Consider the following 57,671-nt stretch of genomic DNA (forward strand, 5'->3'; position numbering starts at 1 on the left):
TTAGGCCGGCTCCTTCACCTCCGTCAGGTTTTCCTGCAGCAGCCCGGCGCCGTTCGGCGTCCAGCCATTCTCTGGCGTCAGCAGCGGGTCGAGGCAGATGATCTCCTCGAACTCGTTCACCGCGTCGATCTCGGTGCCCATCGCGATGTTCGTCACCTTCTCCAGGATGAACTCCAGCACCACGGGCACCTGGTGTTCCTCCATCATCGCATGGGCGCGGGCGAAGGCGTCCTTGAACTCGTTGGGTGACTTCACGCGGATCGCCTTGCAGCCGAGGCCCTCCGCCACCGCCACATGGTCCACGCCGTAGCCGGGCACGGCGTCCGGATCGTCCACCGCATTGATGTTCTCGAAGGCGAGCGACACCTCGAAATCCATCTGGAAGCCGCGCTGCGCCTGGCGGATCAGGCCGAGGTAGCTGTTGTTCACCACCACATGCAGGTAGGGCAGCTTGTGCTGCGCGCCGACGGCGAGTTCCTCGATCAGGAACTGGAAGTCGTAATCGCCGGACAGCGCGACGATGCGCCGCGTCGGGTCCGCCGCGCGCACGCCGAGGGCGGCGGGCAGCGTCCAGCCGAGCGGGCCGGCCTGGCCGCAATTGATCCAGTTGCGCGGCTCGTACACCCGCAGCATCTGCGCGCCCATGATCTGCGAGTTGCCGATGGTGGTGACGAAGCAGGTGTCGCGGCCGGCCTGTTCCAGCATTTCCTCGAAGACGCGCTGCGGCTTCAGCGGCACTTCGTCGAAATGCGTCCGGCGCAGCATGGTGCGCTTGCGGTGCGCGCATTGCGCGGCCCAGGCGGAGCGGTCGCGCAGCGTGCCGGCCGCCCGCATCTCCTCCGCCACCTGTACCAACAGCGCCAGCGCGGCGCGGGCGTCGGAGACGATGCCGAGGTCGGGGCCGAAGACGCGGCCGATCTGCGTCGGCTCGATGTCCACATGCACGAAGCGGCGGCCGGCGGTGTATTTCTCGATGCTGCCGGTGTGGCGGTTGGCCCAGCGGTTGCCGATGCCCAGCACGAAGTCGCTCTGCAGGAAGGTGGCGTTGCCGTAGCGGTGGCTGGTCTGCAGGCCGACCATGCCGGCCATCAGCGGATGGTCGTCCGGAATGCTGCCCCAGCCCATCAGCGTCGGGATCACCGGGATACCGGTGATCTCGGCGAAGCGCACCAGCTCCGCGCAGGCATCGGCGTTGATGATGCCGCCGCCGGCGACGATCAGCGGGCGCGCCGAAGCCTGCAGCATGGCGATCGCCTTCTCCACCTGGCGGCGGCTGGCGGCGGGCTTCCAGGCGGGCAGGGGCTCGTAGCTGTCGATGTCGAACTCGATCTCGCCGAGCTGCACATCCACCGGCAGGTCCACCAGCACCGGGCCGGGGCGGCCGCTGCGCATCAGGTGGAAGGCCTGCTGGAGCACCTGCGGGACGAGGGCGGGTTCACGCACCGTCACCGCCCATTTCGTCACCGGCTTGGCGATGGATTCGATGTCGACCGCCTGGAAATCCTCCTTGTGCAGCTTGGCGCGCGGCGCCTGGCCGGTGATGCACAGGATCGGCAGGCTGTCGGCCTGCGCGGTGTAGAGGCCGGTGATCATGTCCGTCCCGGCGGGGCCGGAGGTGCCGATGCAGACGCCGATGTTGCCGGCCTTCGCGCGGGTGTAGCCATCCGCCATGTGGGAGGCGCCTTCGACGTGGCGCGCCAGGATATGGCGGATGGAACCGCGCGCCCGCATCGCGGAATAGAAGGGGTTGATCGCGGCGCCGGGCACGCCGAACGCACAGCTCACACCCTCCCGCTCCAGCACCAGCACCGCTGCATCCACTGCCCGCATTCGCGCCATGGTCGTTGCTCCGTTCTTCCTGGACGCGGCAGCATTGACGGCTTCAACGGGATATTTCAATTTTTTCGAAAGATTTTTCCATTTCAGTATTGGATAACGCAAGTAGCTGCGGAGGCGTGATTTTCTGTTTTCCAGAAGGCTTGAAGCGTCCAGACTGGAAAAACCTTCCGGAGGATGATGCGATGGCCGCACTGGAATCCCGCCGGCGCGGGCGCCCGCGGCTGGCGCTGGCCGAGGAGGCGCCGCTGCAATCGCTGGACCGCGCCATCGCCCTGCTGGCCGCGCTGGCGCAGTCCGACGGCGTGACGCTGACCGAGTTGGCGGCGCGCGCCGGCCTGCCGATGTCGACCGCCTTCCGCATCCTGGGCACGCTGCAACGCCGCGGCCTGGCCGAGTGCGATTCGGGCACGCAGCTCTGGTCCGTGGGCGTCGAGACCTTCCGAATCGGCAGCGCCTTCCTGCGCCGCCGCAAGCTGGTGGACCGCGCGCGCGACGCGATGCAGGGGCTGGTGGCGCAATGCGGCGAGACGGCGAACCTGGCGGTGGCGGAGGAGGATGGCGTGGTCTTCGTCAGCCAGGTGGAGACGCATGAGACGATCCGCGCCTTCTTCCGCCCCGGCACGCGCGCGCTGTTCCATGCCAGCGGCATCGGCAAGGCGATCCTGGCGCACCGCACGCCCGCGCAGGTGGCCGCCAGCCTGAAGCGGGGCGGGCTGCCGCGCTTCACGGAGCACACGCTGGTTGCTCTGCCCGCGCTGCTGGCGGACCTCGTGCGAGTGCGCCAGCGCGGCTACGCGATCGATGACGAGGAGCGCAACCTGGGCATGCGTTGCGTCGGCGCCGCCATCTTCAACGAATTCGGCGAGGCCGTCGCGGGCCTCTCCGTCTCCGGTCCTTCCGTGCGCATTACGCCGGAGGCGCTGCCCCGCTTCGGGCCGCTGGTGCGCCAGGCGGCCGATGCGGTGACCCACGCGATTGCCGGGCGGCAGCCGGGGTCGGCGGCCTGAGTGTCAGCGCTGCGCGCGGCCCGACTGGACGCCCTCTTCGAAGGCGCGGTCGCGCGCGCGGACGTGACGGTCGTAGACGAAGCCACCACCTGCACCCAAGCCAGCGCCGATGGCGGCGCCGAGCCCGGCATTGCCTGAGAAGGAGCCGACCAGCGCGCCGGCACCGGCACCCGCCAGGCCACCGGTCATCGCACGCTGCGTGCCCGGATCGAGATCGGCACACGCCGCGAGGCCGAGCAGCGCGGCGCCGCTCAGCGCCAGGGGAAGCCTGCGGATCATCGTACGGTCCTCCGTGGTGCGGGCTGCGTGGCCGCGGCGGTCGGGCAGGGGTAGGCCACGGTGGCCCAGCGCATCACGCCGTCGATGGCACGATCCCCGGCGTATTGCGGGTTGGCGCGCGCCCAGGTGACGAAGGCGGCCTGCGCCTGTTCCACGGTCGGCATCGCCTCGCCCAGGCAGAACATGGGCGCCAGGCCGCCGCGTGCCGTGATGGCTTCATGGTACTGCCCGGCGCCGATCAGAAATCCACGGCAATAGGCGACCGCCGCCGCATCGCTCGATGCGCATAGGTCGCCGAGCGGCCCGGTGGTTACAGGCCCGGTCTGCGCGGCGGCCACCCCGCCGAGGCCGGATGCCAGCAGCAATCCTGCGATCAAGGCTCTCATCGATCCTCCGCCCTCCGCTCAAGACGCGTCCCATGAGGCGCGTGGGGAAGTTTCACCGCGTCCGACCTGCCCCACATCGGCCGCGTGTCGCGGAAATATGCGCGGCGTTCCTGACATGTGTTCAGAAGCGCGCAGCCAGGCTGAGCGAGCCGAATTGGGAACCCTCGCGCTGCGTCTCGAACTCCTTGCTGCGCATCGTGTAGGTGAAGGTCAGGCGCGCGCGCGGCAGCATCACGGCGAACCCGATGCTGGCATCGCCGATCAGCGGCTCACGCTCCACGCTGCGGCTGTCGCGCCAGGTGTTGCCGTCCAGCGTGATGTCGCGCGCGACGGCACGGCCCTCGACCGCCGCGAAGCCGTACCAGCCCCAGCGCTCCGTTGGCTGGAAGAACACCGATCCGGCCGAGACGGGCCTGGCGCGCGGCGGACCGAAATCGGCCTCCAGCTCCGTACCGATACGCAACATCAGCCCGGCTGCCGCATAGGTCTGCACGTTGCCGAGGCTCACGGCCAGGCTGGGCACGAAGCCGTAGTGAAGGCCGTTGGTGTTGAGCGGCTGGTTCAACCGCCATTGCCGGTTCATCACCAGGTTGACGCCAGGCTCATCCTTGATCTGCGCATCCCAGCCCAGGGCGCGGTCGATGTTCAGCAGGTCGTGCGTGTTGTTCTGCACCTGCTCGCCCAGCGCGGAAGGCCCGATGACGCCGAGCTGCAGTTCGAGGCTGCCGAATTCTCTCGGCGTGTAGGAGATCAAGGTCACGGCGCCGTACAGCCACCCGGCATAGGGCCGGTCATCAGGATCGGGATTACGCGCGTAGGTGTCCTCGGGCGTGAATTTTTTTTGCCCGAAAGCCAGGCCCCAACGCGCGATGCCGCCGGTCGGGAACAGCGGCGAGGGACGATCGGTCAACGCGGCCAGCCAGTCCGGCGGATTGTAGGAAGGCGAGGTCCAGCCGAACAGGAAGCCGTTGGTGTAGAAGCGATCCCGGCCCGAGAAGGTGTCGTTCTCCAGCAGGAAGATCCAGGTCGCCGCCGGATCCGCCGGACGCGGCGGCGGCGCCTGGCCGGCGGCGGGCAGTGCCGCGAGCGCCGCGGCACTACAGATGGCGGCCAGGGTGATGCGGGCCATGGCTCAGAACCGCCAGATCAGGGGCACGAGGAAGACCCCCACGATGAAGAACCAGATCATCATCGGCAGGCCGAACTTCCAGTACTCGCCGAAGGCGTAGCCGCCGGGGCGCATGACCATCAGGTTCGTTGGTGTCGCGATCGGCGTCAGGAAGGCGGCCGCCGCGGCCACCGCGATGGTCATCAGCACCGGAAGCGGGGAGACATCCATCGCGGCCGCGGCCGCGACGCCGACCGGGATGATGATGAGCGCGGTGGCCGTGTTGCTGATCAACTGGCCGAGTATCGCGGTCAGCAGGAACAGCCCCGCCAGCAGAATGGTCGGGCTGCCGCCGGCCGCCATCGCCACCAGCCCATCCGCCATCAATTCGGCCGCGCCGGTCTGCACCATGGCAGTCGACAGCGGCATCATGGCCGCGACCAGGATCACCGTGGTCCAGTCGATGGCGCGGTAGCACTGCTCGACATTCAGGATGCGCAGCAACACCAGCGCGAAGGCGCCCAGCATGCCCGCAACCGCCGCCGGCAGCAGGCCGGTGGCGAGGAAGAAGACCATCGCGGCGAGCACGCCGATCGCGCCCCAGGCGCCGGCACCCAGCGGCACCGCCTGCCGGCGCACCAGTTCAGGCGAATTCACCACCAGCACCTGCGGATCGGCGAGGCGGACATCCAGCGCCTTCCAGCTGCCTTGCAGCAGCATGGTATCGCCGGCCTGCAGCGTCACCGGCTCCACGCCGGCATCGACGCCGCCGCGCTGGATGGCGATGACGACGAGGTCGCCGCTTTCGGTGACCATGCCCTGGAAGGCGGCCTGGCCGATCATCGCGGAGCGTGGTGGGATCATCACCTCCGCCAGGCCGGAGCTGCGGTTGAACAGGCTGTCCCGCAATTCGACGTCGCTGTTCTCAAGCCGGAAGGCCAGGTGCTTGGCCGAGGCGAGCCGTGCCGCCTCCTCGCCGGCGCCGGAGACGAGCAGAAAATCTCCCTCGGCCATCGTCTCCCGCCTGATACGCTCGCCGGTTTCGCCGTCATGGATCGCGACCAGGCGCAGGCCTTCCCAGGAATGAACCTCCAGCGCCGAGGGTGGCTGCCCGACCAGTGGCGAGCTGGCGCGCAGCCGCAGCCGGAACAGTCCCTTCTGCAGCCCGTACTGTTCGACCAGCGTCGTCGCGTGACGGCCGAAATCGATGCTCATCGTCTCGCCGGCGCGGTGCGGCAGCAGCTTCTCCCCGAGCAGCACGGTGATGGCCATGGTGCCGAGCAGCAGCGGGATGCCGACGATGGTGAACTCAAAGAAGCCGATGGCATGCATCCCGGCATCGGCCGCGGCTTCGCTGACCAGCACGTTCACCGGCGTGCCGGTGAGTGCGAGCATGGAGCCGGCATGGGCCGAGAAGACCAGCGGCATGAGCAACTGCGACGGCTTCCGCCGCAACCGCAGCGCCATCACCATCACCACCGGCAGCAACGCCGCCACCGCGCCGTTCACGCTGATCAGCGCGGTGAGCAATGCCACCAGCAGCGAAATCAGCACCATCAGCCGCGTACGGCTTTCCTCGCCGGCGCCACGGATCAGCATCTGCCCGGCCCAGGCGGTGACACCGGTGCGGTCCAGCGCCGCGCTGATGACGAAAAGCGTGGCGATGAACATCACCGCCGGGTCGCCGAAGCCGGACAGCGCCTGGTTCAGCGTGACCAGCCCGGTGGCATAGAGCGCAAGCCCGACGCCCATCGCCACGATGATCACCGGAATGCGGTTCCAGACGAAGAGGATGATGGCCACCAGGATGATGGCGCCCATCAAGGTCATGTCACTCATCGTCTACAGGCCCCAGGGCAGGCCAAGGAGGTACCAGGCGGCCAGCAGCAGGGTCCACACCACGGAGATGGCGATGACGTAGGGCAGCATCAGCGCGATCACGGTGCCGACCCCGGCGTCCTTCTGGTACTTGATTGCGAAGGTGACGATCATGGCGAAATAGGCGTTCAGCGGCGTGATCGAATTCATCGGGCTGTCGCCCACGCGGTAGGCGGCGAGCACGGTTTCCGGTGCGACGCCCAGTTGCATCAGCAGCGGCACGAAGACGGGCGCGAAGATGGCCCATTTGGCGATCGCCGCGGTGATGATGAGGTCGATGCCGAAGACGGCAATGACGAAGCCGATCAGCAGCACGACGGTGGGCAGGTTGAGTCCGCCGAGGAACTCCGCGAGCGAGACCGCAGCCAGCGTGGCCATGTTCGAGTAGTTGAAAATCGCAATGAACTGGCTGATCACCAGCAGCAGCAGGATCAGGCCTGCCAGGGCGCCGATCGACTTCTGGATGGCGGCGATGGCTTCCGCGGCGCTGCGCATGGTGCCGGCCGCGCGGCCATAGGCGATGCCGCAGACCAGGAAGATCAGTGCGATGGAGACGATCAGGCTGCCCATGAAGGGTGAGGCACCGATGATGGCGCCGGTGTCCGGATTGCGCAGTGGCGCGCCGGGCGGCAGCACCAGCAGCCCGATGAAGGCCAGCACGCCAATAAGGCCAAGGCCCGCGGCGCGGAGGCCTTTGTATTCGTCCGCCGACAGCACATTCTCGCCGGGAACCGTGTAGTCGCCCGTATAGGCACCGAGGCGTGGCTCGATCACGCGTTCCGTGATCAGCGCGATCAGCACCGTCAGCATGGCGACGGAGGCGATGGAGAACCACACATTGGCGGCGAGGTCGATCGACGCGGTCGGGCTGACCAGGCGGGCCGCATCGTTGGTGATCTCCGTCAGGATGCCGTCCACGGGTACGATGAGGACGTTGACCATGAAGGCGGAGGCCACGGCGGCAAAGCCCATGGCGAGCCCCGCGAGCGGATGCCGCCCGACGCTGAGGAAGGCCGCGGCCGCGAGGGGGATCAGCACGAGATAGCCTGCATCCGCGGCGATCGAGGAGACGATGCCGACGAAGACCAGGATGTAGGTCAACGCCCGCGGGGGGGCGACGATCACGAGCTTGCGGATCAGTGCCTTCACGAGGCCCGATTCTTCCGCCACGCCGACGCCCACCATCGCCACGATGATGACGCCCACCGCGTTGAAGCCCATGAAGTTCGGCACCACGCCCGTGAACATGAAGCGGATGCCGTCGATGGTCAGCAGGCTGCGCGCGGCCGTCGTCGCCGGCTCGATGTCCCCGGTGGCCGGATTGTAGGCCTGGTAGCTGACGCGGGCGCCGAAGGCGGAAAGCAACGCCGACAGGAGCACGACGAAGATGATGAGGTAGACGAAGATCATGACCGGATGCGGCACGCGGTTGCCGATGCGCTCGACGGTATCGAGTACCCGTTGCATCACGGTCTTCGCCTCCAGCGTCGCCGGTGGCGGATGGATCGCGCTCATGCCGACAATGCTCCCAGAATGCGCGCCCAGGAGCGGATGCCCTTCTGGAAGCTGACCAGGTTGTATTTCTCGTTCGGGCTATGGATGCGGTCATCCTCCAGCCCGAAGCCGGCCAGCACGACATCCATGCCGAGCGATGTCTTCAGCATGTGCGTCACCGGGATGGAGCCACCGGAGCCGATGAACACCGCGGGCTTGCCCCATTCATCGCTCAGCGCCTTCCGCGCCTTGGCGAAGGCCGGGTCGGTGTCGGGGAAGCGGATGGCGCGGCCGGAGCCGTGCTCGATGAACTCCGCGCGGCAGTCGGCGGGCAGGCGGGTACGGACATGGGCGCGGAAGGCCTCGCGGATGCGGTGCGGGTCCTGGTCGAACACCAGGCGGAAGGAGATCTTGGCGGAGGCCTCTGCGGGGATCACGGTCTTGAAGCCATCGCCCTGATAGCCGCCGCCCATGCCGTTGATCTCGCAGGACGGGCGCGACCAGACCATCTCCAGCGCATCGCGACCCTTCTCGCCGGCTGGCACGGAAAGGCCGATGACGCCAAGGAATTTCTCGGCGGTGAAGCCGAGCGTGCCCCATTGCTCGCGCAGCTGCGCCGGCAGGTCCGGCACGCCGTCATAGAAGCCGGGCAGCGTGACGCGGCCCTGGTCGTCGTACAGTTCCGCGAGGATCTTCGCGAGGATGCGGTTCGGGTTGGCCGCGGCCATGCCGTAGAAGCCGGAATGCAGGTCGCGGTCGGCGGCGTGGATGATTACCTCCTCACCGCACAGGCCGCGCAGCATGGTGACGATGGCGGGTGTCTGAGGATCCCACATGTTGGTGTCGCAGATCAGCCCGATATCGGCCTTGAGTTCGGCCTGGTTGGCATCGAGGAAAGCCGGCAGGTTGACGCCGCCCGATTCCTCCTCGCCCTCCAGCAGGATCGTCACCGAGATGGGCAGCTTGCCCGTCACCGCCTTCCAGGCGCGGCAGGCCTCGACGAAGGCCATCAACTGTCCCTTGTCGTCGGCGCTGCCGCGGCCGCGGATGACCTTCGTGCCGTCCTCCATGGTCTCGATTACCGGATCGAAGGGATCGCGGTCCCACAGCTCCAGCGGGTCCACGGGCTGGACGTCGTAATGGCCGTAGAACAACGCGGAGGGGCCGCCGGCGCTGCGGTCATGCGCGACGACGATCGGATGGCCAGGCGTCGGCCGTGCCGATGCCTCGAAGCCGATGGATCGCAGATCGTCTGCGTGCCAATCGGCATTCGCGGCGCAGTCGCTCGCGAACGCCGGGTCGGTGGAGATGGACTTGATGCGCAGGACGGCGAAGAGCCGTTGAAGTGCGCCGTCCATGTCACGATCAATCTGCGCAAGCACGCGGTAAAGTTCGCTCATGGAGTTCCTGCCTGCCGTTGTGGCGGCCGTGGGCGCATGTCGCGTCACCAGGTCCTGCCGGTGGGGTCACGTTAGGGACAGGCTGTGCGTCATCCCACGGCGACACGTCCCGCCGCTGTGCCCTCCGTCCGCCGCGCCGGCGCGGCGGTGTGCATCATGCGGCGCCACGCTCGGCTTCGGCACCAGCCAATGCGGTGCGCAGCAGATCCTCCTTGGTCTCGTCGAAGGAACTGCTCATGATCCTTCCACCCATGCCCTGCAGTCCCTCCATCACGCGCTCGGCGGTCATCTTGCGCACCAGGAGGAACAGGGCGGCTTCGCCCGCCTCCAGCGTCTGCGCCACCTCCTTCATGAAGGTGTCGTTGATGCCGACATCGCTCAAGCGACCGGCCACCGCCCCCGTCGCTGCGCCGAGTGCGGCGCCGGCCAGCGGGTTCAGGAACAGCAGGCCGATCAGGGACCCCCAGAGCGCGCCGCTGGCCGCACCCGCCGCGGTCGGCTGGAGGATCTGGTTGAGCTTGATGCTGCCATCGGGCCTGCGCAGCGCCACGGCGGCATCGCCGACCGCGATCAGGTACTCGCGCTGCATGGCGAGGATGCGCGCGCGCGCCTCCTCCGCCTGCGGCTCGGTCGGGAAGGCGATCACGAGCAGGTCGGCCATTGTTGAAACTCCATGTGGTGACAGGCGGGAAGGGGGCCGCGACGCGGTGGGAGGGGGGCATGCCGCGCCGCGGGCGGGTCCTACTCGACGACCGTGAGGTTCGCCGGGTTGAACCGCGCGGCGCGCAGGGCACCATCCGGTGCCCTGTAGACGACGGTGGACTTCAGGAAGTCCACGGCGATGACCTCCGTGGACGGCAGCCGAAGCTGCAGGTTGTTCAGCATGATGGTTTCCAGCACGCCGCGTGGCGTGTTGGCGCCGGTGGCGCGGCGCTCGACCTCGGCCCGCAGGTCGGCGTTCAGGTAGCCTAGTTCGGCACGCTCGAACTCACGCGACGGCTGGGCCGATGCGGCTGCGATCAACCCGAGGCCGATGGCGGCACCTAGCGCGAGCCGGCGCGTCGCCAACACAGCTGTCATGGACATCCTCTGCACTCCCATGGGTTCGAGCGGGCTCGCTGCGGCCCGCACCGGATCGCTACCAAGCACTGCGGCGTAAGGGATGGGCGCCGCGTCCCCGCCCTGCACCCCGTGTTCCTTGCCACATGATCAAGCTGGATTACGCGTCCACTTGGCGATAAGTCGTTGCCGGGAATTTGGCAGGAGTGCACCGGACGTGCCCGACCCTGGCGCGACCGATCTCCGGGACCCGGTCGCAGGTGGCGTCCCCGGCTCCGCAGGTGCGGAGCGTTTTTCGGTGGACACGCGCGGCCTGCCGCCGGCGATCCGCCTGGATGCCTGGCGGGCATTCTGGCAGCCGGCTGTGCATGTGACAGCAGCGGGCACGGGCGGTGACGGTGGCGAGGCGTTTGACGGCCAGGCGACGCTGCGCCGGCTCGGGCGCCACGTGTTGCTGGATATGAAGGCGACGCCCGCCAACTACCGGCGGCCCCGCAGCCAGGGATTGCGGGACGGGCTGGATCAATGGCTTGTCGCGCTGCGCATGGACGAAGCGGGCCGGCCACCCGCTTCGATCTGGCTCGGTTCCCTGTCGCACGGCTTCGGGCTGCGTCACCTCTGGGGCCGTTGGCTCGCCGTGTTCATCAGGCCGGAGTGCCTGCCCCAGGCTGCCTCGATTTTCGCGGCGCCGCGTGCCGTCCCGGTGCTCAGTCCGGCAGCGCGGATGCTCGCGGGCATGCTGCCGCGCCTCATCGCCTCCGCCGACCAGTTTGCGGCCGGGAATGAACCACGGCTGGAAGCAGCCCTGTCCTCGATGCTCGCCGCATGCCTGCTCGACGATCAGATGCTGCCGGTCTCCAACCGATGGCAGCTTGAGGCGGCGCGACGGGCACGAGTCATCGCGCTGGTGGATGCTTCGCTGAGCGATCCGGGACTGTCGCCCGCGAAGCTGGTGCGCCAGTCCGGCATCTCACGCTCGGAGTTGTACAGGTGCTTCGCGGCGGCAGGCGGCATCTCGCGTGCCATCCAGCTGCGTCGGCTGCGGCGGGCCTATGCCGAGTTGGCGCGCGCGGACGGACCATCCTCGATCAGCCGCATCAAGGAGGCGGTCGGGTTCTTCGATTCCTCCAGCTTCACCCGTGCCTTTCGCCGCGAGTTCGGCTGCACCCCGCGCGAGGTGCTGGCGCGCCGACCGCCGGTGGCGGCACATCCCCTGCCGGGCCTGGCGGCGGCGCTCAGCTTTCGCTGAAGGCGGCCTCCGCGGGAATCACGACCCGGGCGGCGCGCCGTTCCAGCAGCGCCACATACAGCGCCGGCAGCACGATCAGCGTCAGCAGCGTTGCCACCAGCAGTCCACCCATGATGGCGAAGGCCATGGGCCCCCAGAATACCGTCGGCGCGATCGGGATCAGGCCGAGCACGGTGGACAGCGCCGTCAGCATCATCGGCCGAAGGCGCGAGGTGGCAGCCGCCACCACGGCGTCGCGCAGCGCCAGGCCATCGGCCCGGTCCTGCTCGATCTGCACGATCAGGATCACGCCGTTCTTTGCGATCATGCCGAGCAGCGCGAGGATGCCGAGGATGGCGACGAAGCCGAGCGGCCGGTCGAACACCAGCAGCGCGAGCACTACCCCGATGAGGCCGAGTGGCAGGATCGCGACCACCAGGGCGAGTCGTGCGAAGCTCTGCAACTGGAACATCAGCACGGTCAGCATTACCACGATCATGACCGGCACCACGGCGATCACGGAGTCGCGGCTTTTCGCACTTTCCTCCGCGATGCCGCCGATCTCGATGCGGGTGCCGGCGGGCAGCCGGGCGTTGATCTCGGCGATGCGCGGCGTCACCTCCGCCACCACCGTCTCGGGCAGCACACCGGGCCGTACATCGGCCTGCACGGTCAGGGCAGCGACGCGGTCGCGGCGCCAGATCAGCGGGTATTCCTGGCCGTGCTCGAAGGTGACGAACTGGCCGAGCGCCACGGTACGGCCGCCGGGGATCGGCACCTGCATCGTCTCCAGCGTATCGAGCGACAGCCGTTCCGCGGCGGTGGCGCGGGCCCGCACACTGACCAGGTAGATGTCGTCGCGGATCTGGGTGATGACGGTGCCGGTGATGGCCGCGTTCAGCGTGCCGGCGATGGCGGCCGACGACAGGCCGAGCTGCCGCGCCTGCTCCTGGTCCACGACGACGCGCAGTTGGCGCGCCGGCTCGATCCAGTCGAAGCTGACATTGCGCGTCCCGCTGCTGGCTGCCACCTCCTGCGCCACTTCCAGCGCAACGGCGCGGATGGTCTCGATGTCGGGGCCGACCACGCGGTACTGCACCGGCCAGCCGACCGGAGGGCCGAGTTCGAGCGGGGAGACGCGTGCGGTGACCGTCGGGAATTCCTCCGCCAGCAGGGCTTCCAGCCGGCGCTGCAACGCCTCACGGACCTCCGGGTCCTTCGCAACGACGACGGCCTGGGCGAAGAACGGGTTGGGTAGTTGCGCGTTCAGCGGCAGGTAGAAGCGGATCGCGCCGCGGCCGACATAGGCGCTCCAATGTGCCACGTCCGGATCTGCCGCGAGCGCCGCATCCAGCCGCTCCACCACCGTCAGGCTCGCGTGGATCGAGGCATTCTGCGGCAGGGTCAGGTCGACCAGCAGCTCCGGCCTGTCGGAGGAAGGGAAGAACTGCTGCGGCACGAAGCGCAGGGCATAGAGGGATATGAAGAAGGCGGCGACGGCGACCGCAATCGTCACCCAGCGTAGCCGGATGGCCAGGGTGAGGAAGGCGGCGTAGCCGCGCAGGAATGCCCCGGGTGGTGGCGGCGCGCTGCCAGCCAGGGCCTTGGGCGCCTTCAGGATCGCCATGCCGAGCAGCGGCGCGAACAGCACCGCGACGAGCCAGGAGACGACCAGCGCCAGGCCCACCACCGCGAAGATCGAGAAGGTGTACTCGCCCGCGGAACTGGCGGCGAAGCCGATCGGGATGAAGCCGGCGATCGTCACCAGCGTGCCGGTCAGCATCGGTGCCGCCAAGGTCTTGTAGGCGAAGGTGGCCGCCTGCGCCTTGCCGTCGCCGAGCGACAGCCGCCGGATCATGGCATCGATCGTGGTCATCGCATCATCCACCAGCAGGGTGAGGGCGATGATCAGCGCGCCGAGCGAGATGCGCTGCAGGTCGATGCCGGCCAGCAGCATCAGCGGGAAGACGATGGCGAGCGTCAGCGGGATGGAAAGTGCGACGACCGCGCCGGCGCGCACGCCGAGCGCGATGAAGCTGACCGCCATGATGATCAGGATCGCCTGCCACAGGCTTTCCGTGAATTCGCCGATGGCGGTGTCCACCGTCTGCGCCTGGTCGGCCACCAGGAAGGGCTCGATGCCGATGGGCAGGTCGCGCTCCGCCGCCTGCATCTCGCGCCGCAGGTTCTCGCCCAGCGCCAGGATATCGCCGCCCGCGCCCATGGCGACGGCGAGGCCGATGGCGGGCTGTCCGTTCACGCGGAACATCGGCTGCGGCGGGTCGGAGGTGGCGCGATGGATCTCGGCGATGTCGGTCAGCCGCACCAGGCGGTCGCCGGCGACGAAGGAGATCCTGGCCAGGTCGGCCTCGTCCTGGAAGGCGCCGGAGACCCGCAGGGACAACCTCTCATCGCCGGTCTGCACCATGCCGGCGGGCTGCACGGCGTTCTGCGCCTGCAACGCGGCGATCAGCGACGGGTAGTTGAGTCCGAGCCCCGCCAGGCGTTCCAGGGAGAACTCGACGAACACCACCTCGTCCTGCGCGCCGAGGATCTCGACCTTGGTGACGTCCGGCACGCGCAGCAGCCGGGAGCGGATGGCCTCGACATGGTCGCGCAGCTCGCGCTGGCTGAAGCCATCGGCGGTGAAGCCGAAGATGATGCCGAAGGTGTCGCCGAAATCATCGTTGAAGCCGGGGCCGACGACGCCCTGCGGCAGGGTGTGGCGCATGTCGCCGATGCGCTTGCGCACCTCGTACCACATGTCCGGCACGACGTCCGGCGGGGTGGAGCCCTTCAGCTCCACGAAGATCGTCGCCTGCCCGGCGGTGGTGTAGCTGCGCAGGCGGTCGAGGTTCGGCGTTTCCTGCAGCGTGCGTTCCAGCCGTTCCGTCACCTGCTCCAGCGTCTCCTCGATGGTGGCGCCGGGCCAGGCGGCCTGCACCACCATGGTGCGGAAGGTAAAGGCCGGGTCCTCGTTGCGACCGAGGCGGAAGAACACGATGCTGCCGGCGATCACCGCCACCAGCATGAAGTAGGCGAGAAGCTGCGGCCGGCGGATCGACCATTCGGACAAGTTGGGTCCGATCATCGCACGGCATCCAGCAGCCGCACCTGCTGTCCCGGGCGCAGCGCCTGCACGCCGGCCGTTACGACGACGTCGCCGGCGGCGAGGCCGGTGCTGATGACGGCTCGCGCCGGGTCGTGCCGCAGGATTTCGACCGGGCGCAGCGAGACGGTTCGGCTGCCGGTATCCACCACCCAGACAGCGGGCGAGCCGCCCTGGCGGGTCAGCGCGCTGGCGGGAATCGCGTAGCCGGTACCGCCCTGCAACTCCATCCGTCCGGTCACGGTCGAACCCAGGCGCAGGCCGGCCGGCGGGTCGTCCAGGCCGATGCGCACGCGGAAGGTGCCGGTCACCGGATCTGCGCTCGGCGAAACCTCCCGGACCCGGCCGGTGGCGCGCGTGACGGGGTCGAGCGTCAGGGCTACCGTCACGATGACGCCGGGGGGCGCGCGGTCCATCACGGCGGGCGGCACGTCGAACACGGCATCCAGCCCGTCCTGGCGGGCGAGGCGTACGATCATGCGGCCGGGCGCCACCACCTCGCCCGCTTCCGCGCCGCGGGCAACAACGGTGCCGGCCGCGTCGGCCAGCAGTTCGGAGTAGCTCAGGCGGTTCTCGGCGATGTTGACCTGCGCCTGGGCCGAATCGACGGCGCTGCGCGCCGTCTGCAATTGCTGCGCGGCCTGGTCGTAGCGCTGCCGCGTGCCGAAGCCGCTGCGCAGCAATTCCCGCGCGCGCCCGTAATTCGCATCGGCCTCCACCAGCTGCGCCTGTCCCGCCAACAGGGCGGCGCGCGCGGCACGCAGCCCGTTCTCCTCGTTGGTGCGGTCGAGGCGCGCGACCACCTGGCCCGCCGTCACGCGGTCCCCGACGTTCACGAGCCTCTCGATCATGCGGCCATCGATACGGAAGCCGAGATTGACTTCCGTCTGTGCCTGGATGGTGCCGGTCAGGCTGATGGTCGTGGTGTCGCCACGCGATTCCACGGTGACGACGCGGACCGGTCGTGGCTCTGGCGCAGGCGGCGCCGGCGCTTCGCCACAGGCGGCCAGCACCGCGAGGGCGAGCAACAGGCAGGGCAGCCTCGCGCCGCCCGGAACGCTCGTCATGCTCGAAATCCCTGCGCTGTTGGGCAAGGGGAAACTAGCGTTGCGTCGGCTTTGCTTGACCGGCCACCCGTCCCGGCCCTGCGCCCTACGTCCCGAAGCCGTGCTGGGTGCGGCGCGCGGCGTGCTAGACGCCCGCGAGCATCGCATCCAGATCGAGCGACGAGCGTCGACCGATGGCCTCTGCATGGTCGCGCAGGAAATCCTCCGCCGCTCGTCGTCCGGCCTGACGCAGCCAGTCGAGGAAGGCCCATTCGGCGTTGAGCTTGGAGGAATAGCCGAGCGCCGCCATCACCTCGTTGCGCACCATGTGCAGCCGCATGCGGGCCCAGGCCGCGCCTTCGTCGTTGCCGGGGTCGGCGACCTTGCGCAGCAGGGCCATCATCTTCAGCTCCTTCAGCGCGACGGCGTTGAAGGAGATCTCGTTCACCCGGTCCAGGATGTCGCGCGCGGTGCGCGGCGTGCCGGGCCGCTCGATCGGGTTGATCGGGATAAGGATGGTGTCGTCGGAGGCCAGTTCCGTCACCAAGGGCGTCAGCGTCGGATTGCCGGCGAAGCCGCCATCCCAGTAGGGCTCTCCGTCGATCTCCACCGCCTGGAACAGCTGAGGCAGGCAGGCGGAGGCCAGCATCGCCTCGATGGTCAGGTCCGCATTGCGGAAAATCCGCGCGCGTCCGGTGCGCACGCTGGTGGCGGTGACGAAGACCTTGACCGGACCGTCGCGCAGCGCCGCGAAATCCACGCTCTCGCGCAGCACCTCCGCCAGCGGGTTGCCGGCGACGCTCGGCATGTCGTAGGGCGAGACGACGCGCGCCAGCAGGTCCATCATCAGGAAGGCGGGCGAGTTGTCGAGCGTCCAGCGGCCGAGCATGACGTCCACCGGCCCGCGCTGGAACGGGCTGAAGGTGGCGCTGCGGGAGACGCGGCGCCAGAACGCCTCCAGCGCCTCACGCGCGCCCTGGCGGCCGCCGAGGGCGTGGCCGCTGGCCAGCACCGCTGCGTTCATCGCGCCGGCGGAGGTGCCGGAGATGCCCTCCACCTCCAGCCACGGCTCCTCCAGCAGCCGGTCGAGAACGCCCCAGGTGAAGGCGCCATGGGACCCGCCGCCCTGCAAGGCGAGGTCAACCGTCACGGGATCACGTCGTTGCATCGCGCACTCCAGGCTGGTGGGTCAGTGCTTCCCGGAGGGAACCACGCGCACGCTGGCCTGCGCCAGCCGGCGCAGCAGGCGCAGGCGGCGCAGGATGGGGCGGCGGTCGTGCAGCAGCATCTCCACCGGCTTCCACATCGCCACCCAGCCAAGGATGCCGATGCTCTCGCGCGCAATGCGGGCCAGTGGCCGATCGGGGAAGTTGGTGGTGAGCCACCAGGCGACCATCAGGCAGCCGGCAAGAATCGCGAGCCCGACGGCGGTGCTGCGCCGCCCATCCGCCAGGTGCTCCTTGGCCGAGCGCTCCTGCGCCTCCGCCAGCAGGCCGAAATGCGTCGCGAGCGCTTCGCCGAGCCGTACCGCATCGGCACTGCCCATCGCATCGGCCGGCAGGCGGACGGTGACGCCGAGCGGCACATCCTCCGGCTGGCGGCGCGCCCATTCGATGATCGCGCCTTCCGCGGCCGCGCGAAGGCAGCCGGGATGCAGCGGCCAGGCGGCATCCACAGCGACCAGCTGGCCGACATCCATCAGGTCGAGATCGAGATTCGCCGTCGCTCGCGGCGCGGCTGGCACGTCGGCCTGTGGCGCAGCCATCGCGGCGTCGGACATGCGGCCTCCGGATCAAGGGAGCCCAAAGTCTAGGCGGCCACCCCGCGCGGGGCATTGCCATCACGTCCTGCCGCTGGGCCGGATGTCTCCGACGGAGCACCGGCCCGCAGGACACCTCCGTCCCACATCGGGGCATACGGAACTTTGAGATTCCAACATCGTAAGGGTTGCCAACTGCAACGAAATCACGGAAAGTTTATTTGATTCGCCAACTGTAACAGCGGCCATAACTTGTGCAGACGCCTTGGCAAGTGGTGCCGATGTCCCAGACCCGTGCCGGCCAGCAACATGCCTTGCCCCATACCGGTGTCGCGGTTGTCGCGCCGGAGGACCGGGGCACGCGCGACCTGGCGCCGCTGCGCCAGTCCACGCACGGCCTGCCGGCCCGGCTGCAATTCGACGCCTGGCGCGACGCCAATGCAGGGCTGGTCGATTACGTGACGCCGGGTACGCGACCTGCGTCCTACGAGGTCGAAGCCCTGACCTTCCGCTTCGGCGGATTGGCACTGCTGGCGGCCGAGACGCCCGCCGGAAGCTACCGGCGGTCGACCACCAATCTGCGCCGCGATGGGATCGACCTTCTGTCCTTTTCCATGGCCACGCATGGTCATCGCATCTACCGCACGCACGAGCAGGTCACCGTGATGCGGCCGGGGCAACTCGTCCTGCACTCGCTGGCGCAACCCTTCGAGGCGGCGCGCAGCCGTTCCGGCTGGCTGCACCTGTATCTCCCGCGCGACGACCTGCCCGCCGGCGTCGCACCCCCTGCGTCGGGTTGCCTCCTCCTCGACACGCCAAGCGGCCTGCTCCTGCGGGATTACATGCTGCTGCTGGCGGCTGAACTGCCGCACATGACGGTGGCGGATGGCGAACGCATGGCGGAGACCACCAGAGCAATGATCGCGCTTGCGCTGGACGACAGCCCGGTGCGGCAGGAGGCGGCCTTGGTGCCCCATGAAGCGGTGCAGATGGCGCGCCTGCGGACCCTGATGCGCGCCAACCTTGGCTCGGCGAGGCTTGGGCCGGATCGGCTTTGCCGGATGGCCGGAATTTCGCGCACGCAAATCTATCGCCTGTTCGAGCCGCATGGCGGCGTTGCGCTGTTCATCCAGCGGGAGCGCCTGAACGCCGCCTACCGGGCGCTGACGGATCCGTCCGACGCACGCAGCATCGCGGAAATCGCGGAAGCGCACGGACTGTTCGATGCTTCCAGCTTCAGCCGCATGTTCCGCCGCACCTTCGGCCTCTCGCCGCGGGACCTGCGCATGAACCGTGGGGCGGGCCTGCGGTTTGCCTGCCCTCAGCGCCAGTCTGAAAGCCGCGGCGAATTCTCGCTGCGAGGCCTGTTGCAGGCCATGTAGGAGATCGGCCGGCGCCGGCTAAGCCTGGCCATTGGAGAAATGCGATGTTGGCCGGTGCCTGCGGCGATGCACAGCGGTGTTTGCCGGTTCATGGCGAGTCGCGCCGCCGGGACCTGCTGGCCCTGGCTGGTCTCTCCGTGCTCGCGGACAGGCCGGCGCACGGTAAGGCCGACTGGACGCCGTCGCGCCCGCTGCGTCTTGTCGTGACGTCCGTTGCCGGCAGCACACCGGACCTCGTCTGTCGGCTGTTAGGGGAAGGCATGCGCCGGTCGCTCGGCCCCGTCGTCATCGAAAACCGTCCAGGCGGATTCGGAACCATTGGTCTCTCGGAGGTGGCCCGGGCACCGCCGGACGGCCACACGCTCGGCTATGTCAACGTCGTCACGATGGCGATCAACGATGCGATGCTCGGGCGACAGCCCTATGTCGTCGAGCGCGACTTCACCCCGGTGGCGCTGCTCGGCTTCGTGCAGAACGCCATCCTGGTGCATCCGTCCCTGGCGGTCGCCACCTTGGCGCAGCTGGTTGCGCGACTGCGGGATGCGCCCGGTCGATTCGCCTACGGATCGCCCGGCATCGGCACGACCGGGCACCTGGCCATGGAACGGCTGCGGTCCCTGACCGGGGCCGATCTGCTGCACGTGCCGTATCGCGGCAGCCCGCAGCTGGTGGAGGCGCTGCGGCAACGGGAGGTGGAGATCGCCTGCGACAACCTGTCCTCGCTGGAGGCGATCCTTCACTCCGGTGATGCGCAAGGCCTCGCCGTCACCGGTCCGCAGCGCGCGCCACTGTTCCCGGACCTGCCGACGGTTGCGGAATCCGGCTGGCCGGGATTCCGGATCACGTCCTGGGGTGGGCTCGTGGTGCCGGCCGGCACGCCGCCGGATGCGGTGGCGCGGCTGAACCTTGCGGCGAATGCGGCACTCGTCATGCCCGACCTGGCGCCGCGCCTGGCGCGGCTTGCGTTCGAGACCAGCCCTGGCCCACCGCAGGCACTGTTCGAACTTGCAGCGCGCGAGAAGCCGATCTGGGCCGAACTGGTGCGACGTTCCGGCGCCAGGACCGACTAGGCCACCCGGAATGAGGGGCGAGGCCCGCTCACCCGGCCATCATGCTTTCGCGCACACCCTCCAGCGCGATCTGCGCCGCAAGCGCCGCCAGCAGCACGCCAAGGACCCGGCCGATGACGTGGCTGCCCGTGGTGCCGAGCAGCCTGGCCACCGTCGCCGCGGCCAGCAGGCAGACCAGCGCGAGGACGAGGACCACGACGAGTGCGGCGAAAACGGCGGCCAGCCGCGGCCAGTCCCCATCCGTCTGCTGCACCATCAGCACCATGCTGGTCATGCCGCCAGGACCGGCGAGCAACGGGATGGCGAGGGGGAAGACGGAAATGTCGTGCGCCTCGGCACCGGCCTTCTGTTCCTCCGGCGTCGCGCGCAGGAAGGTCTGGCCCATGACCATGTCGGCTGCGAGCAGGAACAGCAGCAGCCCGCCGGCCACCTTCATGGCCGCAAGCCCGATGCCCAGTGCGCCCAGAAGCCAACCGCCGAGGACCGCGAAGGCCAGCAGAACGACGGTTGCGATGATGGTCGCGCGGATTGCCTGCGCACGTCTTTCGGCGGCCGTGTTGTTCGCGCTCATGGACGCGAAGATGACCGATGTGCCGACCGGATCGACGATCACCAGCAGCGCGACAAGGGTGAAGCCGAAGGTTTCGAGCATGTCGGCCATCACCTCGGCGCCGGCCCGGCGCCGACGTTGTCTCGATTGTCAGCCCAAGGCACCGGCCCCGGCGTGGAACGCGCCACGCCTGAACCGGTGCGTGCCGCCGCGCTAGCGGATCAGCGGCGCGTCGATGGCATGGATCACGCCGTTGGAGCAGGCGATGTCCGCGCGCGTGACGCGTGCCGAGGTATCGCCCTGCGCCGTCAGGGTGACGACGCCGTTGGCAGCGCTGTGCCGCAGCTGCGTACCTGCCGCGGTCGTCAGAGAGCCGTTCTGGGAAAGCGCCGCGGCGTCATGGCGGCCCTGGATCACATGCGCCTGGAATGCGGCGGGCGCGAGAACCGGGTCGGCTTCGCGGTTGCCATCCACCAGCGGGAAGAGCCGGTCGACGAGCACGCTGCGCGCACCGCCGGACAGTGCGTCGTTGGTCGGCGCGAAGATCGTGATGCTGTTGGCGTTGCGGAAGTCGGCCACGGCGCGGGCGCGGATGACACCGTTCACGAAGCGGGAAAACTCACTCATCCCCGCGAGGACGTCGATGCAGTTGCGCTGCTGCGCCGCGGCGCCGGGCGCGGTGGCGGCGCCCGCGGTCACGGCCACGGCACAGAATGCCGCGAGGCGCAGCTTTGAGGATCGGTTGGTCATGGCATTCTCTCCTTGTGGCGGGCCGGAGCCCCGTATCGAGGTGGCGGGGGCTTCGGCCCGGACCGCCGAGCAGCACCCTAGGGCGGCGCATCCGGCGGCGGCATGGGCGTAGGTCTCAGGCCTATGCCAACCGTCCCATCCTCGATCGGCAAGCGTGGTTTTCGCGCGGAGCCTTTTCGGCAATCCGCCTTCCTGCGCAGGAAGCGGCGGAGACATTGGAACATGCCGCGCATCCCTTGGATGCAACGCCGATGTTCCAGGCCGTGCCGGCCGCTAGCCTTCCACGCAGTTGCGTGGGAGGAGACTGCGATGGATCAGGACAACGCTGGGCTTGTGGCCCGGCTGGCGCATGTGCAGGCAAGGTCCGATGCTCCTCGTCGGCTCCGCTCGTGCCGAGGGTGGCACCGCATGGCACAGGGCGTGCTGGTGGGCGCGGTCATGCTCGTGTTCGGAACACCGTCGCAATCGCAGTCGGACCTCACGCCGCAGGTTTTGCCACCGGCGCCGGCGCCGGCCGGCGAATGGCGCGTATCGATCGGCGCGGGCGCGCTGCTTTCGCCCGACTACCTCGGCTCCGACAGGTACAGCTTCTCGCCACTGCTCAGCCCGGATATCCGCTGGCGGGAGGACACGCTGTTCCTGTCGCTGCGTGACGGGCTCGGCGCCACGCTCCTGCGCCACGGCAATGTCTCCATGGGTCTCGTGCTGCGGCCCCGCTTCGGCCGCGACCAGGACGACAACGACGCGCTGCGCGGCATGGGCGACGTCCGCGCCGCCGGCGAGGGCGGTGCGTTCCTGCGCTACGCCGACCCGAACTGGCGCGGCTCCCTCGAGCTGCGCCAGGGCTTCGGCGGCCATTCGGGCCTGGTCGCCGATGCGCGTCTCGACCGGGTCCTGCGGCTGCGGCCGGACATCATCCTGGCGGCCGGGCCGCGGCTGAGCTGGGGCAGCGAGGATTTCGCGGAGACGTATTTCGGCGTGGATGCGGAGCAGGCCCGCCGCACCGGCTATGCCCGCTTCGCACCGCAGGACTACTGGTTCGCCGGCGTCGCTGCGAGCCTGACCCTGGTGCTTGATTCAAGTTGGAGCGTGACGGCCTTCGGGGAGGTTGGGCGCATCCTGGGCGATGCGGCCGATAGCCCGCTGGTCGACGGCCGCGGCAATGCGACCCAGGGGGTGCTGGGCCTGGCGGTGGGCTGGCAGTTCACGCGGTGACGCCGAGGCCAAGCCTCAGCGATGCACATTCCAGAATACGGGCGGCCCGGGCAGCACGCCCAGCAGCGACCGGCGGTAGGCTGTCGGCAGGAAATACTGCCCGAGCGGGATGTAGGGCACCTCGGCGAAGGCCAGGCGCTGCATCTCCGCGGCGATGGCGCGCTGTGCGGTGATCTCGGCGGCGTCGATCCAGGCGCTGGCGAGTTCCTCCATGCGTGGGATGGAGGGCCATCCAAACCAAGCGCGGTCGCCGCCGCCGCGGACCAGCTGGTGCACCCCCGGGTTCAGCATGTCGAGCGCCGCGAAGCCCGTGTAGAAACAGGACCAGCCGCCGCGCTCGACCGGCTCGCGGCTGGCGCGCCGCTGCACCACGGTTGCCCAGTCCGTCGCGATGATGTCCAGGTTGAGCCCCAGGCGGCGGAACAGGTCGGCGCCGACTTCGCCCGCTGCCTTGCCGGTCGGGAAATCCGTCGAGACCAGCGAGACCACGCGCTCGCCCCGGTAGCCGGCCTGGCGAAGATTTTCGCGCGCGCGCGCGATGTCACGAGGCCCGACAATGGCCTCCATGCCGGCATCCGTTTCCAGCGGCCCGCCGGGCGGCCAGATCCCGACACCGTCCTGCCACGCGCCATGCGCCGTGCCCGCCACCGCATTCATGAAATCCGCCTGCTTCACGGCGCTCAGCACGGCGCGTCGGATCGCCGGGTTGTCGAAAGGCGGATGCAGGTGGTTCAGGCGGCAGATGCTGACGCTGCCGAGCTGCGGTGTCGTCTCGATCACCAGCTCCGGGCTGCGGCGCAGGCGCGGCAGCAGGTCGAAGTCGGGCCGCTCCACCCAATCAACCTCGCCACGCAGCAGGGCCGCGGCCGCGGTGGCGGGGTCCGGGATCGTGTGCCACTCGACGCGGTCAAAATGCGCGACCTTCGGCCCCGCTGTCCAGTCGGGTGTCCCGTCCGCGCGCGGCCGGTAGCCGGCGAAGCGTTCATAGACGGCGCGCGAGCCCGCGACCCATTCGTCGGCACGGAACTGGAAGGGCCCGGATCCGACCACCTCCGTGACGGAGCGTGATGGCTCGGTCAGCGCGAGGCGCTCGGGCATGATGGCGCAGATCGGCGACGCCAGCTTGCCGAGCGCGTCGAGCATCGGGGGAAAGGGGCGGGACAGGCGGATCACGAAGGAGCGGTCATCGGTCGCCGTCATGTCCTCGGTCCGCGCCGCCAGCAGCTGGCCTAGCGGGTCGCGGCGCGACCAGCGGCGGATCGAGGCGACGCAGTCGCGGGCCCGCACCGGCTCGCCATCGTGGAACAGCAGGCCCTCGCGCAGGCGGAAGGTCCAGCGCAGGCCGGCCTCCTCGACAAGGTGCTGCCCGACCATCTGCGGCGAGGGCCGCAGCGAACCGTCCAGACCGTAGAGCGTATCGTAGATCATCAATGCGTGGTTGCGCACGACATAGGCGGTGGTGACGAGTGGATCGAGCACCGAGAGGTCCGCCTGCGGGACGAAGCGCAGCACCCGCGGGTTCGCACCACGCGCCACCAGGTTCGGCGCAGGCAGCAACGTGGCGGCCGCCACGGCGTGGAGGAGGCGTCTGCGGCTGGGCACGGTTGTTGCTCCACGACGTCTCGTCAGCCGGTCATGCGTGTCCGGATGCCTGAAGGACCGGTGCCGGCGCCTGGTTGACTGGCTGCTCGGAAGGAACGGCGCGCCGCAGCGCGCCGGGCGCGTAGCCGAATTCCCGGCGGAAGGCGCGGCTGAAGGTTGTCGGCTCGAGGAAGCCAAGCTCCTCGCTGATCTCCTGGATCGTGCGGCCATCGCCGGGATCGGCGATCGCCCGATGTGCCTGCCGCAGCCGTTCGCGCTGGATGTCGCGCACGACGCCGCCGACCGGCTCGAACAGGCGATAGAGGCGGGAGCGGGAGATGCCCACCAGCCGGCAGAGCGATTCAGGGGTGAGGTCCGGCGAGCGCAGATGCTGGCGGATGATGGCGCGCACGCGTGCGAGGCGCGCGGCCCGCACGACCTTGTCGTCCACCAGCCCCGGCGTCGCGCCGGCCGAAACGGCTGCCGTCACCAGCGCGCGTGTCGCCTCCACGGCGCGTGGGATTTCGGCGTCACGCATGCTCGGCAGTTCGTCGGCGATGCGTTGCAGGAAGCCGCCGAGCAGGCGACCCGAGGCGGAGGCGAGCGGCTCCGTGCGGCAGCCCTCGATCGCCGGGCCAAGTTCAGGGCAGCCGTCCCGCGGCATGACCAGGCAGAGCCATTCGCCACCGCGAAGCTCCGTCTCGAAAGGTTCGTCCAGCGAAAGAACAATGGGGACAAGTGGCGGAATGATCAGCTGGGTGTCGCCGGCGCGCACGGCATGCATGCCGCGGGTCGCGACGCAGACAAGCCAGTCGTCGCGAAGGTCGCGCCGGATCTGCGCCATCGTCCGGCCATGGCGAGCCAGTGGTCCGGCAAAGCGGTACAGCGCGAAGCTGCCCAGCTTCCAGATGCCGCGCTCCGCTGCGTCATCTGGTGCGGGGGCCAGGTCTTCCAGCAACCCGGCCAGGTCGAGCGTCGACGCGCGACCGGCTTGCCGGCCGGCCTCGTTCCTTCCGCCTTGGCACCGCGGGACCGGCTTGTAGTGCCCGGACTGCCAAGGCTCGCGCATCATCATGGTGGCCACCATGCCTGCCTCCTCGGTGTGACGCTGCACGACGCGATCGGGCAGCGCACCATCATAGTGCGATCGGGACGCGTCACGCGCGCACACCGAAACTGCGCACAGTCCTGGGACACTGGGCATAAACCGGAGCGGGCAGCCGGCAGTGGCTGGTATGTGCGGCGCAACGCGGGGATTCCCAACCCATCGCCGCGGCCCGGTCGCCCGCTAGACTGCGTTCGGCCGGTGTCGCGCCGTGCTGCGTCGCCGATGGGGCGACAGATGGGATGAAGATGTGTGCCGCTGTTTCAACTGAAAGGAGATCCGCATGATGACGAACCTGCGACGCACCTTCCGGCGCGCAAGTCTCGCGGCTGCCGCCTTCGCAGTGGCAGGCCCGCTGCCATCGCTGGCGCAATCCTCCATGGGCTCGCGCGAATTCCAGCAGGCGGAGATGAGCGAATTGTCGCCGGCCCTGCGCAGCGAGGTTGAGCGTCGCGTGGCCCAGGGTCCGGGCAATACGCCACGCGGCGTGCTCGAGGCAATGCTGCTGAACGAGCTGCAGATCCGCGAACCGGGCAGCCGCATCGTCGGGGTGGACATGGGCCGCGGCGTGGTCGTGCTGCAGCAGCAGGCCGGCACCATGAAGGCCTACACCTTCAGCAAGCAGGAGGGTCTGCGCGTGGTCGGCGAAGTTTCGCTGTCCCGTTGACCGCGGGCGCTTTGCCAAAGCTGGCGTTGAGCGAATCAGGCGCGGTCGTCCCGGCGCCGGCACGTCCGGGGGCAGCCGGGCCAGCGGAGGGCCAGGTGCTGCCTCGTGATCCTGCCCAACGTCGCCCGGCCGAGGGCGCGTTCGGCGTCGGTGGTGCGCCATCATGAAGCGTCCGCGCCTGATCATCATCTCGGTCGGCGGTGCCGAAGCCGGGATGCCGGATATGCAGGGAAGGCCGATGCAGAATTCCGTCCTGCTGCCGGCCTCGGTCCCGGGGTTGGCCGCCATCGCGGATTTCGACGAGGTGGCCCTGCTGCACCTGCCCAGCGCCTCGCTTTCGCCAGCACACCTGGTCGATGTCGCACAGCGTATCGAGGACGCATTGGCCAATGGCTGCGATGGCGCGGTAGTCCAGCATGGTGCCGACACCATCGAGGAATCTGCCTTCATCCTCGATCTTCTGGTTGGCAGCGAGAATCCCGTGGTGGTCGCGGCCATGTCGTGCGCCGGTGGAGGCCAGGCCCCGCATGACGCGGCGCGCCTGGCGGCCGCCGTCGCCGTCGCCGCCGCGCCCGAGGCGCGTGGACTGGGCACGCTGATCGTGGCCAAGGACGAGATTCACGCCGCGCGTTTCGCCCAGCTTTCCCATGCGCGGCAGGGGGCGGCCTTCGTCTCTCCACTGGCCGGCCCGATCGGCGCCGTGGTCGAAGGTCGACCGCGCCTGTGGGCACGCGTGGCGCGTCTGCCGAATTTCCCCGCCTATGGCGGGCCACCGCGGCAGGTGGCGCTGCTGCGTTGGGCGATGGGTGACGACGGGCGCTGGCTCGGCTCGTTGCCCATGCTCGGCTACGCCGGCGCGGTGATCGAGGGCTTGGGCGCGGGAAATGTCCCGATGGAGGCCACGCTGCCGCTCGGCGAGCTTGCGGCGCGCATGCCGGTGGTGCTGGCTTCGCGCTCCACGACCGGGTTCGTGGTGGCACGCAGGCGGAATGGCGCGGATGTGGACCTGCTTCGCCTCGGGCTGATCCCGGCGGGGTGGCTTTCCGGCCTGAAAGCCCGCCTGCTGCTTGGCGTCGCGCTGCGTGGCGGAGCCGGCCATGCCGCCGCCGCCGCCGCATTCGCGCACTATCAATGATGGCGGGAAACGCGCTGCGCACGCAATGATGGAGGGAAACGCGCTGCGCACGATGATCGGCCTGTGCACGGTGATCCTGGTCACGGCAGCGATGCGGGCCGCCGACGCGGTCTTCGCGCCCATCGCCGTCGCGCTTTTCGTGATCGCCCTCGTGCGGCCGGTGCAGCGCGGTGTCCAGGCCAAGGCGGGCGCGGGCGTGGCGGCACTTGCGACCATGGTCCTGGCGTTGGTTATGGTCGGGGTGCTTGCGGTGCTCAGCGCCTGGGCCTTCGGCCGGGTTGGCCAGTGGACCATCGTGAATGCCGCCACGCTCCAGGCGCTCTATGGGCAGAAACTCACGCTGCTGCAGGATGCCGGTGTACCGGCGGAGGCCTTGGCCGGGCTGTTCGACATGCGCTTCCTGGTGCGCCTGGCGCAGCAGGTGACGGCGCAATTGCAGGGTGTGCTGAGCTTTACCACAGTGACGCTGGTCTTCGTCATCCTTGGGCTGCTCGAGGTGGATGTGGCGCGTCGCCAGCTGGAGGCGCTGCGCGCTTCTCCTGGCGCCGCCGCCCTGCTGCGCGCCGCCTCCCGGACGGGCCAGAAGCTGCGTGGCTACATGGCCGTCCGCACCGCGATGAGCATCATCACCGGACTTGCCGTCTGGGCCTTCGCCAGGGCGATGGGCCTGGAACTGGCGGAGGAATGGGGAATCATCGCCTTCGTCCTGAACTACATCCCCTTCATCGGCCCACTGGTCGCGACGGTCTTCCCGACCGCCTTCGCCGCGCTGCAATTCGGCACCTGGCAGGTTGCCCTGACGGTCTTCGCCACCCTGCAGGTCATCCAGTTCCTGCTCGGCAGCTACATCGAGCCACGCCTGGCGGGACGGCGCCTGGCGGTCTCGCCATTCCTGGTCCTGGTCGCGGTGTTCCTCGGCTTCTTCGTCTGGGGAATCATCGGCGCCTTCATCGGTGTTCCTGTGCTAATCGCGATTCTCTGTATCCTGGAGGAATTCGAGGAAAGTCGCTGGGCCGCACGGCTGCTGTCCGGCCGCGATGCCGACCTTCCCCTGTTGCCACCCGGCGAAGGTTCCCGTCGGGCTGAAGCAGCCGGTTCGCGGAGCGGCTGACGCAGCGGCGCGGCCCGCGGGTGGCACCGGACCATGCCAGGTGTCCCGTCACTTGGCCGAGCGTTCAGCAGGCTGTCGCAAAGCGACCTTCACGGTTCCATGGCCGGTCCTGGCGGTTAAGGTTTACGAAGGCCCTGGCCCGCCCCAGGAGAGGGTGGCCGCGCCGCGCTTCAATGGTCATGAGAGGGTTGGACAGTGGCTGCAGCGCCCCTGGATGCGGTTGTGGAAGGTGGCGGCCATGATGGCTTGGCCGCTGCCGCGCCCGTCGGTGAGGTCCTCGCCCGGCACCCCGTGCCGGTGCGGCCGTTTTCGTCCTGGCAGAGCCGTGCGAACCATTTCCGATGCGGCGATCATCCGGTCGATTGCGAGGGTGAGGACGCCGAGCGGGCGGAGGGCGTGGCGGATCCTGGCACGCAGGCCGAGGGCCGCCCCCGGCAGCCCCTGGCCTTCTCGACCCTGGACCTGCCGCCATGGCAGCAATTCGATGCCTGGCAGGCATCCAGCGCCGGTACCGTGGAGGTGACGCCGCTGGCCGACCCGGCCGCGGGCTTCCCGGCCGAGCGGGCTGTGTGGGCTCTTGGCCCCATGGCGCTCATGACGATGCGGGCGCCGGCGGCGCGACTCGTGAGGACCGCCGCGGCGGCGCGCCGCAGTTCGCTGGACCACTGGATGATCACCATCGCGCTGCGCGGGGAACGGCGGATCCGGACCGATGCGGGATGCCTGACCATTCCCGCCGGGGTCGCCAGCATTGCCTCGATGAACGACGTGTTCGACTCGGACCGCTCGGACATCGACTGGCTCTGCCTGTGTCTTCCCCGCGACCTCGCGCCGGAGATCGCGACCGCGCTGAACGCGTCCCGCGACACGCCGCTCGATACCTCCATGGGCCGCATCCTGGCCTCCTTCCTCCTCCAACTCGCCGCCGAGATACCCTCCCTCGGCGAAGCGGAGCAGGCGCGCGTCGTCGAATCCACGCGCGCCATCGTCGCTGCCTCCATCGCGCCCTCTGCCGAGGCGATGGCGGCCGCGCAGGCGCAGATCGACCTCGTGCAGCTCTCGCGCGTCAAGGTCATCATCCGGCAGCATCTGCGCTCCGCCATCCTCACGGCGGAACGGCTCAGCCGGCTGGCCGGCGTGTCCCGCTCGCAGCTCTATCGGTTGTTCGAGCACCAGGGCGGCGTCGCGCGCTACATCCAGTCGGAGCGCCTGCGGGCGGCATGCCGCGCGCTCGCGGCGCCCGAGGGTGAACGCGACATCTCGGCGATCGCGGAAGATGTCGGCTTCTTCGATCCCTCCGCCTTCAGCCGCGCCTTCCGGCGGGAATTTGGAGTCTCGCCACGGGAATTCCGTGCCGCGGCGCTGGCCGGGCAGGCCGTCGTGCAGCGGCGCGGCGCCCTGAAGCCGGACACGACGGACCTCGCGGATTTTCTCGGCCGGCTGTAGCGGCGCATCGCGTCAGAACCTTGCGATGCCGAAGGCGACCAGGCGGTTGGCGATGCCGTGCCCGACGCCGCCGGGTCCCGCCGCCTGCGCGCCATCCTCCAGGTCGCGGCGGCTGAAGACGTATTCGACGCCGAGGTCGAGCCAGCCGAAAGGCTGCCGGCTTGTCGGGCTGCCTGCGAAGGGACTCCAGACCAGGTTCGCGATGACCTGCTGCATCTCCCGGTTCAGCGACAGCGCACCGCGGGAGCCGGGCGCGAAGCCGATGCCATCCGGGAAATCCTGCCGCGCATAGGCGTAGGCGACGGTGCTGCGCAGCGTGTCGCTCCAGAAGCGGCGGTAGCCGATGGTGCCGCCATAGCTCGGCACCGGCTCCAGGCTGTAGCCGGTGCCGGCCGTCGTGGCGATGTCGGACAGTGCCGCCTGGCCGAAGGTGTTGCCGGCGAAGTAGCGCCCGATGCCCTCGCCGTAATGGCCCATCAGCAGCAATTCATCGCGGCCGAAGGGCGGCATCCAGCGGCCGAGCGGCAGGCGCGCATGCGCTGCGAGGCCCCAGCCGAGGCTGCTTTCGGACCCGCCAGGACCCAGCGCGGTGCCCTCCGCATCGAGCGCGAGGCGTCGCACCAGGCCGCGCAGCACATACTCCTCCGGCCCATCGCGCCAGGTCAGCCGCGCCAGCAGATCCGGCGCCTGGTCGAAGACCGGGCTCGCGCCGCCATCCAGGCGGACCGGGCTGAAGATCGGGCCGTTCTGCGTGGTGACATCGCCATAGGGCGCCTCGAGCGAGGCCTGCATCGTCCAGTTCGCGCCGAAGCGCCGCGTCGCGCGCAGCTGTGCCTGGCGGATGAAGGACTGGTTCAGGTTCGTGGCGTCGTGATAGGCCTCGATCAGGCCTTCGTTCCACAGGCTGTTCGCCTGGCCGGCAAGGAAGCTCCACTCGCCGCGAGACAGCTCCGCGAAGGCGAGCCGCAGGCGGAGCGCGAGGTCGCCGCCCTGCGCGATCTCGCCGCGGAAATCCGCCTCCACCGTGGTGTCCAGGCGGCCCCAGGTGGTCTCCGTGCGGGTGTCGAAGCCGACGCGGGAGCTGCGCGCCGTGACGTCGAAGCCGCCGGTCTGGCGTGCGGCGGCGCTGCCGGTCAGCGGGATGCCCTGCACCGAGGCCGCATCCGTCGCGTTGCGCCCGTTGAAGTCGGTGTAGCCGGTCAGCCGGATGAAGCCGTAGAGCCGCACCGTGGTGTCGGTGTTCGGCACCCGCATCGCGAGCCCGTCGAGGCTGCCGCGCAGCGCCTGGTCCACCTCCGCCCGCACCACCTCCGGCGTGCGCGGCGGTGGCACGACGACGACGGCTGCGACGGGCGGTGCGGCAGCGGGCGCGGGCGTCGCCTGGCGGGCCGGCGTGGCGGCGCGCGCCGGTGCCGGGCGTGGCGCGCGGCGCTCGCGCTCCAGTTGGTTGACGCGCTGCTGCAGCGCCTCGATGCGGCGGACGAGGTCCGCGACATCGGGCTGCTGCGCCGCCACCGGCGTGGCGACGATCGCAAGAGCTACGGCGCCCGCCGCTGTCGAGATGCGCATCGTTCAATCTCCGCCGAGCATGTGCGGCGAGCATCAGGAATCGCGGCCGGCGCAGGAAGTGCGCCGCGTCTCGTGCGCGTGCCGGTCGTTCCGCGCTGCCTGCGGCCTCAGCGCACCGCGCCGGCTGTCGACCGCGCGGTGTCGGCGGCGATGTCTTCCTCGATCCGGGTGAGCAGATACGGGAAGAAGGGATTCGAGGAGAGGCGCAGCAGCGCATCCGATGCGATGGACAGAACGCCACGCTCTCCTCGTGGTGCGATGGCACCAAGCTGGACACCGAAATCCTCGGCCGGATCGGGATCGAGGCCGTACAGCCCATCCGTGATCGGGAAAGGCAGCGCGACATGCGAGAGCGAATACACCTCCCGCGGCCAGGAGAGTCCGGTAGGCCGCAGCTGCACATGCGTCGTGCCGGCTTCGGTCACACGCTCCTCCACCTCGGCCCGTTCAGGGCCGGCATTGGTGAGGACGGCCGCGCGCCAGGTCCGGGTGGCGGAGGGCAGCAGGCGGTCGAGCGCCGTCTCCGTCGCCGGCGTCAGCAGCGGCCCGAGCTTGGCGTTGCGGTTGATGTCGAACAGCACCAGCTCGCTGCCCTGTTCCGGCAACTGGTCATAAAGCGCGGTGATGACTGCGCGCGTGCTGACGGTGAAGTCCACCACCGACTGGAAGCTCAGGATCGGCGGCAGCGCCGCGAGCCGGCCCGCCGCCGCCTGGCGCCGCATCTGGTCCTGCACCGCCATGGTCAGCCGGTGCGACTGCCGCGCGCCGTTGACCGGGAAGGAGTTGTACTTGAAGGGAATGAACTCCGGCACGATGCCGAGCCAGGCAGCCTTGGCGAAGCGCGGCAGCAGGGCCGGCAGCGCCGTGATGCCGGCAAAGCGCGCGAAGGCGGTGATGCCGATCATGGGCGAGATCAGCACGAGCCGGTCGGGCCGGGGCAGGGCTGTGTCTTCCACCGCATCCAGCGCGTGCTTCAGGGCGAGCGCCGCGCCGGTCGAGAAGCCGACGAGATGCAGCGGCCGATCCGGGCCGACGCGCCGGCGGGCCTCGCGCAGGGCGAGGCGCGTGGCGGCGAGCCAATCCTCCCACGTCACCCCCGTCAGCGCGGCCGGCACCGTGCCATGCGCGGGCAGCCGGATGCCGATCGCGACCCAGCCAAGCTGGCGGTAGCGGGCGGCGACGTGGCGCAGGCTGTAGGGGGAATCCGTCAGCCCGTGCAGCAGGACGACGGCGCCGCGCGCCTCGCCCTCTGGCTCGAGCACGAAGGACCGGTTCCAATCCTGCACCATGCGCGCGGGATGCAGCGGGCTGTCGGCGAAATAGCGGTTGGCGGCAAACCTGTCTTCCGGCTCCAGTGTCTCCGTCACCTTCGTGCGGACCGTCGCGAAGGCCGCGGCTTCGGCGGCAAGCCACCCGGTCCAGTCGGCGGAGTCGATCTGCTCGGCGCGCAGCTCCTCCGGCACCACCAGGTGCCAGGGCGCGAGCGGCGGGCCGCGCTCGGTGTCCCACACGCGCAGGATCAGCAGCGCGAGCAGCAGCGTCGCTGCCAGAACCACGATCCGTCCCGGCAGGCGCCGCAGCCACCGTGGGATGCCCGTCACGGGTTCCTGCCGGACACGGTCATCGCCCCGCCGCCAGGCTTGCCGGATCGGGGGGCAGCGCAGCGGGCGAGGTGGTGACGAACGGCGGCGCGGTCTCCCACGCCGTGCCGTTCCGGCCGGTGACCCGGCCGTATTCGAACAGCGCCTTCATGAAATCAGGATCGAAGGCCCCGCTGCGCGGCGCCCTGAAATCGGTGCCGATATAGGCCACGCGGAAGCCGAGCCCGTCGCGCACCGCGGTCAGGTAGATCCGGTTGATGTCGTTGATGCCGCTGAAATGGAGCAGCGTGGAGGCGGATCGTCCGGTGATGCTCATCACGCCGCGCGCCACCGTCGCGCCCTCCAGGTCGATGCGCCCGTTGCGCACGACATGGATCACCCGCCGCGGCGATGCCGACCGGGCCCTGTCCAGCTCGCGCAGCTGCATGGAGGGCGGGTAGAAGAAGACCTGCACCGAGGCGCCGCCATCCACGTGCATCTCCTGGTAGGGGCGGCCCTGGTGCTCGATGTTCACCAGCACCGGCGGGAAGGCGCCGGGGATTGAGGCGGAGGCGAGCAGGATGCGACGGAACAGGTCCAGCGCCCCGGGCTGGCCGCTCGCCGCTATGGCGCCGATGTTCCAGACCACCGGGCGCTGCAGGTCGAGGTTGGTGGTGCCGATCAGCAGCAGCCGCCCGCGTTCGTATTCCCGGGCGATGGATCGCAGCATCGTCTCGTCGGCATAGCGCTCGATCATGCGATAGAGCGGCGACGTGTCGGCGACCGCCTCGCCGAAGATCAGGGAGAAGGCGGTGGAGAGCCATCCGCCGAATCGCAGCACGTCGGCCTGGCCGGCGGGGGTGAAGACCTCGCGCAGCTGGGCGTCATAGGCGGGACCGAGGAAGGCGAAGGGCGCGATCAGCGCGCCGGCGGAGATGCCGGTGACGACGGTGAATTCGGGCCGGTTGCCGGCCTCCGTCCAGCCGTTCATCAGGCCCGCACCGAAGGCGCCGTTGTCGCCGCCGCCCGACAGCGCCAGGAAATGCGCCTCGGGCGCGACGCGCTGCGCCGCGCGGCCACGCTCGACCATCAGCAGCCCCTCCCGGCTGAGGGCGTCGGGCGGGCCATCCGGCCAGAAGCGGGCGTTGGAGAGGCCGAGCACCGGCAGGTCCGTCGTCAGGACCGAGGGCGGCGGATCGAGGCGGACGATGCTCGCGCAGCCAGCCAACAGGCTGGCCGTCAGCAGCACCAGGGCAACATGTGTCGTGCCGCGAGGGAGCCGCGTGCGGTTCGACCGGCGGGCGAGGGGCGTGCCGGGCATCAGCTCGTCACGAACGCGCCGGTGCCGGCGTGGCTGCCCTGATGGGTTTGCCCGGGGGCTGCCCGACCTCGAGCATCCAGCCGCGGCAGGACTGCGTTGAAATGGGCCCGTCGGCCCAGGCGCCGGGATCGGCAGCCATGCTTCGCGCGGCAATTCGACCTGCAATGCGCATTGGAGTCACCCTTCTCCCTGTCGCTGGTCACGCTCGCAAGGCAGCCTTGGCGGCAGGCCGGCGACGCTTTCGCTGAAGCCTGGTGCACGCGCATGGTCCACCGGCGTGATGTCCGCCCGACGGATTAACGAGCCCGCCGCCTGGCAGCAATTGACATCATGTTTCGTTGCTGTGGCCGGCATCCCACGCCGGGCGGCATGGGTGCCGCGTCAAAGGCGCGGTTGGCCGCGATCCAGGTCGAGTGGCGCGAGGTACGCCTCGGGTGTCTCGTCCTTCGGCCTGCAGGAACGCGGCTCGGCACAGCGGAACCGCGCCGGCAGGAGGCTGAGGCAGGCTATCGCGAGGTGGCCGCGAGGTGCTGGCGGAAGCGCGGCATCACCTCCTCCGCCAGGCGATGCATCGTCTCCTGCTCCCACGCCCGGTTGGGGCCGCTCCAGTCGAGGCCGGCCATCAGCACGTGGTCGAACGGCCCCGCGCGCTCCCGCAGCGCGACCAGCCGGTCCAGCACCGTCTGCGCCGATCCGGCGATGACGCAATCCGCGATGATCGCCTCCAGCGTCACGCCCTCGTCGGGCGTCCCGGCGCTCGGCTTCAGGGTCGCGAGCATGCCAGCGCGGCGGGCCAGGGTCGAGAGGTAGTGGAAGTAGTAGCGGTTGGCGGAGGCGGCATTGAAGATGCGGTCGCGCGCCTCGGCATCGGTGTCGGCGATGCAGAAGTTGCGGGCGATCCGCCAGTCGGCGCCCGCCACCTCGCGGCCCTTGGCAGCCAGCGCCGTGCGCAGCGTATGCCCATGCCCCTCCAGGATGCGTTCCGCGACGAAATTCGCCGAGACCACGCCCCAGCCGCGCTCGGCTGCCATGCGGACGCCGAAGCTGTCGGCGCTGCGCGCGGTGATCGCGATCGGGGGGTGGGGGCGGCTGAAGGGCTTCGGCATGGTGCCGATGCCGAATTCCGGGATCACCGCCTGGCTGATGCGGGCGGACCAGGTCGGACCCTCGATGGCGTAGGGCGGATCCTGGCGCCAGATCTCCAGGATGATGTCGATCGCCTCCAGCATGCGCTTGCCGCGCTGCATGGCGTCGGTGTTGCCGAACAGCTCCCAGTCGGACGGCAGGCCACCCGGGCCGATCCCCAGGATCAGGCGGCCTTCCGTCATGTGGTCGAACTGCGCCACCTCGGCGGCGACCATGGCGGGGTGGTGGTTCGGCAGGTTGATCACGCCAGTGGCGAAGGTCAGCCGCGTCCGCGGCGCCAGCGCGGCCATGAACATCAGGGGCGAGGCGATCGGCTCCGAGGTGGCGGAGAAATGCTCGCCGACCCAGAGCTCGTCGAAGCCGAGCCGGTCGGCGAGCAGGGATTTCTCCGTGTCCTCGGCCAGCGTCTCGTGCATCGGCCGCTCGGGTGGATGCAGCGGCATCATGAACAGGCCGAGGCGCATCGTGTGTTCCTTCTGCTGTCTGCGGCGTCGCTACAGTCTCAGCCCGCTGATCGCGCCACGCCCATCGCCGACCATCCAGACCGACAGGTCCGTTCGCCGCAGACGCCGCTGCTGCATGCGGCGTTGCCGTGTCCTGCCATGATGATGCTGGGCCATGCCCCGTGGGGGGGCAAGCGGGCGCAGGCGTCACCCCCGCTGCTGCGCCCGTGCCCTTGGGCCAGGCAGGCCACCCTGGTCCGCGGTGAAACGGCCGATGAGGCGATGGCGGCCGCCCGGATGCCAGAGGCGCGCGAAGGTGACGGGTACCTCCCCGTTCCAGGTCCGGCGCTCCACCACCAGCGCCGGCTCGCCCGCCTCCATGCCCAGCCAGCGAGCGATGCGGGGCGGGGTGCGCGTGGCGAGGATGGCGTGCTCGGCCTCGGTCCAGGCGATGTGGTCCAGCAGCCAGCGGCCGGGCGGGGTGGCGGCGAAGCGCTCGGCGGCGGCGGCGGGCGCGGCGGCCAGGTGGATGCGCCGTTCCTCCAGCTGCACGGGTGCGCCATCGGCCAAATGCCGCGTGGTCAGTGCCAGCAGCGGCGCACCTTCCTCGACGGTCAGGGCGGCGGCGTCGGCCGCGGTGGCGGGGCGGGTCGCGCGGTAGAGGATGTCATGCGCATGGGTGCCGCCGGCGGCCGCGATCTCGGCGCCGATGTCCCAGATCTCGAACACCGCCCGGCCACGCGCCTCGGGGCTGGCGATGGTGCCGGCGCGCCGGTTGCGGCGCACCAGCCCTTCCGAGGCAAGCTGCGCGATGGCGCGATGCACCGTCATGCGCGAGGCGCCGAACAGCGCCATCAGCTCGGCCTCCGGCGGGATGCGCCCGCCAGGCGGGATGCGGCCGGAGAGGATGGCCTGGGCCACGGCGCGGCGGATCTGCCCGTGCACCGGCCCCTGGCCGTCCAGGGTGAAGTCGCTCATGCCGCCAGGATGCGGGCGAGGACGGCGGCCACCCGCGCCTCGGCGGCGGCACGAAGCGGGTGGCGTCCCGCCTCCACCACGCGCCGGCCGCGCACCAGCACGTCGCGGATCGGCGAGGTCCGGCTGGCGAAGACCAGCGCGTCCAGCCACCGGTCGCCATCCCGCGCCGCGAGCGCCGGGTGCGCGGGGTCCAGCAGCAGCAGGTCGGCCCAGGCGCCCGGGGTGATCCCGGCCGGGCCGGCGGCCAGGGCCTGCGTGCCGCCCGCCAGCGCGCCCTCCCACAGCGTGCGGGCCGTGGAGGCGCCGCGCGGGGCCAGGGCGTTGCGGGTGCGGTGCGCCAGGCGCTGCGCGTATTCCATGGTGCGGAGTTCGTCGGCCGCGCCGATCAGGATGTTGCTGTCGGTGCCGACGCCGAAGCGGCCGATGCTGGAATCGTCGGCGGCGTCGCGGTAGGGCAGGGCGGCGAAGATGCCGTCGCCGAGATTGCTCTCCGTCACCGGGCACAGGCCCACCACCGCGCCGGCCCGCGCCAGGTCGGCCAGTTCCCGCGGCGTGCCGTGGGTGGAATGGATCAGGCACCAGCGCGCATCGAGGCCCACGGAATCGAGCAGCGCCGCGATGGGCGGCTGGCCCAGGATGGCGCGGCAGGCCTCCACCTCCTTCACCTGTTCCGCCGCGTGGATGTGCAGCGGCTCCCCGGCGCGGAGCATGGCGGTGATGTCGTGGATCTCCTCGAAGGTGGCGGCGCGCAGGGAATGGGGCGCGGCGCCGAATGTCGCGCCCTCCAGCCCCGCGATCGCGCGGCGGCTGCCCTCCAGCAGGCGGGCGAAGCCGTCGCGCTCGTTCAGGAAGCGGCGCTGGCCGGGCAGGGGCGGCGCGCCGCCGGCCTCGCCATGGGCGTAGAAGCAGGGCAGCAGGGTGAGCTGGATGCCCGTGGCGCGCGCCGCGGCCGCGATCCGCTCCGCCATCTCGGCCGGGTTGGCGTAGGGGCGTCCCTCCGGGTCGTGATGCAGGTAGTGGAATTCGCCGACGCGGGTGAAGCCGCCCTCCAGCATCTCGGCATAGGCGAGGGTGGCGATGGCCTCCACGTCGTCAGGCGTGAGGTGGGCGAGGAAGCGGTACATCACCTCGCGCCAGGTCCAGAAGCTGTCCTCGGCGGGGCCGGCCTGTTCCGCCAGGCCCGCCATGCCGCGCTGGAAGGCGTGGGAATGCAGGTTGGGCAGGCCGGGGATGGCGATCGCGTCGTGGCGCTCGCCGCCGTCGCTGTCCGGCGCGACGCCGGCGATGCGGCCCGTGCCGTCAAGCGTGACCAGCACATCCCGCCGCCAGCCTTCGGGCAGCAGGGCATGGGCGAAAAGCAGCTTGCGCATCGGTCCGCTCCGAAGCAGATTATGTATATACATTAATGCCGAGGCCAGAGCATAAACGCTGGCACGATCACCGCAAGGACGAGCGCATGGCGGGCCTCCCGGCCGATCTGCTGTTCGAGGGCGCAAGGCTGGCCACCATGGCCGGGCCAGGGCTCGGCGTGGTCGAGGACGGGGTGCTGGCGGTGCGCGACGGGCGCATCGTCTATGCCGGGACACGGGACGGCGCGCCCGCCTTCGCGGCGGCGCAGCGCGTGCCCTGCGAGGGTCGCTGGATCACGCCCGGCCTGGTGGATTGCCACACGCACCTGGTCTTCGCGGGCGACCGGTCCGAGGAATTCGCGCGGCGCCTGGCCGGCGAGAGCTACGCGGACATCGCCCGCGGCGGCGGCGGCATCGCCGCCACCGTGCGCGCGACCCGCGCGGCGGATGAAGCGACGCTGCTGGCGCTGGGCCTGGCGCGGCTGGATGCGCTGCTGGCCGAGGGTGTCACCACCGTCGAGGTCAAGTCGGGCTACGGGCTGGACGAGGCGACGGAGCGTCGGCAGTTGCGCGTGGCGCGCGCCCTGGGCGCACATCGCGCCGTGACGGTGCGCACCACCTATCTCGGCGCGCATGCCGTACCGCCGGGCGGCGACCGCGTGGCGTATCTCGACCTGGTCTGCGACCGCATGGTCCCGGCGCTGGCCGCGGAGGGCCTGGCGGATGCGGTGGATGTGTTCCAGGAGGGCATCGCGTTCTCCGCCGGGGAATGCGCGCGCGTCTTCGCCGCCGCCGGCGCCGCCGGCCTGCCAGTGAAATCCCATGCCGAGCAGCTCAGCGACAGCGGCGGCGCCGAGCTGGCCGCGCGCTTCGGCGCGCTCTCGGCGGATCACCTCGAATACTGCTCGGCCGAAGGGGCTTCGGCGATGGCGCAGGCGGGCACCGTCGCGGTGCTGCTGCCCGGCGCCTTCCTGATGCTGAACGAGACGCGGAAGCCGCCCATCGCCAGCTTCCGTGCGGCGGGCGTGAGGCTGGCGGTGGCGACGGATCTCAACCCCGGCTCCTCGCCCATCGCCTCGCTGCGCGTCTCGGCCACGCTGGCCTGCGTGCTGTTCGGCATGACGGTGGAGGAGGCCTGGCGCGGCATGACCATCAACGCCGCCCATGCGCTGGGCCTGCAGGATGCGGTCGGCAGCCTGGAGGCGGGCAAGCGCGCGGACCTCGCCATCTGGTCGGTGGATCACCTGGCGCAGGTGGTGGCGCAGATCGGGCCTTCGCCGCTGCAGGCGCGCTATCATGGGGGGGTGCGGGCATGACGCTGGTTGCGGGCGCGGTGACGCTGGCCCAGTGGCGGGCGGTGCTGGAGGGGGCGACGACGCCGCTGGATGCGGGCGCGCGGCCCGCGGTGGACCGCGCCGCCGCCGCCGTGGCGCGCGTGATCACGGCGGGCGAGACCGCCTATGGCGTGAATACGGGCTTCGGCAAGCTGGCCTCCGTGCGGATCGGCGATGCGGATCTCGCGGCGTTGCAGCGCAACCTGATCCTGTCGCATGCCTGCGGCGTCGGCGCGCCGCTGCCGGCGCCGGTGGTCCGGCTGATCCTGGCGATGAAGGCGGCATCGCTCGCCCGCGGCGCGTCCGGCGTGCGGTGGGAGGTGGTGCAACTCATCGAGGCGATGCGGGCGCGCGACGTGCTGCCGCTGATCCCGGCCAAGGGGTCGGTCGGCGCCTCGGGTGATCTCGCGCCGCTCGCGCACATGACGGCGGCGATGCTGGGGGAGGGGGCGGTGCTGCCGAATGTCCCGGCCGCGCGTGCCCTGGCGCGGGCCGGGCTGGAGCCCATCGCGCTCGGCCCGAAGGAAGGGCTGGCGCTGATCAACGGCACGCAGGTCTCGACCGCACTCGCCTTGGCCGGGCTGTTCGCGGCGCATCGCGTGTTCCAGGCGGCGCTGGTGTCGGGCGCGCTGACGGTGGATGCGCTGCGCGGCTCCGATACACCTTTCGATGCGCGCATCCATGCGCTGCGCGGCCATGCGGGGCAGCGCGACGTGGCGGCGGCGCTGCGTGGCCTGCTGGCGGGCAGCGCGATCCGCGAAAGCCACCGCCAGGGCGATGACCGCGTGCAGGATCCCTATTCGCTGCGCTGCCAGCCGCAGGTGATGGGCGCGGGGCTGGAGGTGCTGCGCTTCGCCGCGCGCATACTGGCGACGGAAGCCAATGCCGTCACCGACAATCCGCTGGTGATGGAGGATGGCTCCATCCTGTCCGGCGGCAATTTCCATGCGGAGCCGGTGGCCTTCGCCGCCGACCAGATTGCGCTGGTCATGGCCGAGATCGGCAATCTGGCGGAACGCCGCGTGGCCCTGCTGGTGGATCCGGTGATGTCCGGGCTGCCGGCCTTCCTGGCGCGCGACGCGGGGCTGAATTCCGGGCTGATGATCGCGCAGGTGACGGCCGCCGCGTTGGCATCCGAGAACAAGCAGCGCGCGGCGCCGGCCTCCGTGGACAGCATCCCGACCTCGGCGAACCAGGAGGATCATGTCTCGATGGCGACGCATGCCGCGTATCGCCTGCTGGAGATGGCGGAGAATGCCGCCGCCATCATCGGCATCGAGGCGATGGCGGCGGCGGAGGCGCTGGAGCATCGACGTCCGCTGACCTCCTCCGCGCCGCTGGAGGCCGCGCACGCCGGCATCCGCCGGTGCATCCCGCCGCTGCTGGCCGACCGCTTCCTGGCGCCGGACATCGCCGCCGCCACCGTGCTGGTGCGCGAGGGCACGCTGGCCGCCGCCGCCGCCCACCCCCTGCCCGAGCTGGACACCGACGCATGAGCCGCATGGCCAACAGCCGCATCATCACCGCCCCGCACGGCCCGGAGCTGACCTGCAAGAGCTGGGCGGCCGAGGCCGCCATGCGGATGCTGATGAACAACCTGGACCCCGAGGTCGCCGAACGGCCGCAGGAGCTGGTGGTGTATGGCGGCATCGGCCGCGCCGCGCGCGACTGGGACAGCTTCGACCGCATCGTCGGCAGCCTGAAGGGCCTGGAGCCGGACGAGACGCTGCTGGTGCAGTCGGGCAAGCCGGTCGGCGTGTTCCGCACGACGGAGGACGGGCCGCGCGTGCTGATCGCGAATTCGAACCTCGTTCCCCATTGGGCAACTTGGGAGAAATTCCACGAATTGGATCGCATGGGGCTGATGATGTACGGCCAGATGACGGCCGGTTCCTGGATCTACATCGGCAGCCAGGGCATCGTGCAGGGCACCTACGAGACCTTCGCCGAAGTGGGCCGCCAGCATTACGGCGGCACGCTCGCCGGGCGCTGGGTGCTGACGGGGGGCCTGGGCGGCATGGGCGGGGCGCAGCCGCTGGCGGCGACCATGGCGGGCGCCTCGATGCTGGCGGTGGAGTGCCAGCCCTCGCGCATCGAGATGCGGCTGCGCACCCGCTACCTCGACACTCAGGCGGCCACGCTGGACGAGGCGCTGGCGATGATCGAGGCTGCGCGGGTGGAAGGCCGCGCGATCTCCGTCGGCCTGCTGGGCAATGCGGCGGAGGTTTTCCCCGAGATCCTGCGCCGCGGCATCCGCCCCGACGTCGTCACCGACCAGACCAGCGCGCATGACCCGCTGAACGGCTACCTGCCGGCCGGCTGGACGCTGGCCGAATGGGAGGAGCGCCGCGAGCGCGACCCCGATGGCGTGGTGCAGGCGGCCAAGCGTTCCATGGCCGCGCATGTGGAGGCCATGCTGGGCTTCCATCGCCTGGGCATCCCCACGCTCGACTACGGCAACAACATCCGGCAGATGGCGCAGGAGGCGGGCGTCACGGATGCCTTCGCCTTCCCGGGCTTCGTGCCCGCCTATATCCGCCCGCTGTTCTGCCGCGGCATCGGCCCCTTCCGCTGGGCGGCGCTCTCGGGCGACCCGCAGGATATCGCGCGTACCGATGCGAAGGTGCGGGAGCTGATGCCGGACGACGCCAATCTGCATCGCTGGCTCGACATGGCGCAGAAGCGCATCGCCTTCCAGGGCCTGCCGGCGCGGATCTGCTGGGTCGGGCTGGGGGACCGGCATCGCCTGGGCCTGGCCTTCAACGAGATGGTGGCGCGCGGCGAGCTCAAGGCGCCCATCGTCATCGGGCGCGACCACCTGGACAGCGGCTCCGTCGCTTCGCCCAACCGGGAGACGGAGGCGATGCGCGATGGCTCCGACGCGGTGTCGGACTGGCCGCTGCTGAATGCACTGTTGAACACCGCCTCCGGTGCCTCCTGGGTCTCGCTGCATCATGGCGGCGGCGTCGGCATGGGCTTCTCGCAGCATGCGGGGATGGTGATCGTGGCCGATGGCACGGAGGCGGCGGCGAAGCGCCTGGCCCGCGTGCTGTGGAACGACCCCGGCACGGGCGTGATGCGCCATGCCGATGCTGGCTATGAATTGGCCATCGAGCACGCCCGCCGCACAGGATTGAAGCTGCCCGCGCTTGGGATCGGAATGTGAGGCGCGAAGGCCGCTTTACAGCGCGCGGGCGCAACCGCAGCATGAATTGGCAGGGATGGGATCGACCCGCATGGACCAGGCTACCGCACCGGACCCCGAGGCCCAGGCTTTCGCAGCGGATGGCGCCATCCTGCTGCGCGGCGCCTTCGCCGAATGGGTGGAGCCGCTTCGCGCCGGCATCGAGACGCTGATGGCCGCGCCCGGCCCGTATGAGCGCAGCTACACGCCGAAGGATGGCAGCGCGCGCTTCTTCCAGGATTTGTGCAACTGGCAGCGCATCCCGGAATTCCGCGCCTTCGTCGAGCAGGGGCCGGGGGCCGCCATCGCGCGCCGCCTGACGGGCAGCACCGGCGTGCGCTTTTTCCACGACCATGTGCTGGTGAAGGAGCCGGGCACCAGCCTGGTCACGCCCTGGCACCAGGATGCGCCGTACTACTGCGTGGAGGCGGAGCAGTCCGTCAGCTTCTGGATCCCGCTCGACCCCGTCTCCCGCGACGTCACGCTGGAATGCGTGGCGGGCAGCCATCTCTGGACCAAGGCCCTGAAGCCGAAGCGCTTCGACGGCACCGACCTGTATGAGGGCGATGACCGCGAGGAGATGCCCGACATCGACGCCGAGCGTGACAGGCACCGCATCCTGGGCTGGGAGATGCAGCCGGGCGATGCGGTGGCCTTCCACTACCGCACCATGCATGGCGCGCCGGCCAACACCTCCCCGCAACGGCGGCGGCGCGTGTTCTCCGCGCGCTGGGTGGGCGATGACGCGGTGTTCCGCGATCGTGGCGGCCGCGGCTCCCCGCCGCTGCGCCACCTGACGCTGGCCGACGGCGCGCCGCTCGAAGGCGACGAGTTCCCCCGGTTCACCTGAGACCAAGACACGAGAGGCAAAGACGACAATGCAGAGACGCATGATGCTCGGTTCGGCCGCGGCCGCGACCGCCGCGACGCTGGCGACCCCGGCGCTGAGCCAGGGCCGCATCGAGTGGCGCATGGTCACCATCTGGCCGCGCAACCTGCCCGGCCCCGGCGTGGCGGCGCAGCGTTGCGCCGACCGCATCGGGCAGATGTCGGGCGGGCGGCTGACGGTGCGCCTGTTCGCCGCCGGCGAGGTGGTGCCCCCCGCCGGCGCCTTCGATGCGGTGGCGGCCGGCACGGCCGATCTGTACCACGGCGTGCCCTCCTTCTGGATTTCCAAGTCGCCCGGCATCGGCTTCTTCGGCAGCTTCCCCTTCGGCCTGACGGCCTATGAGCGCCAGGGTTGGATGATGCATGGCGGCGGCCAGGCCATGTATGACGAGATGTATGCCCGCTTCGGCGTGAAGGGCTTCATCGTGGGCGACAGCGGCCCGCAATGGATGGGCTTCTTCAAGCGCGAGATGAACAGCCTCGAGGATTTCCGCGGCCTGCGCTATCGCACCGCGGGCCTGGGTGGGGAGATGTTCCGCCGCGCCGGCGCCTCCGTCGTCTCGCTGCCGGCCGGGCAGATCTTCGCCGCGCTGCAATCCGGCACGATCGACGCGGCGGAGTTCGTCGGCCCCTTCTCCGACCTGCCGCTCGGCCTGCACCAGGTGGCCAAGAACTACTATTTCCCGGGCGTGCAGGAACCCTCCTCGGCCGAGGAGATCGGCATCAACATGGGCAAGTGGAACGCCCTGCCGGAGGACCTCAAGGCCATCGTGCGCTTCTGCGCCCTGTCGCTGCACGAGGAGACCACCACCGAATACGACGTGCGCCACCCGATCGCGCTGAACGAGCTGGTGACGCGCCACGGCGTGGTGGTGCGGGAGGTGCCGCGCGACATGCTGATCGCCTTCGGCAACATCGCGGGCGAGCTGCTGGCCGAGTTCCGCGCCCACCAGGACCCGCTGGTGAAGCGCATCGCCGACAGCTACGCCGAATTCCGCAACCGCAGCGCCGCCTACATGCTGCAATCCTATGCGGGCAATTTCAATTCGCGCGCCCTGCCGATCCGCTGGGGCTGACACGCTTGCGCCTCCTGCTCCGCGTCGCCGATGCGCATGACGCCCTGACCAGCCGCCTGGCGCAGGGCGTCAAGTGGCTGGCGCTCGCCGTGGTGCTGGTGCAGTTCGTCGTCGTGGTGCTGCGCTACGCCTACGGCTCCTCCTTCGTCTGGATGCAGGAAAGCGTCATCTACGTCCACGCCACGCTGTTCATGCTGGCCATCGGCTATACCTGGCTGGTGGACCAGCATGTGCGGGTCGACGTGTTCTACGCGGGCTGGACGGTGCGGCGGCAGGCGGCGGTGGATTTGGCCTGCGTGGTGCTGGCCGCACTGCCCTTCTGCGCGCTGGTCGTCTGGGCCTCCTATGACTACGCGCTGCGGTCCTGGATGCAGGATGAGGGGCCGATGGCCCTGGGCGGCGTGCCCTTCGTGCCGGCGCTGAAATCGCTCATCCCGATCATGGGCGTGCTGCTGGGTCTGCAGGCCGTCTCGGTGGGCATCCGCTGCGTGGCGGTGCTGACCGGCGCGGCACCCACGCATTTCCCGCACCGCCAGCGCCAGGGTGAGGCATGAGCACCGCCGCCATCGGGCAGGTGCTGGACCTGCTCATGTTCGTCTCGCTGTGCGCGCTGATCCTCACCGGCATTCCGGTGGTGTTCCTGCTGGTGGGCTGCGCCATCGTCTTCGGCACGCTGGGCATCCTGTTCGGCGTGTTCGACACCTTCCTGCTGGGCGCGCTGGCGCAGCGCATCTTCGGCACGATGACGGGCGAGACGCTGGTTGCCATCCCGCTTTTCGTCTTCATGGGCATCATGCTCGAACGCTCGCGCATCGCGGAGGAACTGCTGGAGGCGATGGGGCGGCTTTTCGGCACGGTGCGCGGAGGGCTTGCGATCAGCGTCTCCGTCGTCGGTGCGCTGCTCGCGGCCTCGACCGGCATCGTGGGGGCGACCGTCGTCACAATGGGGCTGATCGCGCTGCCGGCGATGCTGCGGCGCGGCTATGACAAGCGCTTCGCCTGCGGCACGGTCTGCGCCGCCGGCACGCTCGGGCAGATCATCCCGCCTTCCACCGTCATGGTCATCCTGGGCGAGGTGATCTCCGCCGCCTATCAGCAGGCGCAGCTCGCGCAGGGCCTGTTTTCCATCCAGACCGTCTCGGTCGGGCAGCTTTTCGCGGGATCCATGGTGCCGGGCCTGATGCTGGTGGGGCTCTACATCCTGTACCAGTTCATCCTGTGCCTGTTGCGGCCCGAGATGGGCCCGGCCATGCCGCCTGAGGAAGCCGAGGGCATCACCACCGCACAGATCCTGCGCGCGCTGCTGCCGCCCATCATCCTTGTCATCGCGGTGCTGGGTTCCATCCTGGCCGGCGTCGCCACGCCGACCGAGGCGGCGGCGGTCGGGGCCATCGGCGCCACGCTGCTTGCGGGGTTGCGCCAGGAAGGCGGTCGCCACTGGCCGATCTGGCTCGCGGGCCTGGCCGCCGTGGCGCTGGTTGCGCTGGGGCTGATGTTCGACATGCGCCTCGGTCGGCAGGCGCCGCCGCTGGCCGACCGCATCGCCATCGGGGTCGCCGGGCTGCTGGTGGTGGTGCTGGCGGCGGGGGTCGCGCTGGCGCTGTGGCGCACCTTCCGCGGCGGCGTGCTCGGCCAGGTCTCGCACAGCACCATGACGATCACGGCGATGATCTTCGCCACCCTGATCGGGGCCACGCTGTTCTCCCTGGTGTTCCGCGGCCTCGGTGGCGACGAGACGGTGAAGGAACTGCTCTCCCTCATCCCCGGCGGGCCGACGGGCGCGCTGGTCGCGGTGATGATCCTGATCTTCCTGATGGGATTCTTCCTCGACTTCGTGGAGATCACCATCATCGTCGTGCCGATCGTCGGGCCGGTGCTGCTGGCCATGGGGATCGACCCCATCTGGCTGGCCGTGCTGATTGCGCTGAACCTGCAAACCTCCTTCCTCACGCCGCCTTTCGGCTTCTCCCTGTTCTATCTCGGCGGGGTGGTGCCGCGCGGGGTCGGCACCGCCGACATCTATCGTGGCGTGGTCCCCTATGTGTGCCTGCAATTGCTGGCGATCGGCCTGGTGATGGCCTTTCCGGCGCTGGCGACCTGGCTGCCCGCGCTGCTGTTCTGATCAGGCGCCCGAAAGGAACGGATGGCGACGGGTGCAACGTCGGACCCCCGCCGTTCGAGCCTTGGCGGGGACATCGTGGAAGAAGCCGTTCGGGCAGTTTTCGGATCGCCGCGGGTTCGGCGCCTCTCCCTTGGCGTCGGGAAGGCGGCTGATCCCGTGGCGCTGCATGGTTCGGTGCCGGTTCGGCGGATTCGGATTTGTGCCTGAACTGGCCAGGCTCGGGCTTCACCGTGTCATTGCCGGGCAGGGCATGCCGCGGGCCTCTGTCGGTCTTCCGCATTCAGCGCCGCAGCGCGCACTCCGCGCTATCGGGGTCGCGGCGGGCCCGGAGCCACCGCAAGCGCCTCACGCCAGTCGGGCAGGGACCCTCGAAGGCCTGCGCATCATCCGATGGTGCATGGCTGCTTGCCGGCGTAGCCGGGCACCGATCCCTGCTGCCCCTGGGCGCCGCGGCCTGCGTCGCACGGGCCAAATGCCGCGGCAAGACCGGCATAGAAACGAAGGTCCTCGATGATCCGCGTGTTCACGAGTTCGGTCGCCGCATCTGTCAGCGCCAGGCAGATGCGGCGGCGATCCTTTTCATGCAGGTAGCGCCGCACCAGCCCCGCACGCTCCAGCTGCGCCAGCTTGCGAAGCGCCGTGCTCTGCGGCGCCCCGGAGGAGACGCAGATGGCGGAGACCGAGACATGGCCGCCCTCCGCCTTCACGGCGGCGAGGTCGAGGAGCATGTCCCAGGCCGGCCATTCCAGGAACGAGCCTGTAGGATCGCGGCGGCGCTGCGCGCGGAGCTGGATGAGCCGCTTCAGATCCGTCGGCCGGGGCTGCGCCAGGTTGGCGAGCTCGACCCTGCGCTGCGACAGGCCTCCCGGGCCGGCGGCGGGCGCCAGGCTTTGGACCAGCGTCGAGAGGTGCATGATCGAGTCGCGCAGCTGAGAAACGAATGCTGGATCCTGCCGCAAGTCCACGTGCATCGTGTCCATTATCGAAGCCCCTGCAACATTGTTGAGACGGATGGCGCCCGTCCAAGAGCCGCCCCATCGAGTGTCGGGATCGGCAACCATCTGCCGGCTTACTGCTGGCCAGTGGACAGCGGCGGCGGAGAAACAGTCTCATACTGCAACGCACAAACACACTTCACCGTTTCGTGTAGTGGATGCGCCGGCTCGTAAATTTCTTTAACCTTATCAAGAGCAAGTTTTTTAAAACAAGTTGCCTGCCGTTTCGTACATAGGCTCTTGTATACAAATTAACGGCTCGCCGATCCCCGGTGGATACTTCAAAGCTATCTCAGGCGGTTCGCGCGCATCGGGTCGCGACGGGAATTGATCGTCGATTTTCGCACCGGAATGCGTGCGAGTTCCAGGCGGACTGGCCGCGCCGATCAGGTCGCTGGATCGGCTCCGATGACCTGATCCAGTTTGGGATCAGGCTGAATGTCTTGCTGCCAAACTGCGGTCCAATCCGGTCCCGCTTTCGCTAACGCGCGCTGACCGGGCCCGATAGCTTCCGCGCATCGAGACCAGCCCGTGTCCCATGCGGGCCAAGATGCGGATGCCTGACATGCCGATGGACCACTCGACCAGCCGGACCGAGGACCTCGCTGCTCCGAACTCCGGTGATGTCGCCGTCAGGACCAGCATCAGCACCATCGGAACCTGCCGGATCGCCGACCCGATTGCCGCGGCGGCGCAGCGCCTGCCGATCCACCGCAACCTGACCAACGTCTACGGCTTCGTGCACACCTCGAAGGAGATCCTGCAGCAGCTGGACGTGCTGGATGGGCGGGAGATCCCGGACGAACTGGTGCGCTTCATCGCCTCATCGACCTACGAGGCCCCGCAAAGGCGGGAGCCGGCGGCCGCCTACATCGTCGAGGTGTCCTCGGCGAAGGAGGTGCATTTCGACGGGCACCTGCTGCAGATCAACTGCCTCGACCGCGTCTTCCAGGACCGGCGCGAATTGTTCGACACCCTCTTCCGGCACAAATACGTCCAGGACCGCGAGGCCCGCGCCCGCGCACTGGACCTGCTGCCCAGCTTCCACGCCGCCGACCCGGTGGAGCGCCGTGTCCTGCTGGAAGCCCATGTGCACCTGACGACGCGCGAGGAACTCGCGCAGGACCTGCTGGCCATCGTGGCGCGGCTGCCGGCGCCGGTGACCTTCGTCTGCCACATCGACGTGGCGGACGGCACCGGCCGGATGATCGAAAGCCGCTCCAGGCTCTGCAACTGGATGCGCGAGCTTTGCGCCGAGCACGGCTTCCCGCTGTTCGATCCGGCGCCCGAGGTCACCGCCTTCGGCCGCGCCCGCGCGCTGGCCGAGGACGGCCGCGACACCAACCACTATACCGCCGACTTCAAGCCGGTGATCGGCGCGCTGCTGTTCGAGCTGGCGGCGCAACCGGCCGCACGGCCGCGCGCCCCGCTTCAGGTCCCGGACTCCGCGCCCCAGGCGAAGCGGCCGCCACCGCCGGCAGCGCCTGCCGCCCAGGTGGCGGCCGCGGTGGCGCCGAAGCCTGCCGCCCGGCCTGCCGCGCAGCCGGCTCCCGCTTCGCCGGGCACGCTGGAGATCCGCGCCCTGGCGAGCGAGGCCAAGGCGCGCATCGGCCGCGGCGATGTCGATGAGGCCGAGGTGCTGCTGCGCGGCGCGGTGATCGACCACCCCGGTGCCGCGGAGCTGTTCGCCCTGCTGGGCGCCGTCGCCTACCACCGCGGCGACAACACCGCGGCGTTGGGCGACCTGCAGCGGGCGCTGCACCTCGACCGCCGCGCGGTCGAACCCCGCGTTCTGCTGGTGAAGATTGCGCAGCGGCTGAACCGCCACGAGGAAGCCTGCACCCATGCTCTGGAACTCGTGGCCTCGGTGCCGGAAGACCAGAAGGCGCTGACCGTCGCGGCCAAGGCGCTGCTCAAGGCCAAGCGCTTCCACGAGGCGGCGTCCGTCTGGCGCCGGGTCGCCATGCTGCGGCCGGAATTGTCCGCGCCGCTGGCCGAGGTGGCGCGCTGCGAGCTGAAGGGCCGCAACCTGGAGGAGGCGATCAAGGCGGCCGACGCCGCGCTGGCGCGCGATGCCGGCGACGCGACCGCGCTGACCCTGAAGGCGGAGGCGCTGCAACGGCTGAAGCGGATGGACGACCTCGCCGCGCTGGCCCTGCTGCTGGTGCCGGCCGACCCCGCCGCGGCGATGGCGCTGGTTCCGGCGCTGACCGCGACGGCGCATCACGAGCACGCCGCCGCGGTGATCGCCGCGGTGCGCCGCCAGGGCCATGGCAGCGCGACCGACCCGATGATGCAGGCGGGCCTGGTGCGGTCGCTGACGCAGCGGGCGCGTGCCGCCGTGGAACGCGGCGAGGCGACGACCGCGGCCGGTGCCTGGAAGGCGATCCTGCTGATCGATCCGGCCAATCGCCGCGCGACCTCCGGCCTGCGCCGCCTGGTCACGCCGGTGCGGGGCGAGGTGCGGGAGCGTGCCCAGGCTGGCGACCTGGCCGGCGCCATCGCCGCCTGCGCGCGCGGCCTGGCGCTCGACCCCAACGAGCCGCGCCTGCTGCGCGAACACGCCAAGCTGCAGGAACAGGCCCGGGACTGGCCGGCCGCGATGGCGGCGTGGGAGGCGCTGGCCCGGCACGAGGGCGATGCGCCGGACATGGTGCTGCGCGCCGCGCGGGCCGCCGCCAAGGCCGGCCGGCTGCTCGATGCGCTGCGGCTGTACGGCGCGCTGCCCGAGGCCGCACGGCACGCCGTGGCCAGCACGGTCGCCTCGCTGACCCGCAAGCTGGTCGCCGCCATGCGCCAGGACTTCGCCGCCGGCAACTATGAGGAGGCGGTGCGCAAGGCCAGCATCATCCGCGGCAACGAGCCGCGCAACGTGCCGGCCGCCCGGCTGCTGGCGCGGGCGGTGTCGAGCTATCGCAAGCTGTACAAGGCGGCGCTCGCGGAGGGCAACCTGGCGGCGCAGGAAAGCTTCTGCCGGCGGATCCTGGAGATCGACCCGAACCGCGCCGACGCGCTGCGCGCGCTGTCCCGGCTGCATGCCGCCGCCCGACGCTCGCGGGAGGCGATCGAACTGCTGGAACGGCTGACGCGGATCGAGCCGGAGGAGCCGCGCAACTGGCACAAGTTGGCCAGCGTCTGCCGCTCCGCGCGGCGCTACGACCTCGGCGTCGCGGCGGCGCTGAAGGCGGTGGAGCTGGAGCCCAACAACGCCCGGGGGCTGGAGCGGCTGAGCGACATGCTCAACCGCCAGGCCCTGGCCGCCTGAGCCGCATCATGGGGGGTCTTGCGGGCTACATCTCGGCGGCGCCGGCGGCCGCCGCCCCGGTCGCGGCGGCGGCGGAGGTCCGGCGTCGCCTTGCCAATCGCGGTGCCGGCGACGCCGATTGGCTGATCCAGCCGCGCGGCCGTGGCCATGTGCTGCTGCTGTCCGGTGCGACGCGGGCGGATGCGCAACACGCCCTCGCCTTCGACGGCAGGCTGACCAACCGCGCCGGCCTGGTGGCGGCGCTGCTGGAGGCGGGCCATGCCGCGGCGGGCGAGGACGACGCGGATGTCGTCGCCGCCGCCTGGCGGGCCTGGGGCGCGGCCGCGCTGCCGCGGCTGGAGGGCGCCTTCGCGCTGGCGGTGCTGGACACCCGATCCGGCACGGTGACCCTGGCGCGGGACCGCTTCGGCCAGCGGCCGCTGCTGGTCGCGATGGCGGGTGGCTGCGTCGCCTTCGCCTCGGACCTGGCGACGCTGCTGGCCTGGCCCGGGCCGCGGCGGGAGGCGGACCTGGATGTCCTCGCGGCGATCCTCGCCTTCGGCCACGCGCCGGTGGATCGCACGCCCATGGCCGGCCTGCACCGGCTGCCGCCGGGCCATGTCCTGCAGGTTGCCGCGGATGGCACCGCGACGCATTCCGCCTGGTGGGCGCTGCCGCAGACCGCGTCGGCAGCCGAACGGCCAGCCGAAGAATTGGCGCGACAGATCGTCGCCACGGTGCGCGACGCCGCCGGGACGGGCCGCGTGGCGGTGCTGCACCAGGGCGAGGCGGCGCCGCTGCTGCTCGCCTGCCTCCAGGATCCCATCGCGCCGGCCATTCCACCGCCCACCCCGGACGCGGACCTGGTACAGCGCCTCATCCGGCTGCAGGGCGAGCCCATCGTGCCGGAAGCGCTGGTGCCGAGCCTCGGCGCGGGCGTGGCGGGCCGGCTGCTGGTGGTCCCGACCGGCGCGGCGGAACTGCTGCTCGCACATCGGCGCTACCGGCTGTTCGCCCGCGACCTCGCCCGGCTGCGAGAGGGCACGCAGGACCTCGATGGTGGGTTCCATGAAGCGCCGCGCACGGCGCGAGACCTGTGGCACGCCGCCAGTGGCGGGACCAGCGAGGCGGAGCGCCTCGGCCTGCTTGGGCCGGCGCTGCTGCACACCCTGGTCCTGGCGGCGCCCGACGCCTACGGGCTCGCGCTGGACGAAGCCGACCCCGCGCTGGCGATGGCCGAGGCGGCCCGCCTCGACCTCGCCCTGCGGGTGCCGGCGCGCGACCTGGCCGCGCTGGATGCGGCGGCGACCTCCACCGGCGCCAGCTTCGTCTGCCCCTTCCTTGACAGCCGTCTGGTGCAGGCGCTGGCCGGGTTGCCCGACGCGGCGCGGCGCTGGTTGATCCGCGGCGGCAGTCCGGCCGAGGCCGACCTCTCGGCCTGGCACCCGATGGCGCCGCCGCTGCGCGAATTCACGCAGGCGGCGCTGCTGGGTGCAGCCTGCCGCGGCCGCGACCTGTTCAGCCGTGGCCGGGTGGAGGCGCTGCTGCGACGCCACGCCGCGACGCCCGGCCTGGATGCTGCCGGCCTGTGGCGCATGCTCGGCGTCGAGCTTTGGTGCCAGGCCTTCGTCGATGCCTCGGTGCGCACGGTGCAGACGGGTATCGAGCGGCCCGAGGAGCGTCTGCTCGCGGCAATGCAAGAAGCAGCATGAGCGGCGTGACCTCCGAAGACGCCCCCGCCTGGGCGGCGCGGCTGCTGGACGGCCGTGCCTGCCTGCGCTCGGGCCACAACGAGGCCGCCGTGGCGCTGCTGCAGGAGGTGGTGGCGGCGGCCCCCGGCGCGCAGGAGGCCAAGGCGCTGCTGGCCAACGCGCTGGAGGCGACCGGCCGCAAGCACCGCGCGCGGCTGCTGTGGCTGGAGATCGCCCGCGAGTCGGGCGCGGGCGGCGACAACAAGCATCTCTGGCGGCTCGGCCGCAACGCGGCGGAGCGCGGCGACCATGCCGAGGCGGAGCGCCTGCTCTCGGCCTTCCTCGCCACCTCGCCCGGCGACCTGGCCGCGGCCGAGCTGCTGCTGGAGATGCGGCTGGCGCTGGCGGAGACACCGGCGGCGCGGCGCATGGCGCTTCAACAGCACGCAGCGGAATGGCCGGAGACCGCCTTCTCCCTGGCGCTGGTCGCCACCGAGGCGCGCCGCGGCAACAGCCTGCCGGCGGCGCGCACCGCATTGCAGCGGGCGGAGGCGATGTGGAGCAGTTCCATCCCCGCGGCGCTGCGCATCGCCGATTGCCGGGAGGCGCTGGGCGAGCCTGCCGAGGCGCTGGCGATGCTGGACCGGGCGATCGCGGTGCACCCGCATGTCGCGACGCTGTGGCGTGCGCGCCTGCGCATTGCGCAGTCGGCCGGGCAGGGCAAGCCGGCGCTGCTGGAGATCGCCGCCCGGCTGGTGGCGTTGGAGCCGACCAAGCCCGGCCCGCATGTCGCGCAGGCCCGGCTGCTGGCGCAATTCAAGGACTGGGCGGGCGCCGCGGAAGCCTGGAAGCGCGCGCTGGACCTCGACCGCGGCACCGCGGAGCATTGGCGCGGCCTGATGGTGGCGCTTGCGAATCTCGAACGCAACACGGCGGTCGAGGCGCTGCTGGAGGAGGCGCGCGCCTTCTTCCGGGGCCGCGACGCCGACGGCATGGTGGACCTCGCGACGCTGGAATCAGTGTGCGGCTGGCATGACCGGGCCGCCGCCCTCGCCGCCAGGGCCATGGCCAACCCACGCATGCGGGCCCGGGCGCGCGACGTGGCCGCCGCCGCGCTGCTGAAAGGCGGGCATTACCTGCGCGCCTGGGGCTACCTCGGCGCCGCGGTCCAGGAGGGCACTGCGCCGCCTGAGACGCTGCGCCTGGCCGCGCGCTGCGCCGCGGCCCTGCGCCTGCCGGCCCCGGGCGCCGGCGTGCCGGACTTTCCCGACACGCTGTTCGAGCGTGCGCTGCTGCATCCGCCGGCGCGGCCGGTGCTGGCGGCGACGCCAACCTTCATGCTGGTCACCTCCTCGCTCGGCGCCGGCGGCGCGGAACGCCAGGTGGCCCTTTCCGCCGCCGGGGTGGCGCGCCAGCTTGCTGCGTCCGGGCGCGGGCGAGCCGTGCTGGTGGGCCAGGATCTCAGCCCTGAACGCGGCCGCGCGATGATGCGGCCCGTCGCCGAGACGCCTGAACTGCTGATCGAGGACCTCCGCCCCGTCGACGAGGCGGCACTGTTCCGACGCATCGCGGCCGCCGACCCGGCGACGCGGCCGGTGCTGGAGCTGATCGCGGCGCTGCCGGCCGCGATCTCCCGCGACGTCATCAAGCTGTACGACTGCTTCCGTCGCCACCGGCCGGAGCTGGTGCACCTGTGGCAGGATGGCGTCATCACCTCGGGCTCCGTCGCCGCCGTGCTGGCGGGCGTGCCGCGCATCGTCGGCTCGATGCGCAACGTCGTCGCCACGGAGAGCGACCGGCGGCGCTACCGCCGCTACCTCGGCACCATGTACCGCGCCCTGGCGCAGCGGCCCGACGTGCATTTCACCGCCAATTCCGGGGCCGGCGCGCTGGATTACGAGCGCTGGCTCGGCCTGCCGCAGGGCCGCATCCAGGTGCTGCGCAACGGGCTGGAGCTGGATGTGGTGCGCGCCCGTGCGCCGGCCGCCGCACGCCAGGCGGCGCGGCAGGAGCTGGGCCTGGCACCGGACGAGCTGCTGGTCGGCGGCACCTTCCGCCTCGCCCCCGCAAAGCGCCCGCATCTGTGGATCGCGGTGGCGGAACTGGTCGCCCGCAGCGTGCCGCGCAGCCGCTTCGTCATCGTCGGCGACGGCGCCCTGCGTGCAGAGCTCGAGGCACTGATCGCCGCCCGCGGCCTTTCCGGGCGCATCACGCTGGCCGGGCGGCGCAGCCCGGTCGAGCCGTGGATCGGCGCCATGGACGTGATGCTGCTGGCGAGCGAGGTCGAGGGCCTGCCCAACGTGCTGCTGGAAGCGCAGGCGCTCGGCGTGCCGGTGGTGACGACGAATGCAGGCGGCTCCGCCGAAGCGGTGCTGGACGGCATCACCGGCGTCCTCGTGGACACGGATGAGGCCGAGAGGCTCGCCGTGGCGGTGGCGCGAGTGCTGCGCGACGAGGCGATGCGCGCACGCGCACGGGTCGGCGCGCCGGCCTTCATTGAACAACGCTTCGGCCTCGGTCGGATGGTGGCGGATACGCTTGCCGCCTACGGGGTCGGGCATCTGGCAAAAGGAGCGAGAGCATGAAGATCGCAGTGGTAGGCGCGGGCTATGTCGGATTGGTGACCGGCGCTTGCCTCGCCGCCTTCGGCCACAGGGTGCGGTGCGTCGACAACGATCCGGTGAAGATCGCCGCGCTGAAGGAGGTCCGCATCCCGATCTACGAGCCGGGCCTTTCGGAACTCGTCGCGCAGAACATGGCGGAGGAGCGGCTGGACTTCAGCACCAGCCTCGCCTGGGCGGTCGCCGACGCGGAGGCGGTGTTCATCGCCGTCGGCACGCCGTCGCGCCGCGGCGACGGCCATGCCGACCTGTCCTACGTCTACCAGGCGACGCGCAACGTGGCGGAGGAGCTCATCGGCTACACCGTGGTGGTCCTGAAATCCACCGTCCCGGTCGGTACCGGTGACGAGGTGGAACGCATCATCCGCGACGCACGGCCGGACCTGTCCTTCGCCGTGGTCTCGAACCCCGAATTCCTGCGCGAGGGCGCCGCGATCGAGGACTTCAAGCGACCCGACCGCATCGTCATCGGCACCGAGGACGAGATGGCGCGGGAGGTGATGGCGGAAGTCTACCGACCGCTCTGCCTGAACCAGGCGCCGATCATGTTCACCGGCCGGCGCACCTCGGAGTTGACGAAGTACGCCGCCAACGCCTTCCTCGCCACCAAGATCACCTTCATCAACGAGATGGCGGACCTGTGCGAGAAGGTCGGCGGCGACGTGCAGGACGTGGCGCGCGGCATCGGGCTCGACCGGCGCATCGGCAACAAGTTCCTGCATGCTGGTCCCGGCTTCGGCGGGTCCTGCTTCCCGAAGGACGTCACCGCGCTGATCAAGACGGCGCAGGACCACGGCGCGAACTGCCGCATCGCGGAGGCGGTGGCCTCGGTGAACGACCAGCGCAAGCGCGCCATGGCGTGGAAGGTGGTGCAGGCCTGCGGTGGCAGCGTGCGCGGCAAGACCATCGCGTTGCTGGGGCTGACCTTCAAGCCGAACACCGACGACATGCGCGACGCACCCTCCATCGCCATCGTCACCGCGCTGCAGGATGCCGGCGCCTGGGTCCGCGCCTACGACCCGGCCGGCATGGAACAGGCGCAGACGGTGCTGCAGGATGTCGAATATGCGGAAGGGCCCTACGAGGTGGCCAATGGCGCGGATGCCGTCGTCATCGTCACCGAGTGGGACATGTTCCGCGCACTCGACCTCGACCGGCTGCGTCGCTCAATGCGTTCGCCCATCATGGTGGATCTGCGCAACATCTACGCCGGCGGCGAGGCGGAGGCGCGCGGGTTCCTCTACACCGGAATCGGCCGCGGCATGACCGGGCCGGGCACAACGATCCAGATGCAGGACGCGCTGGTGGCTGGCACCTGATGTCGCGGTCGCTCGTGCCGGTGCTGCTGCTCCTGCTGCCGGTGCCGGCGATTGGGGCGGACACGGTGCCGGGCGGCTTCCTGCAGCAGGCGGAAGCCGCCGCCGCGCGCCTGCCGCCGGTGGCCGCATGCGGGCCTGCGCAGGCGGATGCGGATGGCCGCGTACGTCGGCATCCGCTGCCCGCCCGCATCGCCGGCGCAGCCGCCGGCACCACCGGTGGCCTGGGCCACCGCCTGTTGCTGGTGGACAGCATGGCAGACGGACGCGACCCCCGGCCCGGGACGCTGCGCTGGGCCGTCGCCACCGCGCGCCGCGAGGGGGGCGGTTGGATCGCCTTCGCGCCTGCACCCGCGGATCGGACGATCCACCTGGTGGCAGGGCTTCGACTGCCCTCCAACACCACGCTCGACGGCGGATGCGGCGGCATCGTGCTGCACGCGGCCGCGCGGGACACGACGCTGCTGGTGACGGAGGCCACCAACATCATCATCAGCGGCCTTGCCTTCACCAAGTCCGCCTATGCCGAGCCGGGGGACCGCATCGGCGACGCGATCGGGCTGCGCGACCGCTTCGATCAGGTCGCCATCGTGAACAACGCCTTCACCCGCTGCGGCGACGGCTGCATCGACGTGGTGCGTGGCGAGCTGTCCGAGGAACCGGCCGGTGTCACCGTGGCCTTCAACCGGGTCGCGACGCACAACAAGGCCATGCTGGTCGGCACCCTGGCCTGCACCGCGCAGCGTGGCCCCCCGGCCTGCGCACGCCCGCTGGAGCATGTGGGCGATGCGCTGCGGCCGACGATCCGGGTCAGCCTGGTCGGCAACGTCTTCCTGCACACCAGCCAGCGCCACCCGAAGGTCGTGGCCGGCGCCTTCGTGCACTCGGTCAACAACCTGATTGTGCTGGGCACCACCCGCTACTCGGATGGCCGGGACAGCGCGACCTATGGCGCCGGCGCGGCCGATGGTGGATTGATCGCCAGCGAGGGCGACATCCTGGTGAACCCGACCTCGCGGCCCCGCCTCGGACTCGGCCCAGTCCCGGCGCGGGGCGAGGCGGCGGATGGCGCCGTTGCCTCCGGCGGCACCGTCACGATCGGCGCGGTGCGGATCGTGCAGCACGCGCCCGCGCTGGCCTGGTCCGCGCTGGCGGCGAAACCGGGGTCGGTTCTGGCGCTTGATGCGCGGCACGATCCCCTGCGCCTGGC

General features: G+C 70.5%; 45 protein-coding genes (1 of these 45 running past the window's edge). 21 read left to right on the forward strand and 24 right to left on the reverse strand.

Annotation, left to right across the window (positions count from 1 at the left end; all coding sequences use genetic code 11):
- Window positions 1-1,839 carry a glyoxylate carboligase gene (gene gcl / locus ACFHPP_RS21510; protein WP_437165289.1) on the reverse strand — a complete coding sequence of 613 codons (1,839 nt, stop codon included), beginning with the start codon at window positions 1,837-1,839 and terminating at the stop codon, window positions 1-3.
- A 182-nt stretch (window positions 1,840-2,021) separates the two neighbouring features.
- Here gcl and bhcR point away from each other — a divergent pair, with 182 nt between their 5' ends.
- Window positions 2,022-2,846, forward strand: a complete 825-nt coding sequence (gene bhcR / locus ACFHPP_RS21515) for an HTH-type transcriptional regulator BhcR (protein WP_437165290.1) — start codon at window positions 2,022-2,024, stop codon at window positions 2,844-2,846.
- Window positions 2,847-2,849: 3 nt separating this feature from the next.
- Here bhcR and ACFHPP_RS21520 read toward each other — a convergent pair whose 3' ends face one another.
- The 8 genes from ACFHPP_RS21520 to ACFHPP_RS21555 all read right to left on the reverse strand — a co-directional run bounded on the left by ACFHPP_RS21520 (window position 2,850) and on the right by ACFHPP_RS21555 (window position 10,471).
- Window positions 2,850-3,125 (reverse strand): glycine zipper domain-containing protein, encoded by a 276-nt coding sequence (locus ACFHPP_RS21520; protein WP_437165291.1) that lies wholly within the window; start codon window positions 3,123-3,125, stop codon window positions 2,850-2,852.
- On the reverse strand, window positions 3,122-3,511 hold the full coding sequence (locus tag ACFHPP_RS21525) for a Rap1a/Tai family immunity protein (RefSeq protein WP_437165292.1): 390 nt from the start codon (window positions 3,509-3,511) through the stop codon (window positions 3,122-3,124). The genes ACFHPP_RS21520 and ACFHPP_RS21525 overlap by 4 nt, the downstream gene beginning before the upstream one ends.
- A 121-nt stretch (window positions 3,512-3,632) precedes the next feature.
- Window positions 3,633-4,640 (reverse strand): lipid A deacylase LpxR family protein, encoded by a 1,008-nt coding sequence (locus ACFHPP_RS21530; protein WP_437165293.1) that lies wholly within the window; start codon window positions 4,638-4,640, stop codon window positions 3,633-3,635.
- A gap of 3 nt (window positions 4,641-4,643) precedes the next feature.
- The gene (locus tag ACFHPP_RS21535; protein WP_437165294.1) at window positions 4,644-6,458 is read right to left on the reverse strand and encodes an SLC13 family permease; all 1,815 of its coding nucleotides are present in this window, start codon (window positions 6,456-6,458) and stop codon (window positions 4,644-4,646) included.
- Window positions 6,459-6,461: 3 nt separating this feature from the next.
- Window positions 6,462-8,012 (reverse strand): AbgT family transporter, encoded by a 1,551-nt coding sequence (locus ACFHPP_RS21540; protein WP_437165295.1) that lies wholly within the window; start codon window positions 8,010-8,012, stop codon window positions 6,462-6,464.
- A complete protein-coding gene (locus tag ACFHPP_RS21545) occupies window positions 8,009-9,391 on the reverse strand; it encodes a M20/M25/M40 family metallo-hydrolase (protein ID WP_437165296.1) in 1,383 nt (460 codons plus the stop codon). The genes ACFHPP_RS21540 and ACFHPP_RS21545 overlap by 4 nt, the downstream gene beginning before the upstream one ends.
- 154 nt (window positions 9,392-9,545) lie before the next feature.
- Complete coding sequence (locus tag ACFHPP_RS21550) at window positions 9,546-10,052, reverse strand: DUF1269 domain-containing protein (RefSeq protein ID WP_437165297.1); 507 nt, start codon at window positions 10,050-10,052, stop codon at window positions 9,546-9,548.
- An 80-nt stretch (window positions 10,053-10,132) separates the two neighbouring features.
- Window positions 10,133-10,471, reverse strand: a complete 339-nt coding sequence (locus ACFHPP_RS21555) for a hypothetical protein (RefSeq protein ID WP_437165298.1) — start codon at window positions 10,469-10,471, stop codon at window positions 10,133-10,135.
- Window positions 10,472-10,667: 196 nt separating this feature from the next.
- On the opposite strand from ACFHPP_RS21555, the gene ACFHPP_RS21560 reads away from it, so the two are divergent.
- On the forward strand, window positions 10,668-11,699 hold the full coding sequence (locus ACFHPP_RS21560; RefSeq protein ID WP_437165299.1) for a helix-turn-helix domain-containing protein: 1,032 nt from the start codon (window positions 10,668-10,670) through the stop codon (window positions 11,697-11,699).
- Here the strand turns inward: ACFHPP_RS21560 and ACFHPP_RS21565 are convergent.
- The 4 genes from ACFHPP_RS21565 to ACFHPP_RS21580 form a co-directional block, all read right to left on the reverse strand.
- Window positions 11,686-14,769, reverse strand: coding sequence for an efflux RND transporter permease subunit (locus ACFHPP_RS21565; protein WP_437165300.1), 3,084 nt, complete (start codon window positions 14,767-14,769; stop codon window positions 11,686-11,688). The two genes, ACFHPP_RS21560 and ACFHPP_RS21565, sit on opposite strands and share 14 nt — an antisense overlap.
- Entirely contained in the window at window positions 14,766-15,854 is a 1,089-nt protein-coding gene (locus ACFHPP_RS21570; protein ID WP_437165301.1) for an efflux RND transporter periplasmic adaptor subunit, read from the reverse strand. The genes ACFHPP_RS21565 and ACFHPP_RS21570 overlap by 4 nt, the downstream gene beginning before the upstream one ends.
- Before the next feature lie 124 nt (window positions 15,855-15,978).
- Window positions 15,979-17,001 carry a patatin-like phospholipase family protein gene (locus ACFHPP_RS21575; RefSeq protein WP_437165302.1) on the reverse strand — a complete coding sequence of 341 codons (1,023 nt, stop codon included), beginning with the start codon at window positions 16,999-17,001 and terminating at the stop codon, window positions 15,979-15,981.
- Window positions 17,002-17,022: 21 nt separating this feature from the next.
- On the reverse strand, window positions 17,023-17,613 hold the full coding sequence (locus ACFHPP_RS21580; RefSeq protein ID WP_437165303.1) for a hypothetical protein: 591 nt from the start codon (window positions 17,611-17,613) through the stop codon (window positions 17,023-17,025).
- 260 nt (window positions 17,614-17,873) lie between these two features.
- Between ACFHPP_RS21580 and ACFHPP_RS21585 the strand changes: the two genes are divergently transcribed.
- Window positions 17,874-18,974, forward strand: a complete 1,101-nt coding sequence (locus ACFHPP_RS21585; RefSeq protein WP_437165304.1) for a helix-turn-helix domain-containing protein — start codon at window positions 17,874-17,876, stop codon at window positions 18,972-18,974.
- A gap of 44 nt (window positions 18,975-19,018) precedes the next feature.
- A complete protein-coding gene (locus ACFHPP_RS21590; RefSeq protein ID WP_437165305.1) occupies window positions 19,019-20,044 on the forward strand; it encodes a Bug family tripartite tricarboxylate transporter substrate binding protein in 1,026 nt (341 codons plus the stop codon).
- Between the two features lie 28 nt (window positions 20,045-20,072).
- Here ACFHPP_RS21590 and ACFHPP_RS21595 read toward each other — a convergent pair whose 3' ends face one another.
- Window positions 20,073-20,696 carry a MarC family protein gene (locus tag ACFHPP_RS21595; protein WP_437165306.1) on the reverse strand — a complete coding sequence of 208 codons (624 nt, stop codon included), beginning with the start codon at window positions 20,694-20,696 and terminating at the stop codon, window positions 20,073-20,075.
- Between the two features lie 111 nt (window positions 20,697-20,807).
- Entirely contained in the window at window positions 20,808-21,299 is a 492-nt protein-coding gene (locus ACFHPP_RS21600) for a fasciclin domain-containing protein (protein ID WP_437165307.1), read from the reverse strand.
- Window positions 21,300-21,752: 453 nt separating this feature from the next.
- Here ACFHPP_RS21600 and ACFHPP_RS21605 point away from each other — a divergent pair, with 453 nt between their 5' ends.
- The gene (locus tag ACFHPP_RS21605; protein WP_437165308.1) at window positions 21,753-22,559 is read left to right on the forward strand and encodes a MipA/OmpV family protein; all 807 of its coding nucleotides are present in this window, start codon (window positions 21,753-21,755) and stop codon (window positions 22,557-22,559) included.
- A 15-nt stretch (window positions 22,560-22,574) separates the two neighbouring features.
- Here the strand turns inward: ACFHPP_RS21605 and ACFHPP_RS21610 are convergent, their stop codons facing one another.
- Complete coding sequence (locus ACFHPP_RS21610; protein WP_437165309.1) at window positions 22,575-24,161, reverse strand: ABC transporter substrate-binding protein; 1,587 nt, start codon at window positions 24,159-24,161, stop codon at window positions 22,575-22,577.
- A gap of 31 nt (window positions 24,162-24,192) precedes the next feature.
- A complete protein-coding gene (locus tag ACFHPP_RS21615) occupies window positions 24,193-25,227 on the reverse strand; it encodes an AraC family transcriptional regulator (RefSeq protein WP_437165310.1) in 1,035 nt (344 codons plus the stop codon).
- Window positions 25,228-25,528: 301 nt separating this feature from the next.
- Between ACFHPP_RS21615 and ACFHPP_RS21620 the strand changes: the two genes are divergently transcribed.
- The 4 genes from ACFHPP_RS21620 to ACFHPP_RS21635 all read left to right on the forward strand — a co-directional run bounded on the left by ACFHPP_RS21620 (window position 25,529) and on the right by ACFHPP_RS21635 (window position 29,604).
- Window positions 25,529-25,912, forward strand: a complete 384-nt coding sequence (locus ACFHPP_RS21620; protein WP_437165311.1) for a hypothetical protein — start codon at window positions 25,529-25,531, stop codon at window positions 25,910-25,912.
- Window positions 25,913-26,075: 163 nt separating this feature from the next.
- A complete protein-coding gene (locus ACFHPP_RS21625; protein ID WP_437165312.1) occupies window positions 26,076-27,047 on the forward strand; it encodes an asparaginase domain-containing protein in 972 nt (323 codons plus the stop codon).
- A 25-nt stretch (window positions 27,048-27,072) separates the two neighbouring features.
- Window positions 27,073-28,158 (forward strand): AI-2E family transporter, encoded by a 1,086-nt coding sequence (locus ACFHPP_RS21630; RefSeq protein ID WP_437165313.1) that lies wholly within the window; start codon window positions 27,073-27,075, stop codon window positions 28,156-28,158.
- Between the two features lie 195 nt (window positions 28,159-28,353).
- Window positions 28,354-29,604: a helix-turn-helix domain-containing protein gene (locus ACFHPP_RS21635; protein WP_437165314.1), complete on the forward strand. Its 1,251-nt coding sequence runs from the start codon at window positions 28,354-28,356 to the stop codon at window positions 29,602-29,604.
- 12 nt (window positions 29,605-29,616) lie between these two features.
- Here the strand turns inward: ACFHPP_RS21635 and ACFHPP_RS21640 are convergent, their stop codons facing one another.
- From ACFHPP_RS21640 to ACFHPP_RS21665, 6 genes are all read right to left on the reverse strand, one after another.
- Window positions 29,617-31,173, reverse strand: coding sequence for a DcaP family trimeric outer membrane transporter (locus tag ACFHPP_RS21640; protein WP_437165315.1), 1,557 nt, complete (start codon window positions 31,171-31,173; stop codon window positions 29,617-29,619).
- Between the two features lie 107 nt (window positions 31,174-31,280).
- Window positions 31,281-32,774 (reverse strand): alpha/beta hydrolase, encoded by a 1,494-nt coding sequence (locus ACFHPP_RS21645; protein ID WP_437165316.1) that lies wholly within the window; start codon window positions 32,772-32,774, stop codon window positions 31,281-31,283.
- Between the two features lie 19 nt (window positions 32,775-32,793).
- The gene (locus ACFHPP_RS21650) at window positions 32,794-34,074 is read right to left on the reverse strand and encodes a patatin-like phospholipase family protein (RefSeq protein ID WP_437165317.1); all 1,281 of its coding nucleotides are present in this window, start codon (window positions 34,072-34,074) and stop codon (window positions 32,794-32,796) included.
- A 506-nt stretch (window positions 34,075-34,580) separates the two neighbouring features.
- Window positions 34,581-35,684 (reverse strand): LLM class flavin-dependent oxidoreductase, encoded by a 1,104-nt coding sequence (locus tag ACFHPP_RS21655; RefSeq protein ID WP_437165318.1) that lies wholly within the window; start codon window positions 35,682-35,684, stop codon window positions 34,581-34,583.
- A gap of 186 nt (window positions 35,685-35,870) precedes the next feature.
- Entirely contained in the window at window positions 35,871-36,641 is a 771-nt protein-coding gene (locus tag ACFHPP_RS21660; RefSeq protein WP_437165319.1) for a UTRA domain-containing protein, read from the reverse strand.
- The gene (locus ACFHPP_RS21665) at window positions 36,638-38,011 is read right to left on the reverse strand and encodes a formimidoylglutamate deiminase (protein ID WP_437165320.1); all 1,374 of its coding nucleotides are present in this window, start codon (window positions 38,009-38,011) and stop codon (window positions 36,638-36,640) included. Before ACFHPP_RS21665 ends, ACFHPP_RS21660 begins: the two co-directional genes overlap by 4 nt.
- An 86-nt stretch (window positions 38,012-38,097) precedes the next feature.
- On the opposite strand from ACFHPP_RS21665, the gene hutI reads away from it, so the two are divergent.
- From hutI to ACFHPP_RS21700, 7 genes are all read left to right on the forward strand, one after another.
- A complete protein-coding gene (hutI, locus tag ACFHPP_RS21670; protein ID WP_437165321.1) occupies window positions 38,098-39,306 on the forward strand; it encodes an imidazolonepropionase in 1,209 nt (402 codons plus the stop codon).
- The gene (gene hutH / locus ACFHPP_RS21675) at window positions 39,303-40,820 is read left to right on the forward strand and encodes a histidine ammonia-lyase (protein WP_437165322.1); all 1,518 of its coding nucleotides are present in this window, start codon (window positions 39,303-39,305) and stop codon (window positions 40,818-40,820) included. Before hutI ends, hutH begins: the two co-directional genes overlap by 4 nt.
- Window positions 40,817-42,490, forward strand: a complete 1,674-nt coding sequence (gene hutU, locus ACFHPP_RS21680) for a urocanate hydratase (RefSeq protein WP_437165323.1) — start codon at window positions 40,817-40,819, stop codon at window positions 42,488-42,490. Before hutH ends, hutU begins: the two co-directional genes overlap by 4 nt.
- A 70-nt stretch (window positions 42,491-42,560) precedes the next feature.
- Window positions 42,561-43,358 (forward strand): phytanoyl-CoA dioxygenase family protein, encoded by a 798-nt coding sequence (locus ACFHPP_RS21685; RefSeq protein WP_437165324.1) that lies wholly within the window; start codon window positions 42,561-42,563, stop codon window positions 43,356-43,358.
- A gap of 40 nt (window positions 43,359-43,398) precedes the next feature.
- The gene (locus ACFHPP_RS21690) at window positions 43,399-44,472 is read left to right on the forward strand and encodes a TRAP transporter substrate-binding protein (RefSeq protein ID WP_437165325.1); all 1,074 of its coding nucleotides are present in this window, start codon (window positions 43,399-43,401) and stop codon (window positions 44,470-44,472) included.
- Window positions 44,473-44,477: 5 nt separating this feature from the next.
- Window positions 44,478-45,026: a TRAP transporter small permease subunit gene (locus ACFHPP_RS21695; protein ID WP_437165326.1), complete on the forward strand. Its 549-nt coding sequence runs from the start codon at window positions 44,478-44,480 to the stop codon at window positions 45,024-45,026.
- Window positions 45,023-46,594, forward strand: a complete 1,572-nt coding sequence (locus ACFHPP_RS21700; protein ID WP_437165327.1) for a TRAP transporter large permease — start codon at window positions 45,023-45,025, stop codon at window positions 46,592-46,594. Before ACFHPP_RS21695 ends, ACFHPP_RS21700 begins: the two co-directional genes overlap by 4 nt.
- 383 nt (window positions 46,595-46,977) lie before the next feature.
- Here the strand turns inward: ACFHPP_RS21700 and ACFHPP_RS21705 are convergent, their stop codons facing one another.
- A complete protein-coding gene (locus ACFHPP_RS21705) occupies window positions 46,978-47,655 on the reverse strand; it encodes a MarR family winged helix-turn-helix transcriptional regulator (RefSeq protein ID WP_437165328.1) in 678 nt (225 codons plus the stop codon).
- Between the two features lie 499 nt (window positions 47,656-48,154).
- On the opposite strand from ACFHPP_RS21705, the gene ACFHPP_RS21710 reads away from it, so the two are divergent.
- The 5 genes in view from ACFHPP_RS21710 to ACFHPP_RS21730 are tightly spaced (at most 8 nt apart) and all read left to right on the forward strand, a layout consistent with a single transcriptional unit that may run on beyond the window.
- Window positions 48,155-50,854, forward strand: coding sequence for a tetratricopeptide repeat protein (locus ACFHPP_RS21710; RefSeq protein ID WP_437165329.1), 2,700 nt, complete (start codon window positions 48,155-48,157; stop codon window positions 50,852-50,854).
- Between the two features lie 8 nt (window positions 50,855-50,862).
- Window positions 50,863-52,545 carry a hypothetical protein gene (locus ACFHPP_RS21715; RefSeq protein WP_437165330.1) on the forward strand — a complete coding sequence of 561 codons (1,683 nt, stop codon included), beginning with the start codon at window positions 50,863-50,865 and terminating at the stop codon, window positions 52,543-52,545.
- Between the two features lie 5 nt (window positions 52,546-52,550).
- Window positions 52,551-55,109 carry a glycosyltransferase gene (locus tag ACFHPP_RS21720; RefSeq protein ID WP_437165331.1) on the forward strand — a complete coding sequence of 853 codons (2,559 nt, stop codon included), beginning with the start codon at window positions 52,551-52,553 and terminating at the stop codon, window positions 55,107-55,109.
- The gene (locus ACFHPP_RS21725; protein ID WP_437165332.1) at window positions 55,106-56,464 is read left to right on the forward strand and encodes a UDP-glucose dehydrogenase family protein; all 1,359 of its coding nucleotides are present in this window, start codon (window positions 55,106-55,108) and stop codon (window positions 56,462-56,464) included. The genes ACFHPP_RS21720 and ACFHPP_RS21725 overlap by 4 nt, the downstream gene beginning before the upstream one ends.
- A protein-coding gene (locus tag ACFHPP_RS21730; RefSeq protein WP_437165333.1) for a hypothetical protein crosses the window boundary here: on the forward strand, window positions 56,464-57,671 show its 5' portion. 133 nt of this gene lie beyond the right edge of the window; only the first 1,208 of its 1,341 coding nucleotides appear in the window; its start codon is at window positions 56,464-56,466; its stop codon lies beyond the right edge, outside the window. Before ACFHPP_RS21725 ends, ACFHPP_RS21730 begins: the two co-directional genes overlap by 1 nt.

The organism is Falsiroseomonas sp. E2-1-a20 (genome assembly GCF_051433195.1).
Classification (GTDB): Bacteria; Pseudomonadota; Alphaproteobacteria; order Acetobacterales; family Acetobacteraceae; genus Falsiroseomonas.

Excerpts from the sequence above, each read along its gene's own strand:
- ACFHPP_RS21725 (WP_437165332.1), top strand. The coding sequence starts at position 55,106 with ATGAAGATCGCAGTGGTAGGCGCGGGCTATGTCGGATTGGTGACCGGC.
- ACFHPP_RS21540 (WP_437165295.1), bottom strand. The coding sequence starts at position 8,012 with ATGAGCGCGATCCATCCGCCACCGGCGACGCTGGAGGCGAAGACCGTG.
- ACFHPP_RS21575 (WP_437165302.1), bottom strand. The coding sequence starts at position 17,001 with ATGCAACGACGTGATCCCGTGACGGTTGACCTCGCCTTGCAGGGCGGC.
- ACFHPP_RS21630 (WP_437165313.1), top strand. The coding sequence starts at position 27,073 with ATGATGGAGGGAAACGCGCTGCGCACGATGATCGGCCTGTGCACGGTG.
- ACFHPP_RS21715 (WP_437165330.1), top strand. The coding sequence starts at position 50,863 with ATGGGGGGTCTTGCGGGCTACATCTCGGCGGCGCCGGCGGCCGCCGCC.
- ACFHPP_RS21585 (WP_437165304.1), top strand. The coding sequence starts at position 17,874 with ATGTCCCAGACCCGTGCCGGCCAGCAACATGCCTTGCCCCATACCGGT.
- ACFHPP_RS21665 (WP_437165320.1), bottom strand. The coding sequence starts at position 38,011 with ATGCGCAAGCTGCTTTTCGCCCATGCCCTGCTGCCCGAAGGCTGGCGG.
- ACFHPP_RS21535 (WP_437165294.1), bottom strand. The coding sequence starts at position 6,458 with ATGAGTGACATGACCTTGATGGGCGCCATCATCCTGGTGGCCATCATC.
- ACFHPP_RS21580 (WP_437165303.1), bottom strand. The coding sequence starts at position 17,613 with ATGTCCGACGCCGCGATGGCTGCGCCACAGGCCGACGTGCCAGCCGCG.
- ACFHPP_RS21550 (WP_437165297.1), bottom strand. The coding sequence starts at position 10,052 with ATGGCCGACCTGCTCGTGATCGCCTTCCCGACCGAGCCGCAGGCGGAG.
- ACFHPP_RS21525 (WP_437165292.1), bottom strand. The coding sequence starts at position 3,511 with ATGAGAGCCTTGATCGCAGGATTGCTGCTGGCATCCGGCCTCGGCGGG.
- ACFHPP_RS21650 (WP_437165317.1), bottom strand. The coding sequence starts at position 34,074 with ATGCCCGGCACGCCCCTCGCCCGCCGGTCGAACCGCACGCGGCTCCCT.
- ACFHPP_RS21555 (WP_437165298.1), bottom strand. The coding sequence starts at position 10,471 with ATGACAGCTGTGTTGGCGACGCGCCGGCTCGCGCTAGGTGCCGCCATC.
- ACFHPP_RS21705 (WP_437165328.1), bottom strand. The coding sequence starts at position 47,655 with ATGGTTGCCGATCCCGACACTCGATGGGGCGGCTCTTGGACGGGCGCC.
- hutI (WP_437165321.1), top strand. The coding sequence starts at position 38,098 with ATGGCGGGCCTCCCGGCCGATCTGCTGTTCGAGGGCGCAAGGCTGGCC.
- hutU (WP_437165323.1), top strand. The coding sequence starts at position 40,817 with ATGAGCCGCATGGCCAACAGCCGCATCATCACCGCCCCGCACGGCCCG.
- ACFHPP_RS21570 (WP_437165301.1), bottom strand. The coding sequence starts at position 15,854 with ATGACGAGCGTTCCGGGCGGCGCGAGGCTGCCCTGCCTGTTGCTCGCC.
- ACFHPP_RS21530 (WP_437165293.1), bottom strand. The coding sequence starts at position 4,640 with ATGGCCCGCATCACCCTGGCCGCCATCTGTAGTGCCGCGGCGCTCGCG.
- ACFHPP_RS21700 (WP_437165327.1), top strand. The coding sequence starts at position 45,023 with ATGAGCACCGCCGCCATCGGGCAGGTGCTGGACCTGCTCATGTTCGTC.
- ACFHPP_RS21655 (WP_437165318.1), bottom strand. The coding sequence starts at position 35,684 with ATGCGCCTCGGCCTGTTCATGATGCCGCTGCATCCACCCGAGCGGCCG.
- ACFHPP_RS21620 (WP_437165311.1), top strand. The coding sequence starts at position 25,529 with ATGATGACGAACCTGCGACGCACCTTCCGGCGCGCAAGTCTCGCGGCT.
- ACFHPP_RS21625 (WP_437165312.1), top strand. The coding sequence starts at position 26,076 with ATGAAGCGTCCGCGCCTGATCATCATCTCGGTCGGCGGTGCCGAAGCC.
- ACFHPP_RS21690 (WP_437165325.1), top strand. The coding sequence starts at position 43,399 with ATGATGCTCGGTTCGGCCGCGGCCGCGACCGCCGCGACGCTGGCGACC.
- ACFHPP_RS21605 (WP_437165308.1), top strand. The coding sequence starts at position 21,753 with ATGGCACAGGGCGTGCTGGTGGGCGCGGTCATGCTCGTGTTCGGAACA.
- ACFHPP_RS21640 (WP_437165315.1), bottom strand. The coding sequence starts at position 31,173 with ATGCGCATCTCGACAGCGGCGGGCGCCGTAGCTCTTGCGATCGTCGCC.
- ACFHPP_RS21685 (WP_437165324.1), top strand. The coding sequence starts at position 42,561 with ATGGACCAGGCTACCGCACCGGACCCCGAGGCCCAGGCTTTCGCAGCG.
- ACFHPP_RS21660 (WP_437165319.1), bottom strand. The coding sequence starts at position 36,641 with ATGAGCGACTTCACCCTGGACGGCCAGGGGCCGGTGCACGGGCAGATC.
- ACFHPP_RS21545 (WP_437165296.1), bottom strand. The coding sequence starts at position 9,391 with ATGAGCGAACTTTACCGCGTGCTTGCGCAGATTGATCGTGACATGGAC.
- ACFHPP_RS21710 (WP_437165329.1), top strand. The coding sequence starts at position 48,155 with ATGCCGATGGACCACTCGACCAGCCGGACCGAGGACCTCGCTGCTCCG.
- gcl (WP_437165289.1), bottom strand. The coding sequence starts at position 1,839 with ATGGCGCGAATGCGGGCAGTGGATGCAGCGGTGCTGGTGCTGGAGCGG.
- hutH (WP_437165322.1), top strand. The coding sequence starts at position 39,303 with ATGACGCTGGTTGCGGGCGCGGTGACGCTGGCCCAGTGGCGGGCGGTG.
- ACFHPP_RS21595 (WP_437165306.1), bottom strand. The coding sequence starts at position 20,696 with ATGCTCGAAACCTTCGGCTTCACCCTTGTCGCGCTGCTGGTGATCGTC.
- ACFHPP_RS21520 (WP_437165291.1), bottom strand. The coding sequence starts at position 3,125 with ATGATCCGCAGGCTTCCCCTGGCGCTGAGCGGCGCCGCGCTGCTCGGC.
- ACFHPP_RS21590 (WP_437165305.1), top strand. The coding sequence starts at position 19,019 with ATGTTGGCCGGTGCCTGCGGCGATGCACAGCGGTGTTTGCCGGTTCAT.
- ACFHPP_RS21615 (WP_437165310.1), bottom strand. The coding sequence starts at position 25,227 with ATGGTGGCCACCATGATGATGCGCGAGCCTTGGCAGTCCGGGCACTAC.
- ACFHPP_RS21565 (WP_437165300.1), bottom strand. The coding sequence starts at position 14,769 with ATGATCGGACCCAACTTGTCCGAATGGTCGATCCGCCGGCCGCAGCTT.
- bhcR (WP_437165290.1), top strand. The coding sequence starts at position 2,022 with ATGGCCGCACTGGAATCCCGCCGGCGCGGGCGCCCGCGGCTGGCGCTG.